Origin of the sequence: Geothrix fuzhouensis (assembly GCF_024609325.1) — a bacterium.
Taxonomy (GTDB): Bacteria; Acidobacteriota; Holophagae; order Holophagales; family Holophagaceae; genus Geothrix; species Geothrix fuzhouensis.
Genome location: NZ_JANHMQ010000004.1, coordinates 1 through 54504, shown reverse-complemented (window position 1 = coordinate 54504; position 54504 = coordinate 1). Strand labels below are relative to the sequence as shown.

Genomic DNA, 54504 nt, shown 5'->3' with positions numbered 1-54504 from the left:
CGGGGACGGCCGCAGCACTTGCAACGATTGCGATGCTGGGTCGAGAACTTCGGCTTGCGCGAATCCTTGACGATTTTGGAAATCTTGGCCATCGGTATGATCTCCTTGGCTATTTGCGGAAGGGCATACCGAGGTGGGCCAGGAGGGCCCGCGCTTCGGCGTCGTTGGCAGCGGTGGTCACGAACGTGATGTTCATGCCCTTCATCTTTTCCACCCGGGAGTAGTCGATCTCCTGGAAGATCAACTGATCCTTGAGACCCAGCGTGTAGTTGCCGCGGCCGTCAAAGGACTTGGTGGGCACGCCCCGGAAATCCCGCACGCGGGGAAGGGACAGGGTCACCAGGCGGTCGAAGAACTCCCACATGCGCGACCCACGCAGGGTCACCATGCAGGCGATGGGCATGCCGGCGCGCAGCTTGAACTGGGCGACACTCTTCTTGGCCTTGCGCACGACGGCCTTCTGGCCGGCGATGGCGGTCAGCTCGTCGACAGCGACGTCCAGGACCTTGATGTTCTGGATGGCATCGCCGACGCCCATGTTGATGACAATCTTCTGCAGGCGGGGCACCTGCATGGCGGAGGAGAAAGCGAATTCCTCCTTGAGCTTCGACACCACCTCCTGGTGGTAGCGAGCCTTGACGCGGGGCTCCGCGTGGTCCTGCTTGGCAGTCATGGATTCCTCCATTTCCGTGGGGCGGCTATGCCCCAGGGGTTCGGGAGAGCGGGGGGGCTTGGGAACGGCGGTCCGGCCCGTTTCCCCCCAACCTCAGTTGTCATGGCGCGGAACGCGCCGTGAAGCTCCACCCCGCGCACGGGGCAGAACGAAAATCTTCCCATAAATGCAGGTGCCTGGGAAGCAGAAACCCCGTGGAAAAGCCCGAGGAGGCTTTGCCTCCGAGAGTTCGGGGTCCGGGGGTCGTAGGTCGCAGAGCGCCCTTAGATCCTTGCAGCGCATGCGCTGCAAGGAGAACCCCCGGAGAATGTCAAACGCGCTTGCGGGTGCCCTTGCCGGTCTTGGCGTCCAGGAGCATCACGTTGGAGGCGTGGATGGAGGCCTCCTTCTCGATGATCCCGCCACCCTCGCCGGTCTGGGGATTGGGCTTGGTCGCCTTCTTGATCATGTTGATGCCGGCGATGACCACGCGGTTGGTGGCGGGGCTGACCTTGGAGACGGTTCCGGTCTTGCCCTTGTCCTTGCCGGCGATGACGACGACCTGGTCGCCCTTCTTCAGCTTCATCTTGATGGTAGTGGCTTCCATTACAGCACCTCAGGGGCGAGGGAGACGATCTTCATGTACTTCCGCTCGCGCAGCTCGCGGGCCACGGGGCCGAACACGCGGGTGCCGACCGGCTCGCCATCCTTCTTGATGATGACGGCGGCGTTCTCGTCGAAGCGGATGTAGGAGCCGTCCTTGCGGCGGTAGGCCTTGCGCTGGCGAACGATCACGGCCTGGACGACGGCCTTCTTCTTGACCGTGCCGCCGGGAATCGCTTCCTTGACAGAGGCGGTGATCACGTCGCCAAGCTGGGCGATCTTGCCCACACCGCCGCCCAGGGGCAGGATGCAGCAGATCTTCTTGGCGCCGGAGTTGTCGGCAACGATGAGCATGGTTCCCATCTGAATCATGTGAGCTCCTTACTCGCCGGCCTTCTGAACGATCTCAAGGACCATCCAGCGCTTGCGCTTGGAAAGGGGGCGGGTCTCGACGATCTTGACCACGTCGCCGATACCGCAGGCGTTGGTCTCATCGTGAGCCATGAATTTGGCGGTCTGCTTGACCGTGCGGTGGTAGAGCGGGTGCTGGAACTTGCGCTCCACCTTTACCACCACCGTCTTGTCGGCCTTGTTGGAGACCACGACGCCGTTACGAATCATCTTGTTTTCGAGGCTCATGGGGTCTCCTAGGCCAGCTTCGTTGCCAGGGCGCTCTTGACGCGGGCGAGCTCACGGCGAGTCTTGCGGATCTCGGCGGTGTTCTCGACCTGGCCCACAGCGTGCTGGAAGCGGAGGGTGAAGCGCTTGGCGGCCAGTTCGGCCTCCAGCTGCGCCAGCTCCTCGACACTCTTGCCGGTCAATTCGGAAAAGGGGTTCTTCTTGGTCATGGCTCTCACTCCTCCGGCGGCGTGCGGCTGACGAACTCGGACGCGACGGACAGCTTCATCTGGGCCAGGCGCAGGGCTTCACGCGCGGTTTCCTCGGTCACACCCTCCATCTCGAAGAGGATGCGGCCGGGGCGGATCACCGCCACCCAGCCATCCGGAGCCCCCTTGCCGGAACCCATGCGGGTTTCCGCGGGCTTCGAGGTGGTTGGACGATCAGGGAAGATGCGGATCCAGATCTTGCCGCCGCGCTTGATGTGGCGGGTCATGGCAATACGGGCGGCCTCGATCTCACGGTTCGTGAGCCAGCAGTGCTCGATCGCCTTGAGGCCATAGTCACCAAACGCGAGATCGTTGCCACGGGTGGCGACGCCGCGGGTGCGGCCCTTCTGGGTTTTACGGTTCTTGACCTTCTTGGGCATCAGCATGGATTCACCTCAGCGCTTCACGGTCTCGGCAACCTGGTCGCCCAGATTCACCCAGACCTTGATGCCGATGATCCCGTAGGTCGTATGGGCCTCGGCAAAACCGTAGTCAACGCCCGCGCGGATGGTCTGCAGGGGCATCTGGCCGGAGAGGTAATCCTCAGTCCGGGCGATCTCCGCGCCGTTCAGGCGGCCGGCGACCTTGATCTTGAAACCCTTGGCGCCGAAGCGGATCGCAGCCTCTTCCGCCTTGCGCATGGCGCGGCGGAAGGCGATGCGGCGTTCAAGCTGCTGGGCGACGCCCTCGGCCACGAGCTGGGCATCGACCTCAGGCTTCTTGATCTCCTGGATGTCGACGGACACGGGGCGGTTCAGGCGCTTTTGGAGATCCTCGCGCAGCTTGTCGATTTCAGCACCCTTGCGGCCGATGACGATGCCGGGGCGGGCAGTGAAAATGCGCACGGTGACCTTGTCGGCAGCGCGCTCGATGTCGATCTTCGACACCATCGCGTTGAGGCTGTGCAGCTGCTTCTTCAGTTCGCGGCGGAGCTTGATGTCCTCATGGAGCAGCGTGGCGTAGTCGCGCTTGGAGAACCACTTGCTGTGCCAGTTCTTCTGGTAGATGAGGCGGAACCCGTACGGGTGGACCTTCTGACCCATGACTACTCCTCCCCGGCCGCGGACGCGAGCTGGATGGTGATATGGCAGGTGCGCTTCTGGACCCGGTAGGCGCGACCCATGGGCGCAGGGCGGACGCGCTTCATGCGGAAGCCCTCGTCCACGAAGGCGGTCTTCACCAAAAGCTCGTCCGGGTTGACGGAAGGATTCTTGTCGATGGCGTTGGCCACGGCGGAATCGAGGAGCTTGCGGATGGGGGCGGCAGCGTACTTCTTGGCCTGCGCGAGTACCCACTGGGCCTCGCCGACGTGCTTGCCGCGGATCAAGTCCACCACGAGGCGGGCCTTCTGGGCCGAACCGCGCAGGTGGCGAACGGTGGCGGTGGAAACGATATCAGCCATCGCTACTTCCCCTTCGCCTTGGAATCGGACTTGCCGGCGTGACCCTTGAAGGTGCGGGTCAGCGAAAATTCGCCGAGCTTGTGGCCGATCATGTTCTCGGTGACATACACAGGAATGAACTTGTTGCCGTTATGCACGGCGAGGGTCAGTCCGATCATCTGCGGGACGACCGTCGACCGGCGAGACCACGTCTTGATCACGCGCTTGTCGTTGGCCGCCTGGGCGACTTCCACCTTCTTCTGGAGGTGGGCGTCAATGAACGGGCCTTTTTTCAGGGATCGTGCCATTGTCGTGTCTCCTAGTTGATCCGCTTGACGATGAACTTGTCCGTGCGACGGTTGCCACGGGTCTTGTAGCCACGGGTCGGCTGACCCCAGGGCGTCACAGGGTGACGGCCACCGGAGGTTCGGCCCTCGCCACCACCGTGCGGGTGGTCGACGGGGTTCATGACCACGCCGCGGACGGTCGGGCGGATGCCCTTCCAGCGGGTGCGGCCGGCCTTGCCGATCTGGATGTTCTCGTGCTGCAGGTTGCCGACGGTGCCGATGGTCGCGTAGCACTCGAGATGGATCTTGCGGATCTCACCGGAGGGCATGCGGAGCTGGGCGTAGTCGTCTTCCTTGGCCACGAGCTGGGCGAACGTGCCGGCGGCGCGGGCAATCTGGCCACCCTTGCCGGGCTTCATCTCGATGTTGTGCACCGTGTTGCCCACGGGGATGTTCCGCAGGGGGAGCGCGTTGCCCACCAGGATGTCGGCGTTCTTGCCGGCCACCACGGTGCGGCCCACTTCCAGGCCATCGGGGGCCAGGATGTAGCGCTTCTCGCCGTCCGCGTAGACCAGCAGGGCGATGCGGGCGGTGCGGTTGGGATCGTACTCGATGGTGGCCACCTTGGCGGGCACCTCGAGCTTGTTGCGCTTGAAGTCGATGACGCGGTACTGGCGCTTGTGGCCACCGCCGATGTGGCGGGTGGTGATCCGACCGGTGTTGGAACGGCCTCCAGTGCGGTTCTTCTTGGCAATCAGGGAACGCTCAGGCGTATCCGTCGTGATTTCCTCGAAGCCGAACTTGGACATGCCGCGCTGACCGGGGGTCGTGGGCTTGAGCTGCTTGATGCTCATGGTTGTCCTCTTGCCTCAGGGTTGAAAGGGGCGGGCGATAGTGGGCAAAGCTTTTCCGTCCGCCATGAAGTCGCCTTATTCGGACGCGGAAGCGCCCTCGACGAGTTCGACATAGGCCTTCTTGCGGGGGCTGGAAGTCCCCACGAAACGGCCCAGACGCTTGGTCCGGCTGGGGATCCGCACGGTGCGGATGCCCTTCACCTTGGACTGGAGCAGGAGCTCCACGGCTTCCTTGATCTGGTGCTTGGTGGCCCAGGTGGCCACTTCGAACACCTGGATGTTCTTCTCGCGCAGGATCTGTCCCTTCTCGGTAAGGAGGGGCTTGCGGATCACGTCAAAAATCTTGGTCATGGCTTCACCACCTCTTGGAGGGCCAGGACGGCTTCCTTGGAGAAGATCACCTGGTCGTACTTGAGGAGCTCATAGACGTTGACGCCCAGGCTCTCGATGGTCTGCAGCTTCGGGTTGTTGCCGGCGGCCATGGTGAGCTTTTCGCTGGCCTCGGTGCCCACCAGGAGCGCAGAGCCGGTGACGCCGAGCTTGCCCAGGGTCTGGATCAGGGCCTTGGTCTTGTGGGACTCGACATCCCAGCTCTCGACCACGGTGATCTGGCCACTGGCCAACTTGGCGGACAGCGCGTTACGCAGGGCGGCGCGCCGGGCCTTCTTGGGGAACGCGTAATCGTAGGAACGGGGGTGCGGACCGTGGGTGGTGCCACCGCCCTTCCACAGCGGGCTGCGGATGGAACCCACGCGGGCGCGGCCGGTGCCCTTCTGCTTCCAGAGCTTCTTGCCGGAGCCGCTGACTTCCCATTTGTCCTTGGTTTTGGCGGTGCCGGCGCGGCGCTTGGCCAGGAAGTGGCGAACCGCTTCCCAGATCAGGTGCTCGTTCAGGTCCTCAAGCTTGAACACCTCGGGCAGCAGTTCAACGGTGCCGACCTGCTTGTTCTCGAGGTTGACGACGGGGTGCTGGAACGCTGCCATCCTAGGCCTCCTGCTTGATGACGATGTACCCACCCTTGGGGCCGGGGACGGCGCCCTTGATGAGCAGCAGGTTGTTCTCGACATCCACCTTGGCGATCTCCAGGTTGCGCACGGTCACCTGGGCATCGCCCATGTGGCCGGCCATGCGCATGCCGGGGAACACGCGGCTGGGGTAGCTGGACTGGCCGATGGAGCCGGGCGCGCGGTGGAACATGGAGCCGTGAGTCGCGCGGCCGCCGGCGAAGTGGTGCCGCTTGATGACGCCTGCGAAACCCTTGCCCTTGCTGATGCCGGTGACGTTCACCTTGGTCTTCGCCTCGAAGGCGCTGGCCAGGACGCTGTCACCGGGCTTGGAGGCGTCAGCCGCGTCCACCTTGATCTCGCGGAGCACGCGGACCGGAGCGACACCCAGCTTCTCGCAGTGGCCCTTTTCGGCCTTGGAGGCGCGCTTGCCGCCGTTGGGGTCCACGAAGCCGATCTGGACGGCCTCGTAGCCATCCTTGGCGGAGGTCTTGCGCTGCACGACCACGCAGGGGCCGGCCTGGATGACCGTCACGGGGACGACCTGGCCCTGCTCATTGAAGATCTGGGTCATCCCCAGCTTCTTTCCGATGATTCCTTTGGACATGTTTTCTCCCCCCTCTACCGGTTGCCCTGACGGCTGAAGACCTTGATCTCCACGTCAACGCCAGCGGGCAGGTCCAGGCGCATGAGAGTGTCCACGGTGTTCTGAGTCGGGTTCAGGATGTCGAGCAGCCGCTTGTGCGTGCGGATCTCGAACTGGTCCCGGCTCTTCTTGTCCACGTGGGGGGAACGGTTCACGGTGTACTTGTTCGTCCGGGTGGGCAGGGGGATGGGCCCGGCCACCGAGGCGCCCGTGCGCTTGGCGGTGTCCACGATCTCGCGGGTGCTCTGATCGAGCAGACGGTGGTCGAAGGCACGCAAACGGATGCGGATGTTGTCTTTCATGCTCACTCCATTGGGACGGAAACCGTCCATAGACGTGGGGCGCTGACCGCCCATGTAAATCCGTCCCAACGACAGGGACAGGGCTGATCAGCATAACAAAAGCCGCTGTAAAATCAACGGCTTTTTGAGAGAACGCACGACCTCCCGGAGGAGGAAGCGGTGGATCAAGAGGCCCGGCAACCCGAAGGTTCGAAGAATGACCTCACCCCGAAAGGGGCTGAAACAACAGGTAAAGCAAAGAATGACTAGTGATGCTGAATTTGATGGCGATGAGGGCTGGCTTGGCCAAGCCGAATCGCGGGGGTCCGGGGGTGTGTGCGAAGCACGGAACCCCCGGAGAACATTGACCTACTTGGCACCCTTGACTTTGGCCACGATTTCTTCGGCCACGTTCCGGGGAGCTTCTTCGTAGTGCGAGAACTGCATGGTGTAGTTGCCGCGGCCCTGGGTCATGCCGCGGAGGGTGGTGGAGTAGGCGAACATCTCGGCCAGAGGCACCTTGGCGGTGACCACCTTGGAACCGGAGCGGTCCTCCATGTTCTCGATGCGCCCACGCCGGCTGTTCAGGTTGCCGATGACATCACCCATGTAGTCCTCGGGTACCACGACCTCGACGGCCATGATGGGTTCGAGGATCACAGGGGAGGCCTTCTCGCAGCCCGCCTTGAAGCCCATGGAGCCGGCAATCTTGAACGCCATTTCGTTGGAGTCCACGTCGTGGTAGCTGCCGTCGTAGATGGTGATCTTGATGTCGACGCAGGGATAGCCGGCGAGGACACCGGACTGCATGGCCTCCTGGATGCCCTGGTCGATGGGCTTGATGTATTCCTTGGGGATCACGCCGCCCTTGATGTCGTTGATGAACTCGTAGCCCTTGCCAGCTTCGTTGGGCTCGACATACATCTTCACGTGGCCGTACTGGCCGCGGCCGCCGGACTGACGGACGAACTTGCCTTCAGCGTCCACGCGCTTCCGGATGGTCTCGCGGTAGGCCACCATGGGCTTGCCCACGTTGGCTTCCACCTTGAACTCACGCATCATGCGGTCGACGATGATCTCGAGGTGCAGCTCGCCCATGCCAGCGATGATCGTCTGGTTCGTCTCGGGATCGGACTTCACCTTGAAGGTGGGATCTTCCTGCGCCAGACGGCTCAGGGCCACGCCCATCTTCTCCTGGTCAGCCTTGGTCTTGGGCTCGATGGCCACCTGGATCACGGGATCCGGGAAGTCCATGGACTCGAGGATCACGGGGTGGTTCTCGTCGCAGATGGTCTGGCCCGTGAGCACATCCTTCAGGCCCACGGCGGCAGCGATGTCGCCGGTGCGGACTTCCTCGATGTCCTCGCGCTTGTTCGCGTGCATCTGCAGCAGGCGGCCGATGCGCTCGCGGCGGCCCTTGGCGGCGTTGTAGACGCCGGAGCCCGCAGCGAGAACGCCAGAGTAGACGCGGATGAAGGCGAGCGAACCCACGAAGGGATCGGCCATGATCTTGAAGATGAGGGCCGAGAAGGGCTCCTTGTCTTCCGCTTTGCGCTCGACCTCGTTGCCATCGGAATCGACGCCCTTGATGGCGGCGATGTCCAGGGGCGAAGGCATGTAGCTCACCACCGCGTCGAGCATGGGCTGGACGCCTTTGTTCTTGAAGGCGGAGCCGCACATCATCGGCGTGAACGTGAGCGCGATGCAGCCTTTGCGGATGCCGCTACGGAGCTCATCTTCGGTCAGTTCGACGCCGCCGAGATATTTGTCCATGAGCGTGTCGTCGGTCTCGGCGACCATCTCGATCATCTTCTCGCGCCACTCCTTGGCGGTGTCCAGCAGATCCGCGGGGATCTCGCTGTAGAGCACCTTGAAGCCCTTGTCGCCTTCGTCGAAGGTCAGGGCCTTCATCAGCACGAGATCGATCACGCCCTTGAAATCTTCCTCGGCCCCGATGGGGACCTGGATCGGCATGGGACGCGCCTTCAGGCGGGTCTTCATCATCTCGACCACGCGGAAGAAGTCCGCGCCGGGGCGGTCCATCTTGTTCACGAAGGCCATGCGGGGCACACCGTACTTGTCGGCCTGGCGCCACACGGTTTCGGACTGGGGCTCGACGCCGCCCACCGCGCAGAAGACAGCGCAGGCGCCGTCCAGCACACGCAGGGAACGCTCCACCTCGGCCGTGAAGTCCACGTGGCCGGGGGTGTCGATGATGTTGATGCGGTGTTCCACGCCCTTCAGCTGGCCGGTCTGGGGGGTCCAGGCAGCCGTAATGGCAGCGGAAGTGATGGTGATGCCCCGCTCCTGCTCCTGCACCATCCAGTCGGTGGTGGCAGCACCCTCATGCACCTCGCCGATCTTGTGGATCTTGCCGGTGTAGTAGAGGATGCGCTCCGTCGTGGTGGTCTTGCCGGCATCGATGTGCGCCATGATGCCGATATTCCGGTAGCGCTCGAGGGGGGTCTGACGGGCCACAGCGGCCTCCTGAAAGGATCAAAACAGAATCGGAATCGGGGGTACTTCAAAGATCATCGCGGAAGGAGCCGCCGGGTTGGCGGCTCCTTCCGGTCGGATGGGCTGCTACCAGCGGAAGTGCGCGAAGGCCTTGTTGGCCTCGGCCATCTTGTGGACGTCGTCCTTCTTCTTGATGGCGGCGCCGCGGAAGTTCATGGCGTCCAGGATCTCGCCCGCCAGCTTGTCGCGCATGGTGCGCTCGCCGCGGGAGGCCGAGTAGGTCTTCAGCCAGCGCATGGCCAGGGACTGGCGGCGGTTCTGGGGAACCTCCACGGGCACCTGGTAGGTGGCACCACCCACGCGGCGGGATTTCACCTCCACCGAGGGCTTGATGTTGTTCAGGGCTTTCTGGAAGGCCTCGAGAGCCTCTTCGCCGGACTTCTTGGCGACGATCTCCAGTGCGCCGTAGAGGATGCGCTCGGCGGTGGCCTTCTTGCCGCGCTCCATGAGGATGTTCACGAACTTGGAGACGGTGAGGCTGTTGTAGACGGGATCCGGGAGGATCTCACGCTTGGCAGGTGCGGAACGACGGGCCATGGTTTACCTCCCCCTACTTCTTCTTGGCCGGCGCAGCGCCAGCCTTGGGGCGCTTGGCGCCGTACTTGGAGCGGGACTGGTTGCGGCCCGCGACGCCGGTGGCGTCCAGGGTGCCGCGCACCACGTGATAGCGCACGCCCGGCAGATCCTTCACGCGGCCGCCGCGGATGAGCACGATGCTGTGCTCCTGCAGGTTGTGGCCCACGCCCGGGATGTAGGTCGTGCACTCGATGCCGTTGGTGAGGCGCACACGGGCCACCTTGCGAAGCGCGGAGTTCGGCTTCTTCGGGGTGGTGGTGAACACGCGGGTGCACACGCCACGCTTCTGCGGGCAGGCGTCGAGCGCGGGGCTCTTGGTCTTGTTCTGGAACGTCTTCCGCCCGAGGCGGATCAACTGATTGATGGTAGGCACACCATCCTCCAAGGAAGGCACCGGGTTTTCCGGGCCTGGGCCCGAGAGGTTCGCCAACACCAAAGACATCGGAGAACGTCGGACGGATGAAATCTTGCGCCGGCCCACGGGGCCGGAACCATCTAGGCTAACGGAATGGCCAGGAAAGTCAACGCGCCAAGCCGAAACAAGAGACCGGCATCACCCGGCCAGGGGGCACCCGCAACCGCCAGCGGCGCAGCCATGGCCGCTCTTGGGGGCCTCTGGGGCCGCGGCTGGGGGCTCGGAGGCCGAGCTCTTGTACCACCCTCCCCCGGCCAGGGTGAAAGCCGACACGGATACCTGGCGCTTCATGCCCTCGGCCGCCCCGCAGGCCGGGCAGACATGCGTGTCAGGCGCGGACAGGCTTTCCAGCTTCTCTTCAGGCTGGCCGCAAGCTTCACAAAGGTATTCGTAGAGGGGCATGGCAGACTTCTCCTGGGACTTCTCCCTGAACCGATCATTTTATCCCGATTCTTGAGATGCCAACACCGACCCGTTTCTTCCAGATCGCTGAAGCCTTTCTCGCGGCCGTCCCCCGGCCGGAGGTTCTCTGCTTCACGAACGGCTGTTTTGATCTGATCCATCCCGGGCATGTGCAGTACCTCGCCGAGGCCCGCGCCTTGGGCGACTTCCTCGTGGTGGGCCTCAACAGTGACGCCTCGGTGGCCCGGCTCAAGGGCCCCAGCCGCCCCCTCCAGGACGAGGCAGCCCGCGCCGCCATCCTGCTGGCCCTTCGCAGTGTGGACGCGGTCATCCGTTTCGACGAAGACACGCCGCTGGAACTCATCCGAGCCCTCCAGCCCGATGTGCTGGTGAAGGGCGGCGACTACACGCCTGAGACCGTGGTGGGCCGCGAGATCGTAGAAGGTCGGGGTGGCAAGCTGGTGCTTCTGCCCTTCCTCCCGGGGCATAGCACCTCGCGCATCGAACAGCGCATCCTCAGCGGCCGCGGTGTCACGCTCGAGCCGCGCGGGTAGACCGTTCGGATGATCCAGTTGTGACAGTTACCCGCTAGGCTGGGGGCGGCCTCGCTTTGGGGCCCGTTATTGTCGGAGGTTTCATGCGTCATCGCATTGCCCTTTCCCTCGCCCTTCTGGGCTTGCCCCTCGCTGCCCAGGACATCACCGGCGGTCTGCAGACGGGCCTGTCCCTGCCGGTCGGGGACCTGAAGGACAAGACCGATTTCGGCACCAACCAGTTCTTCGGTGCCCACATTGGCGGTCACCTCGATTTCAACATCACCTCCCACCACCAGGTCCGCGCCCAGCTGACCTACCACAGCCTCCCGGGCTCCGGGTGGGGCGGCGTCGACGACGTCAAGAACGACTTCAAGATCCTGCAAGTCGGTGCCGACTGGGTCTACAACTTCCAGAGCCCCAACCAGGGCTGGTACACCATCGCCGGTGCCTCCATCAACAGCGTCAAGGACGACTACAGCGGCAATGGCTTCAGCGGCAGCGCCAGCCAGAGCGGCAAGCTGGGCCTCCGCGGCGGCGGCGGTTACACCTTCAATCGGATGTTCTCTCTGGAAGGCACGCTGAACCAGGTGTTCGTGGACAAGAACGGCAGCGATGGAGTTGGCTTCGACACCGCCACCTGGGCCCAGGTGAGCGCCGTGTTCCGGTTCGGCCGATAGGCTTTCTTCTACTCAAGAAAAACGGGCCGCGATCGCGGCCCGTTTTCGTTACCAGCAAGATCCCGTATGCCCGGATCAGATCAAAAATGCCACATCACGGCGGCGCTCAGGGTGGTGGCGGAAGGGTGCGAGGCCGCCAGGTGGGTGGTGTAGAGCTCGAACCCCAGCGGGCCGGAGGTACGGTATCCAAAACCGAACACACCCCCGAGCTTCGTGGTGGTCCGGTCACCGGGGAAATCCACCCTTTCTCCGCCCAGCCCCAGCCGGTTGTAGAACCCACCGCGGATGCGGGTGCGGAGATCGACGCCGAGATCCGTGAGGGCCGCCCGGTCCGTTGCCGTGGAATAGACACGATGCTCCAGGAAAAGCCCCACACGGCAGTCGGGCGACATATCCCAGAACCGCCAACCAGCCGCGACTCCGAAGCCCGCCGAGGAAGAGGCGAGGTCCTTGAAACCGCCCAGGGGCGCGCTGCCGAGGATGCCGACGCGGAACGATTCGGCCGCCGGGGCCTCCGCCCTCAAGGCCATCGAATGGAAGCACACGCAAAGGACGAGGATCTGGCGCCATGCTGTCCGATTCATCGAATCTCCTGGGAACAAGGGCGAAGCATAGATCATGGATAAGTCATCATGGCTTTCCAGGCTATGGACTCCAGTCGAACGGTCGTTTTCGCCCGCCGAACGGCCATCCCATAAACCCATCTACTGGCTTGAACGAATCGGATATTCCCTCCATCAGGTCCCACCACCAAAAAACGGGCCGCGATCGCGGCCCGTTTTTTTGAGTCAATCGAAAAGCTAGAGCAGCGGGGACAGCAGCTGCCAGTACTTCGGCAGGGGCCAGAGGTCGGCATCGCAGGCCTCTTCCAGGTGGTCCAGCACTTCGCGCAGGGCGTGCTTGGCCTCATTGACTTGGTTGCCGAAGGCCTCGGTGCGGGCATGGTTGTCTTCGACCGCTTCCGCTGCGGCCAAGGCGACCTTCATGGCGGAAAGGCGTGCCTGGGCTTCACCGGCAAGGGTGGCCTGGGCCTGGAGGGCGACCTTGAGGGTCTCGGGCACCGCGATGCCGGCGGCTGCCAACCTGCCGAGGCTCTTGGCGCGAGCGCCGAGATCGGCGGTGATGGAGGGCAGGATCTGGGTCTCGGCCATCTCGCGCAGGACCTGGGTCTCGATGGCGATGGCCTTCTGGTACTGCTCGTGGCGGATGTGGATGCGCGATTCCAGCTCACCCTCGGAGAGGATGCCGGACTTGGTGAACACGGCCTTCGAGGCGGCCCCTTCCCAGGTGTGGAGAGCCGCCACCGTATCCTTGGCGTGGGGGAGGCCACGGCGCTCAGCTTCGGCCTTCCACTCCTCGGAGTAGCCGTTGCCCTCGAAGCGGATGGCCTTGGTCTCGATGATGGCCTGGCGCACCACAGACAGCACGGCGGCACGGTGTTCTTTGCCGGACTTGATCTCCCCGTCGAGCTTGGCGTTCAACCCGTCCAGCGCCTCGGCCACGGCGGCATTGATCACCGTCAGCGGCAGGGCGATGGGTTGGCTGGAGCCCACGGCGCGGAACTCGAACTTGTTGCCCGTGAAGGCGAAGGGGCTGGTCCGGTTGCGGTCTGTGGCGTCCTTCTCGATGCGGGGCAAGTTGCCGATGCCCAGATCGAGGATGCGCTGGGTGGAGGCATCCGCCACGTCGCCCTTCTCGATGGCGTCGAGGATGTGGTTCAGCTGGGCCCCGAGGAAGGCCGACATGATGGCCGGTGGGGCCTCGTTGGCACCCAGGCGGTGGTCGTTGCCGGCGCTGGCGATGGCGGCGCGGAGCAAGCCGCCATGGGTGTGGATGGCCTTCAGGGTGGCGCTGAGGAAGTAGAGGAACTGCAGGTTCTGCTCCGGGGTCTGCCCGGGCTCCAGCAGGTTCTGGCCCTCGTCCGTGGCCAGGCTCCAGTTCACGTGCTTGCCGCTGCCGTTGACGCCGGCGAAGGGCTTCTCATGGAGCAGGATGGCCAGGCCATGCCGCTCACCCACGGACTTGAGGATCTCCATGAGCAGCTGGTTGTGGTCGCTGGCGATGTTCGCGGCCTCGTAGATGGGTGCGATCTCGAACTGGTTGGGGGCGACTTCGTTGTGGCGGGTCTTGGCGGGGATGCCCAGCTTGAAGCACTCCAGTTCGACCTCCTGCATGAACCCGAGGACGCGCTCCTTGATGCTGCCGAAGTAGTGGTCTTCCAGCTCCTGGCCCTTGGGAGGCTTGGCGCCCTGAAGGGTACGGTTGGCGAACATGAGGTCTGGCCGCTGCTGGGCCAGTTCCAGGTCCACGGCGAAGTACTCCTGCTCGGGGCCGCACTGGGCCACCACCGCCTCGGCCTTCACGCCGAAGTGGGCCAGGCCCTCGACCGCCCGGCGGGACACCACTTCCATGGAGCGAAGGAGGGGCACTTTGTGGTCCAGAGCCTCGCCGTGGTACCCCACGAAGGCCGTGGGGATGCAGAGGGTCTTGCCGATGGGGCCTTCTATGAGGAAGGCCGGGCTGGCGGGATCCCAGGCGGTGTAGCCGCGGGCCTCGAAGGTGGCGCGCAGGCCACCGCTGGGGAAGGAGCTGGCGTCGGGCTCGCCCTGGATGAGCTGGCTGCCGCTGAAGCGCTCGATGACCTGGCCCGGCTCGTCCCAGGAGATGAAGGCGTCGTGCTTCTCGGCGGTGGCCCCGGTCATGGGCAGGAACCAGTGGGTGAAGTGGGTGCAGCCCTGCTCGAGGGCCCAATCCTTCATGGCCTGGGCCACGCTCTTGGCCACTTCCGGGGACAGGGGCTCGCCGCGCTTCAATGCCTGGCGGTAGGCCTTGTAGACATCCTTCTGCAGGCGGTCGCGCATGGTGCGCTCGCTGAAGGTGTTGCAGCCGAAGTACTGGCTGATTTTGATCTGATCCAGCCGTGAGATGCTGGAAGTGTCTGGCGCCTGCGCCTTGGCCATGTGTCCCCCTTTGGACGTTGAACGATGAATGTAAATAAAAATAAACCGATGTCCGCCCCTCGGGGGCAGCCATCGGATTCCCACATCCACTTGGATCCTGCGATCCACCCACAGGATACAGGAACCTCGTTTGTGACAACAGGATTTTCAGCTTCCGAACGCGCGCTTTCCCTCCTCGAGAACCTTCAACGGCATCAGGAGAGGGTGTCTCGCCCTGCCGCCCTGGCCTGGGAACGGGCGGCTTTTGCCGAGGTCTTCGACCATGATGGGCCGGGCGAACGCATCCGCCACTTCCTGGAGAAGACTTAGAATGGGTTCATGGACCTGACCGCCCCCTACGTCCCCGACCTCGAGAGCATTCCCGCCGGGCTTGATCTCCCCGCCGAGATCCGGCGCCTCAAGGCCGAGCGGCGGGCCGTGCTCCTGGCCCACTACTACCAGGAGCCGGAGATCCAGGACCTGGCCGACTTCGTGGGCGACAGCCTCCAGCTCAGCCAGCAGGCCGCCAAGGCGGATGCCGATGTCATCGCCTTCTGCGGGGTTCATTTCATGGCCGAGACCGCCAAGATCCTCAACCCCGCCAAGCGGGTGGTCATCCCCGACATGGACGCCGGCTGCAGCCTGGCGGACCGCTGCCCGGCGGACTACTTCGAGCAGTGGCTCAAGCAGTACCCGGATCACGACGTCGTCAGCTACATCAACTGCTCCGTGGGGGTGAAGGCCCTCAGCACAGTCATCTGCACCAGCAGCAACGCCGTCCGTGTGGTGGAAAGCCTTCCGAAGGAGCGCAAGATCGTGTTCGCTCCGGACCGCCACCTGGGCAAGTGGGTCATGAAACAGACGGGCCGCGACATGGTGCTGTTCCCGGGCTTCTGCATCGTGCACGAGCAGTTCACGGCCAAGCGCTTGGCGGCCCTGAAGGCCCAGCACCCCGAGGCCAAGCTCATCGCCCACCCCGAGTGCGACGCCACTGTGAGCCAACTGGCGGACTTCGTGGGTTCCACCGCGGCCCTGCTGAACTACGTCGCCAAAGACAGCGCCAAGGCGTTCATCGTGGCCACGGAAGCCGGCATCCTCCATCAGATGCGCCAGCGGCGGCCTGAGGCCGAGCTGATCCCCGCCCCGGCGGACAGCGGCTGCAACTGCAGCCTCTGCCCCTACATGAAGCTCAACAACCTCGAAAAGCTCTACCTCTGCCTGCGGGATTTGAAACCCGAGATCCACCTGGACGAGACCGTACGGCTGAAGGCCCTGAAACCCCTGGAGCGGATGCTGGCCTTGGGCTAGAGTGCCTAACAAAACCCCGACGGGGCCGCGAGAAAGCCAGGTGGGATGCACCGCAGATATCAGTTTGTCTCGCGTATCGCCGAAGGCGATACCGAGAAGGAAGGGCCCGCAGGGCGATGCGGGACATCGTTCAAGGGACCTGACGCCGCGGGGCGCCCACCCGGCTTTCTCCCTCCGGGCGAGGACCGGCGGGGAGGCTCCACCTCTGCGAGCTTGCGAGCGGGAGGGCCCTGCGGGGCAGGGCCCATCAGGTGGAGGGCGATGCCGCTACGCCCTCCGTCTGACGGCACGCTTTGCGTGCCTCCCACTCGCCTGCGGCTCGTGGAGCCGGAGGCTCCCTCGCGTTCCTCGCTTCGCTCGCCCGGCGGCCCTCGCGCGGCCCCCTGGGGGTTTTGTTAGGCACTCTTAGGCGCCCCGGAAGCGACCGCCGGCCGCTAAGCTGGCTGTCACCTCCCTTTCCGCCGAGACCCCATGCATCGTCACCGCACGTCCCGCTTCCGTGTCCTCCATCCCGGCCTCGGGCCTTCCCGGTGGCAGCGCCTCCAGCAGCAGAGCGGCATCGTCCTCCTGGCCCTGGCCGGTCTGCTGACGGCGGGGATGCTGTATTTCGCCCCCCGGTACTACCTGATGGACCAGATCGGCAACGCCCAGCAGGCCTATATGGAGGCCCACTGGGTGGACTTCGAGGCCGTCGAACGGCACTGGAAGAGCCTGCCGCTTCTCCACAGCATCCAACGTGGCGACGAAGAGGATCTCCGGCGCTTTCTCAGCGACCAGCCCCTGGTGGTGGCCCTGCTGGACCGCTTCGAGGGGCGCCACCTCTGGGTCCGGGAAGGCGACCGCCTGGTTCCTCCCCGGGATCCCGCTCAGATCCAGCAGTACCTGGGATGGATGACCCACGCCGAGATGGCCCAGCGCTTCGAGTGGAACCCGCCCCGGGAGCAGGACCCCGACTTCGGGAAGGTGGCCACGGTGGTGCTGCTGTCGGACCGCTGGCTGGTGATCAAGCGCTGGCGGCCCGGCGCTCCGGACGTGGAGCGCGAGCTGGGCATCGCCTTGGCTCCGCGCCGGGCCCTGCGCATGGGCCTTCTCCGCGAATCGGACGCCAACCGGACAGACCTGAAGCCGGAACCTTGGGGGGCCCAACCCCACCTCCAGGCCGATCCTCAGAGGCTCGTCGCCCTCCCCCTGGGCTCCATCACCAAGACCAACGCCTTCGGGGAAGGGTGGACCCTGGCGGGCGTGGCCTTCGATGACGACCAGGCCGCCTTCCGCCGGACGCTCAGATCCCAGCGGCGCCTAGTCTCCGGCGTGGCCCTTTCCGTGGGCCTGGCCTTGCTGCTGGGCCTGTGGCTGCGGCACCGCACCCGCCGCAAGGCCGAGCTGGACGCCGACCGCATGGCCTCCATGACCCACAGCCTCAAGACGCCCCTGGCCATCCTCAAGTTCCGCTGCGACTCCCTCCGCCTGGGCCGCCTCAGCCCCGAGCGCGCCGATGAGGAGCTGCTCAAGATCGGCGAGGAGGTGGACCACCTCACGACCATCATCGAGACCGGCCTTCGGGTCATCCGCGGCGGCGGCGCCTCCGGCCCCCACGGCCTGGCCACGCCCGCCTGGATCCGGGAGGTGGTGGAGGATCTGCGGCCCGGGTTCGAGGTCGAGGAGCGCCCGCTGGAGCTCCGCCTGGCGGAAGCGCCCGGACGCGCCCCGCTGCCCTCGCTGCGCTCGGCGCTGCTCACCCTGGTGGAAAACGCACTGACCCACGGGCGGGGCCGGGTCACCCTGGAATCCTGGCGGACCCGCCGTCGCCTCTGCCTCCGGGTCACCGACGAAGGGGATGGCCTGGAGCCGCACCAGCTCAAGGCTCTCGGCAAGCCCTTCCAGCGCCTGCGGCCCAGAGGCAAGGAGGGCTTCATGCGGGAAGGCCAGGGCCTCGGCCTGAGCCTGCTGGTGCAGGTCGCCGACCAGGAAGGCTGGGGCCTCTCCTTCACCTCAGCCCCCGGCGAGGGGTTCTCGGCCCTTCTGGAGGTTCCGGTCGCCTGATCCGAAGGCCCTGTCCCCACTCCGTTCCCACTCGCCTGGCACCTCCCGAGATGACCAGGATCACCAGGCACGACACCTCCCCAGGCCTACCATCAGGGCGGGCGATGCCCGCCCGATGGGGGATGTCATGGCGCGTTCATGGATGGGCCTCGTGGTTCTCAGCCTGGGCCTGGTGGCCGCCGAGCCGCCAAAGCCCGCCCAGGTGCCACTGAAGGCACCGAAGGAGGCGACCATCCCCCAGGGGCCTGTCGGTGAGGCGATCCGCCTCGGCCAAAAGATCTTCACGAACACCCCCAAGTACGCCCCGGCGTATTCCGGAAATGCCCTCAGCTGCAGCAGCTGCCACCTGGACGCCGGGCGCGCGCCCAACGCGTCCCCCATGGTCGGCCTCTGGGCCGTCTTCCCCACCTACCTGCCCCGGGCGGGCCGCGTGGGCACCATGGAAGACCGCATCAACGGCTGCTTCTTGCGCTCCATGAACGGCAAGCCCCTGCCGACCAACAGCGAGGAGATGCGCGGGCTGCTCGCCTACATCTGGTGGCTGTCCAAGGAGGTCCCGGTGGGCGCCGAGGTGGAGGGCCGGGGCAATCCACCCCTGCAGGCCCCGGCACCCGCGGATCCGGCGCGCGGCAAGGCGGTCTATGCCCGGGCCTGCGCGGCCTGCCACGGGGAGGACGGCCAGGGCTCCGCAGACATTCCGCCGCTCTGGGGTCCCCGGTCCTTCAACCTCGGAGCCGGCATGGCCCGCACCAGCAAGGCCGCGGCCTTCGTGAAAGCCAACATGAGCGGCCTCGGCGGATCCGAACCCCTCACCCCCCAAGAGACCTACGATGTGCCCGCCTACTTCACCCACCTGCCCCGACCGGATTTCCCTGGGAAGGTGAACGATTGGCCCCGCGGCGGGAAACCTGCGGACAGCCGGTATTGAATTCCACCCAGCCTTGGAAATTGCAGCCATCCTCACTTGCTCTTCCAAGGCAATGCGTGCATCTTTGGATCATCTGTTCCTTGAGTGAGACGCCGTGATCCACATCCTCGTGGTAGAGGACGAGCCCTCCCTCTGCCAGCTCCTCGTCAACAACCTGGGCTTCGAAGGCTATTCCGTCGAGGCGGTAGATGATGGTGTGCCCGCCCTGGCGGCCCATGGGGCCCACCGGGCCGACCTCATCGTGCTTGACCTGATGCTGCCCCAGCTCGATGGATTCGAGGTCCTCCGCACCCTGCGGGACCGGAAAGACGAAGTGCCGGTGCTCCTCCTCACCGCCCGGGGCGAGGAGACCGACCGGGTGAAGGGCCTGAGCCTGGGGGCCGACGACTACCTGGTGAAGCCCTTCTCCGTGCTCGAGCTCATGGCCCGGGTGAAGGCCATCCTGCGGCGGACCCGCCCCGTGGACCGGCCGCCTCGGTTGCGCTCCGGCCCCTTCCAGTTCAACCTGCCCCGCCTGGAGGCCCGGCGGGACGGCCGGCCACTGGAGCTGACGCCCCGCGAGTTCCGGCTGCTGGAGATCCTCATCACCCACGCCGGCCGCACCCACAGCCGCAAGGAGTTGCTGCAGCTGGCCTGGGAGCCGGATGCGCGCCCCAGCGCCCGCACCGTCGATGTCCACATCGCGAACCTGCGCCGCAAGCTGGGCGAAGAGCTGGGTGCCGCCTGGATCACCACGGTGGGTGGCGAGGGCTACCGCTGGATCACGCCCGTGGAACCGGAACCAAGCACCCAGGCTGGCGGATGGGCCGAGCGGGTAGACTGAGCCCTCGTCCCGAGGTCCGATGTCACCCTGGAATCCCCACAGCTGGCAACGTTTTCCTGCGATGCAGCAGCCGGATTATGCCGACCCCTCCGAGCTGGAGGCCGTGCTGGCCCGCCTGCGTCGCCTGCCCCCGCTGGTGGTGCCTCAGGAGGTCGACCGGCTTCGCAGCCTGCTGGCGGAGGCGGCCGCGGGGCGGCGCTTCCTCCTCCAGGGCGGCGATTGCGCCGAGCAGTTCAAGGACTGCACCCCAGAATCCATCGAAGGCAAGCTGCGCGTCCTGCTCCAGATGTCCGTGGCCCTCACCCACGGCGGTCGAAAGCCCGTGGTCCGCGTGGGCCGCATCGCCGGCCAGTTTGCCAAACCCCGCAGCAAGCCCACCGAGACAGTGGGCGGCCGCGACCTGCCCAGCTACCGGGGCGACCTCATCAATGGCCTGGGTGCGGATGAAGTCGTCCGGCGGCCCGATCCCGGCCGCATGCTGGAAGCCTACTTCCATGCTTCTGCCACGCTGAACCATCTGCGAGCCCTCACGGCGGGCGGTTTCGCGGATCTGCACCACCCGGAACGCTGGGAGCTGCCGGGCGGCACCGGGCAGGTGCCCGAGTACCGGCGCACCCTGGACCACGTGCGCGAGTCCCTCGATTTCCTCGAGGCCTTGGGCGGTGTGCAGCGGGACGTGCTGGAGCGCATCGATTTCTTCACCAGCCACGAAGCCTTGCTGTTGCCTTATGAAGAAGCGCTCACCCGCTGGGTCGATGATGCTTCCGCCTACTACAACCTGGGCGCCCACACCCTCTGGGTGGGGGAGCGCACGCGCCAGCTGGACGGGGCCCACATCGAATACCTCCGCGGCCTCCGCAACCCCATCGGCGTGAAAGTGGGTCCCAGCGCCTCGCCCGAGCATCTGCTGGCCCTGCTGGAGCACCTGGACCCAGGCCGCGAACCGGGCCGCATCACGCTCATCTCCCGCTTCGGCGCCGCGAAGATCCAGGCTGCCCTGCCGCCCTTATTGAAGGCCGTCCAGGACACAGGCCGTCCCGTGCTCTGGAGCTGCGACCCCATGCACGGCAACGGCATCGAAAGCGCCGGCGGCCTGAAAACCCGCGACTTCGGGGCCATTCTTTCCGAACTGCGCCAGGCCTTTGAGATCCACCGAACCCACGGTTCACACCTGGGCGGTGTCCACATCGAGCTCACCGGCGAAGCCGTCACCGAGTGCACCGGGGGCAGCGAGGGCCTCTCCGAGGCTGACCTCGCCAAGTCCTACGAGACCGGCTGCGACCCGCGTCTGAACGGCACCCAGAGCCTGGAGATGGCCTTCCTCATCGCGGAGATGATGCGGGGTTGAAGGCTCTCAGTCCGGGATATCAGGTTCAACCAGCTGTGCCAGCAGCAGGAGCGACTCCTGCCAGCCGAGCTGGCCGGCCTCCGGTGGGATGACGTCGGGGATCGCCTCCTGGACGATGGTCACCTCGGTACCGCAGGACATAGGCTTCAGGGAGATGGTCGTGTGCATCTCTCCGGGCAGGTTTGGATCAACGAACCTGTCCGTGCGGCGGGCGTTCCTCGACATGGCCCGGCCCCCTTCAGCGTGGGGAATCCCGAGAGCCTTGCACGAGTGCACCGCCGGAGGTGTCGTGACACCAACCGTTTCAGTGCACGGTGGGGTGGATGCCCTCCGGCCCCGCCCGGAGGACCAGGGTCTCGAAGGCCGTCGCCACGCGAACCTCGGCCTCCGGCAGCAACTCCTGGAGGGGCTTCAGCTTGGGGACGAGAAGCAACCGGACTTCCCCGGGACGGAGACCCGGCTGATCCAGCCCCTCCCAAGCCCCAAGGGGCGTGCTGCGGCGAATCGCGCCGGCTCTCAGTTCCAGGTCTCCTTCTGGCCAGGCATCCACCATCCAGGCTCCCAGCAGGGCGCTGCCGCCGTCCTCCAGCGCCAGGCAGAATCCTGCGACACCCCCACCGGCCAGGCCCAGGACCGCCAGCCCAGGGCGGGGCAGCTCCGAGAGTTCCGCGCCCGGGCCCCGCACCGCAAGGCGATCAAGGGCAGTCCCGTCGGCCCGATGCAGGGCCGAGGGCCGGGGGAGGCAGGGCAGCAGCTCCACGGTGTCCGGGAGGGGGGCGAGGGAGGTCGGCAGGGTGTCCCGGCGATCCCACTTTTCCGCGTAGGCCAAGGTCTGCTTCGCCCGGGCCAGGGCCCTGGATCCGCCTTCCAGCAGTCGCCGGAGGCTGGACGGCACCAGGGCATCCGCCAGCCGGTCCGGATCGCCCTCGCCGAGCTTGCGCAGGCGGATGGCCTCGATGCGGTTCAAGTCCGCCAGGCGGCCCGAGCCCAGGCGGCCCACCAAGGCGCGGCGCTCCACAGGGCCTTCGGACCAGGCGGCGGTACCCAGCAACATGGAATCAGACCTGCGCTTCGAGCCATTCGCGCGTGGTGGGCACCAGCGGTTTCGGCCGATTGGTGGCGAAGTCGAGCATCACCTGCACGCTCCTCCCTTCTGCGAACAGCTCGCCACCGAGGCCCTTGGTCAGGCGGTAGCTGAGGTCGAAGGAGCTGTTGCCCACCTTCGTGCAATGCAATTCCACGCGCACATCGTCGCCCAGGAGAATCGGCATCCGGTAGTCCACTTCGATCCGGGCGATCAGGAAACCCTCTTCCTGGAATTTCCGGCCGCCCAGGAAGCTGCGCCACCACTGGAACCGCCCCTGCTCCATGAAGCTCACGACCACCGCATTGTTCACGTGGCCCATGGCGTCCAGGTCACTGAACCGTACTTCAATGGGATGGGAGAAGGGCATGGGGCCTCCGGACCTTCAACCTTACCGTCATCCCGCGGGACGATGCGCCTCGGCCGTGGCATGATGCCTTCCGATGCCCGCCCCCCTCCTCCTCGCCTACGACCCCGCCTGCACCCTCTGCTGTCGCATGGCCCTGTGGCTGGCCCGGCGGGATCGACAAGGGCTGCTGCACCTGGTCTCCCTCCGGGATCCCGACCTGTTGGCGCTGGCACCCGAACTGGCCGGGAGGCCGATCGAGAAGGAGATCCACGGCCTTGATCTGGGCACGCGGAAAATCTGGGCCGGGGTGGATCTCCTTCGGCCCATCGCGCGCCGGTTGCCAGGCTGGCGGTGGGCGGTCCCCCTGTTGGCCATCCCCGGCCTGCCCCGCCTGCTGAACGCCGTGTATCTCTGGGTGGCAGTCTGGCGCTTCCGGCGCACCGGGCGCCCACCCTTCGCGTAGCCTGGAAGCCATGGATCCCATCCCTCCTAGCCCCTGGCACCCCGACCGCCGCTGGGCAGACCCCCTCATCGCGTTCCTGGCCCTCATCACCCTGCTGGTCGTGAACTTCACCCTCCATACCCGCCAGGTGGCGAATGACCGGCCCTCTGCGCGGACCAGCCTCCAAGGCCAGATGCTGGAGGCAGCCCTGGCAGGCCCCCGGCTGCTGGATGGCGCCAAAGTCGGGCAGAAGGAGTGGAGCAGGGCGCGGACACAGCTGGTGGAGCCCTGGGATCGGGCCCTGCTGGCGGTGCTCATGGCGGAATTGGGCGATCCTGACGAGGCTCGCGCGCTCGTCGCGGAGGGCAGCCCGGCCGGGATCGGTGGCGAGCATTTCCGAAAGGCCTTCGCTGCGGCCTACGGAAACGATCCCATCCCAGACACCCCCAGCCGCGAGGATGTGCGGCGGCGACTGGGGAATGGCTATACCGCCACCCTGCTGGAGGCCAGGCTCCAGGACCGAGAGGGGGGCCCCGCCTCTGGCGCGGCCCTGCGCGCTCAGGCTCGCACCACCCTGCTGACCCGCCTCGCGACGCTTGGCAGCCTCGGCTTGCTGGTGCTGGGCCTGGCGGTGGGGGGCCTCGTCATGGGGATCTACCTCTGGACCACCCGCCGACAGCGGCCAACCCGGCCCTTGCCGGATTGGGGCTTGTCGGGCCGGGCGGCAACCCTCGTCTTCCTCGGCTGGTTCATGGCCTTCTTCGCCGCAGGCAATCTGGCATCGCTGGCTCTCATGCCCTGGCCCGCCCTCCGCTGGGCCGTCGTGCCCGTGGGCACCCTCTTCCACGCCACCATCGGGGTTCGCCTGCTCTGCTGGGCCGAAGGGCTCAGCTTCACCGAGCTGTGGCGGCGGCTGGCCCCAGGTTCTCTCCGGCAGAACCTGGCCTGGGGCGCGGCCTTCCTGGCCCTGGCGGTCTTCCTGGTGCTGACTGTGGCGATGGTCACGAGCCTGGTGATGAGGCCCGACCAGAGCCCCCAGCGGGACCTGCAGGAGCTCCTGCGGGGGCTGACCGGGTGGGGCCCCAGCCTGGCCATGTTCGCCGTGGTGGCTGGCCTGGCCCCCTTCTTCGAGGAGCTGCTGTTCCGAGGCTTCCTGTTCCCCGTGATGGCACGCCAGGGCCGGGTCACCGTCGCCTTGTTCGCCTCCGCCCTCCTCTTTGGGGTCATCCATCTGCAGCCCGCCGGCCTGCCCATCCTCAGCACCCTGGGGCTGGTGCTCGCCCTGGCTGTGCGCCGGACTGGAAGCCTATGGCCCGCCATCCTGGTGCATGCCTGCTGGAACGGAACGCTCTTCCTGTTGATGCGGGCCTTCGCCTGACCGGGCCCGATTAGAGCTGGAGGCGCGAGAGGAAGGGCGCCAGCCACCAGAACAGCTGGAGGACCAGGAAGGCCAGAACAACCCATTTCAACACCTGGCCCCAGTCCGTACCTCCGGAGCGAAGCTCGCGCCGGGTGGGTTTCCGGGTGGAGAGGTAGGTCTCCACGGGATCCTCGGCCAGGGTGATCTTCACGGGCGCGGTGCGGCGGGCCCGTGAATCATGGGCTCCGGAACCCTCGGCTGGTGCGGGTTCGGTGGGTCGGAACCGGGTCATGGAGACGCTCCCGCTGCCGTCCTCATCCTGACCCAGGAAGGTGAAGAGCCGGGCCCGCATGCTGACAGGGCCTGGCAACGCGTCGATCAGTTCCTCCATGAACTCCGGCAGGGTGGTGTAGCGATCGTCCGGATCGGCCGCCAGGGCCCGCTTGAACACAGCTGCCATGCGGGGAGAGAGGTCCGGTGGGAGGGCGACCGGCTCCTGGAGGATGTGAAGGATGATCTCGGTGAGCCCGCCGCCCGGATGGGGCAGCTTGCCCGTAAGCAATTCGAAAGCCGTGGCCGCGAAGCTGTAGCGGTCCGAGGCCGGTGTTCCCTCGCTGCCCCGGAGCACCTCCGGCGGTGCGTAAGCGGGAGATCCCAGGAAATCGCCTGAGGAAGTCAGTCGGAGCGCCAGTGTCTGGGCCAGAGCCACCTCACCCTCGTCCATCGGAGCCAGGTCCAAGGACTGCTCGGGACTGAGGCTCATGTGGCCCAGGGTCCGGGCGATGCCGAAGTCCATGAGCTTGGCCCGGCCCTCTTCGCTGAGCAGGATGTTCTCGGGTTTCACGTCACGGTGCACGATGGCCCGGCGGTGGGCGGCGCGCAGGGCACGCATGGCCTGGATCAGCACGCGGGCGCTGGTTTCCGTGTCCAGGTCCCGGTCCTTGATGTGCCGACCGAGGCTTTTGCCCTCCACATATTCCATGGCCAGGAAGGGCCCCAGATCTTCTTCCACGCCTACATCGAAGATCGTCACCAGATTCGGATGGTTGAGCTGGGCGCTGATCTCGGCCTCGCGGCGGAAGCGCAAGGTGGCCTGGTGCCGCGCAGCGCCTGTGACCCGTACCACCTTGATGGCCACGCGACGCTTGAGCAGCGGGTCCTCGGCCAGATAGACGGTCCCCATGCCGCCCTGTCCGATGGGCCGTACAACTTGGTACCTGCCGATGGTTCTTGGATCCGCCATGGAACTGAAATTCTAACCACGAGATCCCCGTCCCAAGCCGGGCTAGAATGGAAGATTCGACATTCTGGAGTTCCCATGGCCGCCCTGCTCGAAGCCATCGAGATCAAACGCAAGATGTTCTTCGAACTCGAAGACACGCCTTTTCACTGCCTGGATGTGGAGATTTCAACGCCCACAGCCCGGGGCGGCCAGACCCTGGTCCGGATCAAGATGCGGAATCTCCTCACCCGAGCCGTCTTCGACAAGACCTTCAAGGCCGGTGACAAGTTCAAGGAACCCGACCTCGTCCTCGCCCCCGCCAGCTACCTCTACAGCGACGGCGACGGATCGCACTTCATGGACCAGGAGACCTACGAGACCCACACGCTGGGTGCCACGCTCATGGGCGATGCGCTCGATTACCTGACCGAAGGCCTCATCGTGCAGATCCAGAAATTCAACGGCAATCCCATCGGCCTCCAGATGCCCAGCCAAGTCGAACTGGCCGTCACCTACACCGAACCTGGTGCCCGGGGCGACACCGCCAGCGGCAACGTCACCAAGCCCGCCAAGCTCGAGACCGGCATCGAGATCAAGGTGCCCCTCTTCATCAAGGAGGGCGAGAAGATCAAGGTGAGCACCGAAACCGGCGAGTTCGCGGGCAGGGCCTAAAGCTTTTGGAGCACAGAGGGCACAGAATTCGCACAGAGGACACAGAAGAGAAGGGCATGAGGCGATTGATGGGATTCATTCGAGGCCACCACGCTCATTCTGCTTTCCCTCTGCGCCTTCTGTGGTTTTCTGCGTCTTCTGTGTTCCCGCTCTTTTTCATGGTTCGGCCATGACCCGCAAGTTCCGCCTCGGCCAGAGCCGGGAGGCCCACGACCTGGACCATCGGGAAGCCTACTCCCGCGAGCGGTCGACGGACAGCAAGCGGCGGCAACGCCATGCCGAGCGGTTGGAGACCGGCATCGAGTCGCATGATGCCAACTCGCTGCTGCGCCTGCCCGATCCCACGCCCTGGATGCACCTGCCCGAGGCCACCCTCATCCAGCGCCATAGCCAGTGGGTGGACCTGGAGCTGGCCGATCGCACGGTGATGCGGGCTACCCTGGGCGGCAAACTCAAGGGCGTGCGCCTCGTCTGCGGCGACCGGGTGCGCTACTCGGTCGTCCCCGTCGAACCGGACGATCCCAGATTCCCCGCCCACCTCCCGGTGCGTGGTGACGGCGGTTCCCCCGAGGCCCAGGTCGTGGCCGTGATGCCACGCAAGACCCTGCTCAAGCGGGGCGGCATCGACGACCGGGAACCCTGGCAGCTCATCTGCGCCAACGCCGACGAACTCTGGATCTGCGCCGCCGTGGTGGACCCCCCCCTCCGCCCCGGTCTGCTGGAGCGGGCCCAGGTGCTGGCCCTCGATGCGGGTCTCACCTTCCGCGTGCTCATCACCAAGCGGGACCGGGCTTCGAAGAAGGACACCCTGCCGGAACTGGACCCGCTGCGTGAGCAGGGGATCTTCATCCACGAGACCTCGGCCCTGAAAGGCGAGGGCCTCGAACCCCTGCGCGAGCTGATCCAGGGCAAGGTGGTGGTGCTCTTGGGTCACAGCGGCGTGGGCAAGAGCACCCTGCTGAACGCCCTCCAGCCCGAGATGGCCTTGAAGACCGGTGGCCTCACCAAGTTCGGCACGGGCAAGCAGACCACCACCGCCGCCCGTTGGCTGGCGCTGGCCTCCGGCGGCACCCTGGTGGACACGCCCGGCATCCGCACCCTCAGCGTCCGGGGGTTCGATCGCACCCTCCTGGCCACCGTGTTTCCCGAATTCCCGGCGGAAGTCCTGGCAGATCCCTGCGCCTTCGACGCCGAGGACGAGGCGACCCTGGACCAACTGGAACTTGATTACCCCGAGCGCCTCCAGAGCCTCCAGCGCCTGTGGCTGGAGATGGAAGACCGCAACCCCAACCAGAACGTGTGGCGCTAGGAGTCGGGATGCAGGACCGCATGCAGTCCGATTCCAGGCTCCTTGGCCTCGTCTACGGGGCCGTCTTCGGGTCCCTGTTTCCGCTCTTCTTCTTCGCCGCACGATCCTTCGCCCGGCGAGAGCGGGCCCACGAGATTGCGGATCAGGTCGCCAACGCCTTCATGACGCTTCGGCCCAAATACCTTGAGGCGATCCTCGGCAACACCTCGCGGGTGCTCGGGCTGCGGCCCACCCATCCCGATGTGGAGCGCACCGCCCGCGAGATGGTTCGCCAGCACGCCCGCGCCTGGGTGGATTTCTTTTTCTACGGCCAGCGACCCGCAGAAGACGCCCTGGCGCAGTTCGCGAGCATTGATGGGCTGGAGCACATGGATGCGGCCATGGCCGAGGGCAAAGGTGTCATCCTCCTCACGGCCCACGCCGGTAACTACGAATTGGGCGGGCTGCTGCTGAAGGCCCGGAACTTGAAGGTCCACGCGGTCTACAAGCCCGACCGCTTTGAAGCGGTAGAGCGCCTCCGGGAACGCCTGCGCGCCCAGGGCGGCGTGGTGGGCCTGCCTGTAGACGGGGTGGGGTTTTCCACCCTGCCCCTGGTGAAGCTCCTCCGCGAAGGGCGGCTGATCGGCATGCAGGGAGACCGGGACTTCAGCCTGAACGGCGTACCCATGCCCTTTTTCGGCCGGGAAGTGCCCTTCCCCCGGGGGCCCTGGGAACTGGCGGCCATGACCGGTGCTCCGATCGTCACCAGCTTCTTCTATACGGACGAAGCCCGGCGCTTCCATGCCCACTTCGGGGCACCCCTCCACATCCTGGGGGGCCGCGGAGAACGGATGGCGGCCATCGAGGCCGGGATGCGATCCTACGTGGCCGATCTGGAGACGCTGATCCGCCGGCATCCCAGCCAGTGGTACTGCTTCTACCCCTTCTGGGACGACCCCGCGCGCGAGCCTGCCCCCCAAGGCGAGGGAAAAACCACCCCGGCGGGGCCTTTGTCGACGGTCATAGGCGTTTGACCTTAAGCTTCAGGGTCCCCGTGACCTGTTTCCGGTCCCAACAAGGAGTCCCATCCATGCGCAGCGCCCTTCCTGTTCTGCTCATCGCCGCGGCCATCATCGGCTGCAATTCCAACAAGTCCCAGGCCCCCGTGGTGGCCGCCCCCATCCAGGGCCAGGCCACCACGCCGGCCCCCGCGCCTTCCGCCGGCCTGTCCGTCACCGGGAAGCTCCTGGAGCGCATCGCCGCCTCACCCTATTCCTACCTGCGAATCCAGACGGCCCAGGGCGAAGTCTGGGCCGCCGTGCCCGAAACCAAGGTCGAGAAGGGTGCCGAGGTCACGGTGACCGGCGCCATGATCATGCGGGACTTCGAATCCAAGACTTTGAAGCGGACCTTCGCCCAGATCTATTTCGGCACCCTGGCCGGCACTGGCCCGGCCGCTGCTCCCGCAGGCGATCCGCATGCCTCCGCAGGCCAGCCGGCGGCGGCCGTGGAAGTGGGCAAGGTCGAGAAGGCTTCCGGAGCAGACGCTCGCACCGTGGCCGAAGTCTGGGCCCAGAAGGGCAGCCTCAAGGGAAAGACGGTCACCGTGCGCGGCAAGGTCGTGAAGTACAACGCCGGCATCATGGGCAAGAACTGGCTGCATCTTCAGGACGGCAGCGGCGATGCGAAGGCTGGCACCAACGACATCACCGTCACCAGCAACGACGGGGCCGCCAAGGGCGATACCGTCACCGTCACGGGCGTGGTGCGCCTGGACAAGGACTTCGGTTCGGGCTATTCCTACGCGGTCCTCGTCGAAGACGCCAAGGTGGTGAAGAAGTAGCCTTCAGTCCTCACGATCCAGACAGCGGGCGCCCCCAGGCGCCCGCTTTTTTGGGCGGGGCCAGGTTGACTTTCAAGACTTCGAAGTTGGCGCTCAGGTCGAAATCCCGAGGCATGATGTAGCTCGGATGCCGGGCGACCACGGGGTGCGCTTCCGACCCCGCCGTTTCATCAACCAGGGGCTGCACGGGAAAACCCACCCGGTAGAAGGCCTTGGCGATCAGGGCCGAGCAGATGACCTCCCGGCTGCTGGAGCTGCCCAGGTACAAGGGGCGCCGCCGCCAGCGGGCCGGCAGCAGGTGGACGGGGGTGAGGTAGCGCCCCAGATCGAAGATGTTGCGCCGGTCATAGCGCAGGCCCAGGTGGCGCAGCATCTCGGCCACCACCTGCTCCAGTTCCCCGGTGGAGAGGCCCTGGGGACGACAGATCCGGAGGTTGTGGTCCGCGTACCAGGCCACGGGCTTCACCTGCACGCCTTCGGCCATATCACTTTCCAGCACGAGGTACGGTGCCTCAACACCGAACTGCTCCAGGGCTTCCTCGGCATGGGGACCACCCCAGCGGAGCAGAGCATCGCCGATATACATCCCCGCGTGGCTCCAGGAGCTCTGGCTGAGCGTCATGATCATGCGGCTGATGCGGGACTTGCCTTCGACCAGCACCACATCCCCGGGGCGGAGGCCGGCCCGGAGCCGGTCCACATCGTTGGGTACGCGCCGCTGGTAGCTGGGCAGCTCGGCCGTGAGGTAATGCACCAGCCCACGGGTCAGTGCGTCATGGAGGAACATGGGTCCCTCCCGTTCTCCGCTAGACGGCGGCGGGGACGGCGGCCAGTTCCTTCGCCCAGGCCGGGACGGTGCGGACGCCCTTGGGCGCCTGCAGGGCCTTCTGGTAGCGGCGGAGCTCGCCTTCGTGGTTGACGATGAAATCGCTTTCCTCGGCGTAGTTGGTGACGGGCAGCCAGGCCGTGGCGGTGCGGCCCAGGTCCGAGGCCTCCGCTTCGAAGGCCAGGCTGAAGGCCGCGGCCTTGAGGATCTGGCCCAGCAGGTCCATCTCCTTCGCGCTGGTGAAGGCGGCGTCGTGCAGCAGCACCACGGCCTTGACCTCGCCCTTCTGCACCTTGGCTAGCAGCTCCTCCAGGGCGCCGAAACGGAAGCCCCGCTCCGTGAAGCCCCGACGGTTCAGGATGCCGTCGCTGCTGGTCTGGTACTTGGGCAGCACCACCGAGATGGTGTTGTCGCCGCTGCCGTAGCGCAGATCCGGAGAGGCAGCCAGCTCACCCAGCCGCTGGGCCGTGTCGCAGCCGAAGGTGCCCTGGCCGATGACGGCCACAGGACCGGCGGCCTGGAGGGCGTCGCGGATGGCATCCAGAGCGGCCGGCGCGCCCTTGAGCGTGGGCACAGGGGCCTGGCCCATACGGTTGTAGTGCGTGTAGGCGTAGCGCTCCGCGTCGCTGATGAAGTGCGTCGTCTCCTTGCCTTCTAGGGGACGGGGCCGGAAGCGGTGGATCTGGTTGGCTTCGTGGTCGATCCAGATGGGGTTGCCCAGGGCCGAGTGACGGCTGATTGAGGGCGTGTTCTTGAGGTACCAGACCCGCTTGCGGAAGCGGAAGTCGCGGCTGGTGAGGGCGCCCACGGGGCAGAGGTCCACCACGTTGCCCGCGTAGGGGTTTTGGTCCAGGGATCTGCCTTCGTAGGTGGTGACTTCGAGATGCGCGCCGCGGTTGGCCACAATGAGCTCACCGCCGCCGCTGATCTCGCGGGTGAAGCGCACGCAGCGGGTGCAGTGGATGCAGCGGTTCTTGTCGATGACGATCTTGGCGCCCAGGTCCTCGTAGCGGTAGCGGCGCTTCACTTCGAACATGCGGGAATCGCCACTGCCGTAGTTGTACGAGTAGTCCTGGAGCTTGCACTCGCCGGCCTGGTCGCAAATGGGGCAGTCCAGCGGGTGGTTCATCAGCAGGAATTCCATCACGCCGGCCCGCGCATCAGCCACGGCGGGCGTGTTGGTGAAGACCTCCATCACCACGGCCTCGGGGTTGTCTTTGGGCGCGGGCGGAACGGTAGTCGTGCAGCTGGTGGCAAGCTTGGGCTGGCCCTTGATCTCCACGAGGCACATGCGGCAGGTGGCCACGGGCGTGAGCGCCGGGTGGTAGCAGTAGTGCGGGATGTCGATGCCCACGGTGCGGCAGGCATCCAGCACCAGCGTGCCGGGGGTCACGCGCAGTTCGACATCGTTGATCTTGATCGTCGGCATGGGCCCACTCCAGGCTTTCCAGAATGGGGCTTGGGGCTCTGCAGGTAAAGGTGGACGCCCCAGCCCCTACCGCGGGCACCAGCTCCACGGAGGAGCCTGAAGTCCAGGGAATCCGTCAGATCCAACGCGTCCCGGCCTCCTGTGGCAGGGATCACATTCGAGATGGGGGCGGCTTTCTGGAGGCCGCCCAACGCTGCAGGCCCCACATCAAAGTCGGCCCCGGACATCCAGCCCTTCCGAAAGGCCTTACAGCATGGGAAAATCAAGGGTTCAGGGGGCGGACATGCCGACGGCATTGATCTCGGTGTACGACAAGACAGGGCTCATGCCCCTGGCCAAGGGCCTGCTGGCCCAGGGCTGGCGGCTGCTGGCCACGGGCGGGACCTTGCGCGCCCTGCAGGAGGCGAAGCTGGAAGCCCAGGAAGTGGCGGCCTACACGGGCGCCCCCGAGTGCTTCGATGGCCGGGTGAAGACCCTGCACCCCCGCATCCACGGCGGACTCCTCTATCGGCGCGACCTGCCGGAACATGTGAACGACGCCAAGGCCCAGGGCATCGAGCCCATCGATCTGGTGGTGATCAACCTCTACCCCTTTGAAGCCACCATCGCCCGGGAAGGCGTGACCGCCGCCGAAGCCATCGAGCAGATCGACATCGGCGGCCCCAGCATGATCCGCAGCGCCTCGAAGAACCATGCGTCGGTCACGGTGCTGACCAGCCCCGACCAGTACGACCCCTTCCTCGACAAGCTCAAGGCTGGTTCCTGGGGCCTGGAGGATCGCCGTCGCTGCGCCCTGGAGGCCTTCCGGCGCACCGCCGCCTACGATGCCGCCATCTCCGCCTGGATGGAGCGGGAATTGACCCGGGACAAGTCCAAGGACCTGCCCCACCACCTCTGCCTGAACCTGGTGCAGAAGCAGGGCCTGCGCTATGGCGAGAACCCCCACCAGGCCGCGGCCTTCTTCGTCGAACCCGGCCGCAAGGTGGAGGGCATGGCCGCCTGCCAGCAGCACCAGGGCAAGGAGCTCAGCTTCAACAACCTGCTCGATGCCGACGCCTGCGCTCGCCTGGTCTGGCAGTTCCCGGCCCCGGCCTGCGTCATCGTCAAGCACAACAATCCCTGCGGCGTGGGGCAGGGCCCCCATGCGCTGGAGGCCTTCATGCGTGCCCAGGCGGGCGACCCCGTCAGCGCCTTCGGAGGCATCGTGGCCTTCAACCGGCCTGTGGGCGTCGAAGTGGCCCGTATCATGGCCCAGAACTTCTGGGAGGTGATTCTGGCCCCGGCCTTCACGGGCGAGGCCCTCGAGGTTTTCGCAGCCAAGAAGCAGCTGCGCATCCTCCAGACGCCGGACCAATGGCCCCAGAGCGCTGAGGGTCTGGATGCCCGCTCTATCGGGGGTGGCTATCTGGTGCAGCGGGCGGATGACGGCTTCGTCCCCTTCGAGGATTGGGAGGTGAAGGCCACTGGCCCCGGCACGAAGCCCCTCGCCGAGGATCTGATGCTGGCCCAGCGAGTGGCCAAGGCCGTGAAGTCCAATGCCATCGTGCTGGTGAAGGACGGCGCCACGGTGGGCATCGGCGCGGGTCAGATGAGCCGCGTGGATTCCGTGGAGATCGCCTGCCGCAAAGCCGGGACCCGGGCCCGGGGCTCCGTGTTGGGCAGCGATGCCTTCTTCCCTTTCGCCGACGGCCTCGAGCTGGCCGCCAGCCACGGGGTCACCGCCTTCGTGGAACCCGGTGGCAGCCTCCGCGACAACGAAGTCATCGCCGCCGCCCAGAAACTCCGTGTCTGGCTCTTCTTCACGGGCATGCGCCACTTTAGGCATTAGGGAAAGATTCACCACCAAGACACCAAGACACCAAGAACTGCTTGGTTTCCCCTCTCGGTATCGCATCCTGCGATACACGAGACAAACAGAACTCTTGGTGTCTTGGTGCCTTGGTGGTTCGCTTTATCTTTTCGGGTATCCCATGAAAACCTCTGAACTCCGCCAGCGATTCCTGCAGTACTTCGAGCGCCAGGGGCACCGGCGGGTGGCCTCCAGCGCGGTCATCGGGCCGGCGGACGACCCCACGGTGATGTGGACGAACTCGGGGATGATCCAGTTCAAGGATGTCTTCCTGGGCAAGGAGAAGCGGGACTACAGCCGCGCCACCACCAGCCAGAAGTGCCTGCGCGCTGGCGGCAAGCACAACGACCTGGATCAGGTGGGCTTCACGGCCCGCCACCACACGTTCTTCGAGATGCTCGGCAACTTCAGCTTCGGGGACTACTTCAAGGCCGACGCCATCCGCTTCGCCTGGGAGTTCGTCACGGGCCCCGTGGACCAGGGCAACCTGGGCCTGGATCCGGCCCATCTCTGGATCACCGTCTTCGAGGGCGCCGACGGCGTGCCCGCCGACACCGAGGCCGAGGAACTGTGGAAGGCCGCCGGCGTGCGACCCGACCGCATCATGCGCTTCGGCAAGAAGGACAACTTCTGGCAGATGGGCGACACCGGCCCCTGCGGCCCCTGCTCGGAGATGCACTACGACCGCGGCGCCCACCTCCTCGGCGATGCCACGCCCAATGGCGAAGGCGACCGGGTCATGGAGATCTGGAACCTCGTCTTCATGCAGTACGAGCGCGACGCCAAGGGCGTCCTCACGCCGCTGCCCCGCCCCAGCATCGACACGGGCATGGGCCTGGAACGCACGGCGAGCATCCTCCAGAACGTCGACACCAACTACGAGATCGACCTGTTCGAGCCCATCTTCGAAGCCATCTGGAAAGCCGCCAAGGTCAGGCCGGAGGAGCGCCGCGAACACACGAACCGCACGGCTTCCCAGGTCATCGCGGACCACATCCGCGCGGCCACCTTCATGTGCTACGACGGCGTGGTGCCCAGCAACGAAGGACGCGGCTATGTGCTGCGCAAGATCGTGCGCCGCGCCCTGCGCTTCGGCCGCAAGCTCGGCATCGAGGGGCTCTTCTTCGCGGACCTGGCGCCGGCGGTGGCCCAGGCCATGGGCGATCAGTACCCTGAGCTGCTGGGCGAGCTGGGCCGCATCCAGAAGTCCCTCCACCGGGAGGAGCAGCAGTTCAGCCAGACGCTGTCCACGGGCCTCAAGATCCTCGAGGCCAGCGACATCACGGGCGGAAAGCTGGCCGGATCCGACATCTTCCGCCTCTACGACACCTACGGTTTCCCGGTGGATCTCGTGGAGGACTGGTGCCGGGAGCGGAGCATCACGCCGGACCTGGGTGGCTTCCAGCAGGAGCTGAACGCCCAGCGCACCCGGGCCCGGGCCGCCATGAAGTCCCACGATCTGCGTCTGGCGGGCGACCTGGCCGTGCTGGCGGAACTGCCCCCCACCGCCTTCACGGGCTACGAACATTTGGACGGTCAGGCCCATGTGGTCGCCCTCTTCGATGCGGCCTTCCATCGCGTCCCGCACCTCACCGGCGAGGGCTATGTCCTGCTGGATCGCACCCCCTTCTACGCCCAATCTGGCGGCCAGGTGGGTGACACGGGCCAGCTCCGCTTCGAGGGCGGGCACGCGGAGGTGCTGGATTGCACGGCCCCGGCCCAGAGGCGGCACCTGCACAAAGTTGCTGTGACGGGCATCCTCCTGGAAAACACGCCGGTCAACGCCCTGGTCCATCCCATCCGCCGCCGGCGGGTGCGGGCTCACCACACGGCCACCCACCTGCTGCATGCGGCTCTGCGCGAGGTGCTGGGCACCCACGTGAAGCAGGCAGGGAGCGTGGTGGACGAGAACCGGCTGCGCTTCGACTTCACCCACTTCGCGCCCCTGGAGCCCGAACAGATCGCGGAGATCGAGCGCCTGACCACCCGTCAGGCTCTGAAATCGATCCCCACCCAGGTAGACGAGATGGACATCGAGGAGGCCCTATCCTTCGGGGCCATGGCCCTCTTCGGCGAGAAATATGGCGATGTGGTGCGCGTGGTGCAGGTGCCGGGCTTCTCCACCGAACTGTGCGGCGGCACCCACGTGGCCAACACCGGGGAGATCGGCGTGGTGAAGATCCTTTCCGAGGGCGCGGTCGCCGCCGGGGTGCGCCGCATCGAGGCCGTGGCTGGCGAGATGGCCCTGGAACTGCTCCAGGCCGACGAGGCCATGATCCACGGTCTCTCTCGGCAGGCCAACTCCGGGCGGGAAGCCCTGCCCGACCTGCTCTCGGCCAAGGACCAGCGCATCACCCAGCTGGAGCGCGATCTGAAGGAGGCCAAGCTCAAGGCCGCCAGCGGCGGGGGCAGCGCCGAGCAGGTGGAACAGGTGAAGGGCATCACGCTGGTCACGGCCGCCGTGGAAGGGCTGGAAGGCAATGCCCTGCGCGAATTCATGGACCAGGTCCGCACCCGCCACCACAGTGCCGTCATCGTCCTGGCCTCCAAAGCCGCCGACGACAAAGTGGCCGCCCTGGTGTCCGTGTCGCCGGATCTGCCCTACGACGCCGGCGCGCTCTTCAAGACCATGCTGCCGGCCTTGAATGGCCGGGGCGGTGGCAAGAAGGACCTGGCCCAGGGGGGCGGCACCAACCCCGCCGGCCTGCCCGAAGCCTTCGCGGCCCTGCGTTCAGTGTTGTAATCCACCCCAGAGATCATCTCTCGCCGCTTGCTTCCGACAAGATGTAGGTGCACCTCCTCGGAGACGCCTGCCCCATGCTTCCCATCCGCCGGCTGCTGTCGCGCGACCTCCTGATCCTCATGGCCGGGCTGTCCGCGCTCCTCCTGGGTCTGTCCTGGTGGGGCCAGCAACAGGCCCTGGAACGCCAAGCCGGCGCCCGCGCCCAGGCTGCGCTGCGCCATCTGGATGAAGCGCTGCGGATCGATCTTGAGGCCTCCCAGTCCCTGGGCCAGGTGATTCACGACTGGTGGCTGGCAGGAATGCTTGACCCCACGCAGCCCCAGCGGGCGGCCCAGCTGATCCTGCCCCTGCTGACCACCCAGCACAGCATCACCAGCCTCAACCTGGCCCAAGCCGATGGCCGCTCTCTCCTTTTCCTGCAGTCCGAGGGGACCTGGTCCATGCGGGAACTGGAGAAGGCCGGCCCCGTGGCGCGCATCCGTTGGTGGCACCCGGATCCGAACGGGCAGATATCGACCGGCGAAGCCTGGGAGCCCATGGCCTATGATCCCCGCACCCGGCCCTGGTATCTGGCAGGGGCGGCGGCGGCCACCCCCACCTGGACGGCCCCCTATGCCTTCTACACCACCCACGATCCGGGCATCACCTTCACGCTGCCTGTCCGCGATGGCTCCGGCCTCCGGGGCGTGGCGGCCCTGGACTTCATGCTCGATGACCTCACCCATCGGGTCTGGGCCGCCCAGCCTACACCTGGGAGCCGGTCTCTCGTGGTGGACGCCGAGAAACGCGCCCTGATCCTCCCGCGGGATCCGGCTTTCGAATCCACCGAAAGCCGCCGGACCGCCTTCCTCCAACCCCTTGGAAACCAGTTCCCGCATCTCGAGGTGGACCGTCTCCAGGACGACGCCAAGGGCGGCCAACCCCACCGGGTCACCTCCCAGGGCCAGGCGGTCATGGGGCTGTCCCGGACCTTTGAGGGGCTTCCCGGCCTCCGCTGGCGGTTGATCCTGACCATCCCCGAAGATGATCTGCTCGGACCTGCAGGCTTCCGGGTGGCGAGCATGCTGGGCCTGGCCATCCTCGGGCTCGGGCTGGCAGCCTGGCGCATCCGGTACATCGCCCGGCGGGTGACGGAACCCATCGCGGCCCTCGGGGCCTTCGCCGAGACCCTGGGTCAGGGCGGGCGGGCCCCAAGGATCCACTCGGATATCCAGGAGATCCGCAGTCTGGAGCGGGCCCTGCTCCAGGCCGAGGAAAGCCTCGCGGACCAGGCCCGCCTGCAGAGCCAGCTGGAGCACAGCCAGCGCATGGAAACCGTGGGAACCCTGGCCGGGGGCATCGCCCATGACGTCAACAACCAGTTGGCCACCATTCTGGGTCAGCTCCACCTGAGCCGCGAGCAGTTGCCGGAAGGGCATCCCGTTCTGACCCGGATCCAGCGGGCCGAGGAGGCCACCCGACGCTGCGCCCAGACCACCAAGGCGCTGCTCTCCTTCAGCCACCAGTCGCGCCCCGAGCTCAAGTCCCTCGACCTGAATGGGCTCGTCCAGGACACGGCGGACATCCTGGACCGTCTGCTGGGCGGGCTCATCCGCCTCCAGCTGACCCTCCAGCCGAACCTTCCGCAGGTTTCCGGAGATTCGGTGCAGCTGGAACAGATCCTCATGAACCTGGCGGTGAATGCCCGGGATGCCATGCCGGGCGGGGGCAACCTCAGCCTTCGAACCTTCCAGGATGAGGCCGGCTGGATCTGCGTGGAGGTCCAGGATACGGGCACAGGGATCGCCGGGGACCTGTTGCCGCACATCTTCGAACCCTTTGTCACCACCAAGGACTCCACCAAGGGAACGGGGCTCGGGCTGGCCATGGTCTTCGGCATCGTGAAGGCCCATCAAGGGCGGGTCAGCGCCGAGAACGTCCCGGGCGGCGGGGCCCGCTTCGTCGTGAGCCTCCCTCCGGCCCACCGGGAGGCGGCGCCCGATGCCCGGCTCCAGGTGGATCCCGCAGGCAAGGAAACAGCCCTCGCCGGGCAGCGGATCCTGGTGGCCGAAGACGAGGCCCTGCTCCGCGACATGCTGGCCGACGCCCTCACCCGGGCCCGGGCTCAGGTCACCGTGGCCCCGGATGGCGAGGTGGCCTGGCGGGCGTGGCAGACGGGCAGCTTCGACCTGGTGTTGAGCGATCACCGCATGCCGGACTGCACGGGCCTCGAGCTGCTGGAACGCATCCGCGCCACGGGCTCGGAGGTCCCCTTCATCCTGGTAAGTGGCCAGGGCCTGGAGGGCATGGAAGCGGCTCTGGCCTTGGTGCCTCGGGTTCGACTGCTGCCTAAACCCTTCGAGTTGTCCCGGCTCCTCGCCCTCATGACCGAGATGCTGGCCCTTCGGAAAAACTAGAGACTCCAGCCTCTCCACCGATTCCCAGCGGCTTCTGCCAGGACCCTTCCTCCGCGCCGCGCCGACCCACCGATCCTTCGCCCCGGGTTCTTCATTGCTGCGCGGGCACCGATGGCCTAATCTGCTGCTTCCATGATCACGGGATGGACAGGATTCCGCCGCCGAGGCTGGGGCTGCGTTGGATGGCGTTCTGCCGTCGCCCTGTGGCTTTGGGTGATTCTTTCCAGCCCGTTCGTGGCCTCGGCTTCCCCCCGCGCCCGCCCGCAGGCCGCCACCCATCGGATCTGGCGCACCGAGGCAGGCCTCTCCCAGGACACGGCCACGGCCCTCCTGGAGGGCCGGGATGGCTTCCTGTGGGTCGGCACCGAGGATGGTCTGGTCCGCTTCGATGGGGCCCGGTTCGAACGCTTCTCCCGGACTGAGGCACCCGCCTTCTCTCACGACGATGTGCGATGCCTGGCCGAGACCCCGGATGGCAGCCTTTGGATCGGCACCTCGCAGTCGGGCCTCTTTCGTCTGAAGGATGGCACCTTCAGCTCCCTCGGCCCCACGGAGGGGCTGCCCGACAAGCCCATCCTCCGCCTCCTGGCTGACACCCAGGGAACCCTCTGGGCCGCCCCGGCCGACGGGCCCCTGCTCCGGCTGGTGGGGGAACGATTCCAGCCGGTCCCGTGTGATGCCGCCCAGCTCCGGATCCAGGCCATGGCCGCGGACCGCGAGGGCACCCTCTGGATCGGCACGGGCGGATCCGGACTGTGGCGCCTCAGGGATCGGCGGCTGGAGCTGGTCTCCCTGGTGGTGGGAGACATCACGGCCCTCGACGTCGATGCCAATGGGACGGTATGGGTGGGAACCCGCACCCAGGGACTGCTCACCCTCGTGGAGGGCCGCCTGGAACCCTCGACCGGCACCAAGGCTCTTCCGGCGCGACCCATCACCACCCTGCGAGCCGATCGGGATGGCGGCCTCTGGATCGGGACCGAACGGGGGGGCCTTTTCCATCGGACTCGCGACAGCCAGATGGAAGCGATGCCCGACGGGCCGCCTTCCCGGTGGACCGTGCTCTGCCTGCTGGAGGATCACGCGGGCACCCTGTGGGTGGGGAGCGAGGACCGGGGCCTTCGCGCCACCTTCACGGTTCCGTTCCGGGCCGTGCCCGTGAAGGGCCCGGAACCCGAAGAGGCGGGCCGGATGGTCTGCCAGGATGCCGCCGGCACCGTGTGGTGCCTGACGGGCGATCAGACCCTCGGCCAGATCCGGGAGGGCCGCGTTGATCCCGTGACCCTCCGCGGGCCCGTGGGCCCGGGGCCCATCTCCGCCTTGTGGCCCCATCGCGGTGGTGGCCTTTGGCTGGGCACCCGCGGCGGTGGCCTGTTCCTCCTGGAGCAGGAAAAAGCTCGAGGTGTGGCCTTCCACGGCACGTCGCAGCCCGACGGCATCCTCTCCCTCTACGAAGATCCTTCTGGCGACCTGTGGATCGCCACCCCCCGCCAGGGCCTGCTGAAGCTTCCCGCTGACGGGGCCCCCCAGGTCTTCCCCGTGGCCCGGGGCGTGATCGCCATGACGGGCGGTGGCCCCGAGCCGCTCTACCTGGCCAGCCCCTCCCAAGGCCTTGGCATCCTGGATGCCAAAGGCCTGCACTGGTTCGGGCCGGCCCAGGGGCTGGGATCCGCTGGCGCTCAGGCCCTGCATCTCGATGCCTCGGGTGGGCTCTGGGTCGGCACGCCGGATGGCCTGCGCCTCTTCCAGAATGATTCGTTCCGCGGGTTCACCGGCCCCGAAGGCCTTCTGAAGATCGGCATCCACGCCGTCCTGGAGGACGCGAACCAGAACCTCTGGCTCAGCACCAGCCAGGGCATGCTCCGGGTACCCCGGTCGGCCTTGTTCCAGGGCCTCCCGACCTCCGGCCCCTCTTCTCTCACCGTCTTCGACCACACGGACGGCCTGCCGGCCCGGGAAACCCACGGGGGCCCCCAACCCGTCGCCTGGCTCACCCGCGACGGAGAGATCTGGGTTCCCACCAGCCGGGGCATGGCCCGCGCGAACACCCGCGACCTGCCACCCGCCCCGGCGCCCCTCCGCTTGAGCCTGGTGAAAGTTCTGAGCGACGAATCAATGCTTCCCCTCAAAGGCCCCCTGAACCTGGCGCCCGGCAGCCACCGGCTGGAGATCCACTACACGGGCATCAGCCTCAGGGGGGCCGAGAAGGTGCGGTTCCGGTATCGCATGGAGGGGATCGATCCGGGCTGGAACGAAGTAGGCGATCGGCGGTTCGCGGTGTACTCGAACTTGCCCCCCGGCCAGCGCCGTTTCCTCCTCCAGGCCTGGCGGCCCGGGGAAGATAGGCCTCCCGAGGAAGTGTCCCTGGACATCGCGGTCCAGCCCTTTTTCCACCAGCGGCCGGTGTTCTGGCTCCTGTGTACCGTGGGAGCCGGACTCTTCGGATGGTGGCTGGTTCACCTTCGCCTCCAGCAGGTGGAGGCTCGCTCGGCCGTGCTCGACGAGCGCAATCGCATGGCCCGGGAGATCCATGACCACCTGGCCCAGGGTTTCACCGGTGTCCTGCTCCAACTCGAAGCCGCCGAGGCCAGGCTGGCCCGGATGCAGGGTGACCCCGAGCCGGTGCTCACGCGCCTGGGCCACGCCCGCGAACTGGCCGCCGCCAGCCTCCAGGAGGCCCGCCGGTCCGTGATGGCCCTGAGCCCCCGCCGGCCCGAGGGGACCGATCTGCTGGGGGCCCTTCGCTTCCTCTCGGATCGCCTCCTTGCGGGCACGGGCATCCAGGTGGAGCTGGCCCAGACGGGCGAGCCAAAGCGCCTGGATCCCCAATTGGAAGCAGAGCTGCTGCGCATGGCTCAGGAGGCCCTCACCAACGCCCTCCGCCATGGGAAGGCAAAATGGGTGCGCGTGACCGTCCAGCACGGCGCGCGCCAGGTGGGCCTGCGCATCGAGGATGATGGCCAGGGCTTCGATCCCGCCGCCGGAGCCGCGGGCTATGGTCTTCGCAGCATCCGTGAAACCCTGAGGAAGCTCCGGGGCCACATCGACATCGACAGTGGACTGGGCCAGGGAACCCGCATCACCATCATCCTACCCCTTCGAAGGTGGCGCCCATGACCATGACCCCCTCCACCCCAATCCGCCTGCTCATCGTGGACGACCACCCGGTGGTGCGCGATGGTCTCGTGGCCATCCTGCACCAGGGTGAACCTGATCTCGAGGTGGTCGGCGAGGTGGGCAACGGCAAGGAGGCCGTGACGGCCTGGCGCACCCTGCGTCCCACGGTCACCATCATGGACCTTCAGCTGCCCGGGCAGTCGGGTGTGGAGGCCATCGCCGCCATCCGGCGGGAGGATCCGGATGCTCGCGTGCTGGTGCTGACCACCTTCGATGGCGACGCCGACATCCAGCGGGCCCTGGAGGCCGGAGCCCGAGGTTACCTGCTGAAGAACATGCGGCGGGGCACCCTCATCGAGGCGGTCCGCGCCGTGGCCGCCGGGCAGCGGTACCTGCCGCCCGCCACCGCCGCCCGGCTGGTGGAGGGCATGGAGTCCGAGCGCCTCACGGCCCGTGAACTGGATGTGCTGAAGCTGCTGGCCCAGGGCCACCGGAACCGCGAGATCGCGGACTCCCTGGGACTGGCCGAACCCACGGTGAAGATCCACGTGAACAACCTGCTGCGGAAGCTCCAGGTGAAGGACCGTACCGAAGCCACCATGGTCGCGTTGCGCCGGGGCATCATCCACATGGAGCCTTGAGCGGCCCTCCGACCTATCTCCGGAAGGTGAAGAACACCGCCCCCACCAGGCAGAGCCCGGCCCACAGGTGGTTGAGGTGCAGCCGCTCCCGCATCCAGGCCACCGTGAACACCGCGAACACCAGGAGCGTCACCACCTCCTGGATCACCTTCAGCTGCGGCAGGCTGAAGCGCCCGTAGCCGAAGCGGTTCGCGGGGACCATCAGGCAGTATTCGAAGAAGGCGATGCCCCAGCTGGCCAGGATCGCGATCCATAGCGGGCTGTCCCGGTGGTGCTTCAGGTGCCCGTACCAGGCGAAGGTCATAAAAATGTTGCTGAGGACGAGCAGCAGGACCGTGCGCATGGATCAACTTTGCAGGCTGTCCTGAATCTTGGCCAGCAGTTCCCTGGGGCCATACGGCTTCTGGATGAAGCCCTTCAGCCCCTTGCCCATGAAGCGGCTCATGGCCTCGACCTCGTTGTAGCCCGAGCTCAGGATCACGCGGATCTCTGGGTGGAGCAGGCGCATCTCCCGGAAGGCTTCTTCGCCCCCCATGCGCGGCATGGTCATGTCCAGGATGACGACCCCGATGGCCGCCCCCTGGGTGCGCACCAGATCCACGGCCTCTATCCCATCCTGGGCTTCCAGCACCTGGAATCCCTTCATCTCCAACGTCTGCCGGGCCACGGCCCGCACGGTCTCGTCGTCATCCACCACCAGGACGATCCCGGTACCAGCCCAGGATGGCTCCTCCATCGGCACGGCCGCGGCCTCAGCGCCGGCACTCAGGGCCGGTAAGAGCACCTTGAAGGTGGTTCCGTGGCCCATCTCCGAGTAGACGCGCAGGGCCCCCTTGTGGCCGCGGACGATGCCCATGATCGCGGAAAGCCCCAGGCCACGGCCCGTGAACTTCGTGGTGAAAAAGGGTTCGAAGATGCGGTTCAGGGTGTCGGAATCCATGCCGCACCCGGTGTCGGCGACCTCAAGATACACATAGATTCCAGGCGCCACGTCCTGGCCCACTAGCATGGTCTGAGCGGCGGCCTCGGTCACGTTCTGGGCCCCAGTGGCAATGGTGATCGAGCCAGACGCCTCGCCAATGGCCTCGGCCGCGTTGATCACCAGGTTCATGATCACCTGCTGGATCTGAGAGGCGTCCGCCGACACCGCCGGCAGGCCCTTCTTCAGCCCCAGGTTGAGCACCACGGTCTTCGGCAGGCTCACCTCCAACAGGTGGAGCATCTCCTCCACCTGGGCGCTGAGGTCGAGGTTCCGCACCTCGAACCGCCCGCGCCCCGAATAGGCCAGCATCTGGCGGGTCAGGTCCGCGGCCCGCTGGCCCGCCTTCTGGATGGATTCCAGGTTGCGCCTGGCCGGGTGCAGCGGATTCAGTTGCTCCAGCGCCAACCCCGCGTGCCCAAGGACACCCATGAGCAGGTTGTTGAAGTCGTGAGCGATGCCGCCGGCCAGGACCCCCAGGCTCTCCATCTTCTGGGCCTGGAAAAGCTGCCGCTCCAGGGCCGCGTGCTCCGCCCCGACGCGCTTCTGGTCCGTGAGATCGCGGAAGACGGCGTGGTAGATGTGCTGGGAACCCAGGAGGTACTGGGTGATGGCCACGTCGCAGGGAATTTCGTGACCACTGGCGTGGAGAAAGGTCCACTCGAACCGATTGCGCAGCCCTGACTTCACCTCCGCCAGGAGCGCCAAGGCGGCCTCCCGGCTGGAGGCTCCTGTGGGCTGCCGGGCCGGGCTCAGCCGGGTCGGATCGACCCCCAACAGGGCCTGCCTCGGGTATCCGAGCAACGCCACCGTGGCCTTGTTTACGTCCATGATCAGGCCCTGGGCCAGGAGCGCCGTGGCATCCGGCGATTGCTCAAACAGCAGACGGAAGCGGGTCTCCTGGGCTTCCAGAGCCTTGCGAGCATACAGACGGTTCAGCACCAGACCGGCCGTTTCCGCCAGGCTTTGGAGTGCTTCGAACTGTTCCTCGGAGATCACCACGTGGCCCTGATCCCCATAGGATCCGCCACTGAGCGACCCGGCCACGCTGCCCTCGTGGGCCAGGGGCAGACCCACCCAGGTGTGAAGGGGCCCCGGCCAGCCGAACCGGCCGGGGCTGGTCGGAAGGTCCTCCCAACGGGGGATGAGGACAGCCTTCTGCTGCAAGTGGACTCGCTCGAGGATGGGATCCCCATCCACGGGATCGGGCCGACGGATGCCTTCGACCGAGCCGTAGGCCTCCAGGCCTGGGGTCCAATGGGTCGTCCGGCAGGTGCGGGTCGAGGGGTCGTACCGGTTGAACCACCACTCCGTGAGGGGGCCGAGTCGCACAGCCCACTGGAACAGCCGGGCCACCAGGGCATCCTCATCCGTCGCCTCCGCCAGGTCGCGCACCGCCTTGGCCAAGTCCCGGAACAACAAAGCCGTTTCCGCGAGGCGCGCCTCCGCCTGGAGGCGCTCGAGGGCCAGGGCGCCGATCCGGGCCAGACTCTGGAGTACCGCCAATCCTTCTTCACCGGGCAGGAAGGCCGCTTCATCCTGGAAGGCCGCAGCGAAGAGCAGCCCGGACAGGCGCCCCTCGAACGCCAGGGGGAGGCCCAGCAGGCTCCGTAGGCCGGTCGTTTCCACCAGCACCGGCGGCACCATATCGGGCGAGGTCCGGGCATCGGCGATCCAGCCCGACCGCAGGTGTGTGCAGATCTCTTGTACCAGCCCCGAGTCGAAGAGCGACAAGCCGGGGCCCTGGATCGCGGTGCCGAGGCGCACCTTCGCCAAGGGGGTCGCGGCCACCAGATCCACCGACCGAGGGCCTTCCCGCTCCTCGATCTGACCCAGGAACCAGTGGCCGCTTGGCAGGGCCTCCGACGCGCGGTCCAGCAACACCCGGTAGACCTCCTCCCGGCTGCGGGCCAGGCTCAGGGCGTAGATACCCTCCGCCAGATGGCGCTGCAACGACTCAGAGCCCGCAGCTTCATCGGAGCGGGCGGAATCGGAGGGCTGGCGCGGAGGGACGTCCAAGGTGATTCCAGGCCAAGTGGGTAGGAAGATGCCTGGACTGTATCAGAGGGTGCCCGTCCCTACCGTGCGATTTCCACCGCACGCAACTCCCGCATGACCGTGACCTTGATCTGGCCGGGGTACTGCATTTCCGATTCGATGCGGCGCGAGACGTCCTTGGCGATCCAGTAGGCCTGGTCGTCGTTCACGGAACCCGCATCCACCAGGATGCGGATCTCACGGCCGGCCTGCATGGCGTAGCTCTTCTGCACGCCCTTGTAGCTGCTGGCGATCTCCTCGAGCTTCTCCAGGCGCTTGACGTAGGTCTCCAGCATCTCGCGGCGGGCGCCGGGGCGCGCGGCACTAAGGGCGTCCGCGGCGGTGATGAGCATGGCCTCCACCGTGCGGGGTTCGAAGTCCCCGTGGTGGCAGCTCATGGCGTGGATGACCTCTTCCTTCTCGCCATAGCGCTGCATCAGCTGCATGCCGATCTCGATGTGCGTGCCTTCCACCTCGCGGTCGATGGCCTTGCCGATGTCGTGAAAGAGTCCCGCCCGCCGCGCCAGCCGTGCATCCGAGCCCATCTCGCCGGCCATGTACTCGGCGATGCGGGCGACTTCCTTGGTGTGCTCCAGCACGTTCTGGCCGTAGGAGGTGCGGTAGTTCAGGCGGCCCACCAGCTTGTGCAGCTTAGGGTGCACGTCGGGAAAGCCCAGCTCGATGCAGGCGGCCTCGCCGATCTCCTTGAGGTGCTGGTCCATGTCCACCTTCACCTTCTCCACCACCTCCTCGATGCGGGCGGGGTGGATGCGGCCGTCGGCCAGGAGCTTGAGGATGGCCTGGCGCGCCACCTCGCGGCGGATGGGGTCGAAGCTGGACACGACGATGCTCTCGGGTGTGTCGTCCACGATGAGATCGCAGCCCGTGGCCTTTTCCAGGGCCCGGATGTTGCGGCCCTCACGGCCGATGATGCGGCCCTTGAGATCGTCGCTGGGCAGCTGCACGGAACTGACCGATTGTTCGGCCACCACGTCCGAGGCCACGCGCTGGATGGCAGCGCCGATGGTCCAGCGGGCCTTTTTGGCCGCCTCCTCCTGGGCCTCTTCGTCGATGCGCCGCACCAGCTTGGCGGCGTCCATCTTGGCGGCGTATTCCAGCTGGCTGATCAGCTCTTTCTTGGCATCCTCGCGGGTGAGCCCGGCGACCTCCTCCAACCGCTTGGCCTGGGCCTCCACCAGCTGCTTCGCCTCGGCCTGCTGGGCTTCCAGCTTTTCGAGCTCGGCTTTGCGCTTCTCGGCCAGGGTCTCAAGATCCTTGGCCTTCAATTCCACCTGCTGGAGCTTCTTGTCGAGACCCTCCTCTTTGGACTGGAGGCCGGTTTCCTTCGACTGGAGCCGCTGTTCCTGCTTTTCCAGGTTGGCCTGGCGCTCAGCCAGGAGCTTTTCCGCCTCCTGCCGCGCCTGAAGGGCCTGCTCCTTGGCCCTCAGATCGGATTCCTTCCGCAGGGCCTCCACCTCCTGCTCGCCCCGCTCCCGAAGGCGCTGGGCTTCACGCTTGGCTTCTTCCAGCAGCTGCTCGCGCTGGACCTTGACATCGGCTTCAGCACGGGCCTGAGCCTGGGAGGCCTCCACCGTGGCCTTCTGGGCCCGCAGGGCCATGAGGAGTCCCACCCCGGCCGCGGCGAAGAAGAGGAGGAGAAAAATCCAGCTGATCAGGTTCATGGGCGACTCCAGGGAATTGGGATCCGAAGAGCCACCAGCATCAGAATGTGAAAGAAAATCCCCGCTCAGTCGTGGAGGCTTGCCGAGTTCCCTAACTTGTAGGGGGGAAACCAGAATCCCTGGCTAAGGCGCGCCGACGCGCGGAACGCACAGGACAGGGGGAAGGTCTCCCAGGTCGACTTACGGAACAAGCGCTTGGCCATGATCACGGGCCTCGCAGGGAAAATCAGTCTCCGTCCTCGTCGAGGAAGGGCACGGGGGCGGAAGGTTCGTCCGGAACATCGTTCAGCAACTTTGAAAGAGTCTGTTCCAGGTTCTGGTTGTGCTGGTTGGCTTCCTGCTCCAGGCGCGCCACACGGTGCGCCAGGTTCAGGGCGCCCAGGAGGTACCAAGACGGGGTGTCGAGGCCCTTCGGGACGCTCCCCCATCTTAGCTGGCATTGCGAGTCCATGTCGCGGAAGGTGTCTTCCAGGATCCGGACGGCCCCCGCCAGGGTTTCGGGCCGGTCCGTCTGGACCTGGAGCTCCCGCCCCAGGACTGAAACCGTGGCGGCCCGGACCCCCGGCAGGGGCGGCTGGGGCTTCATCCCAACGCCTCCAGTGCCTGCAGAATGGCGGCCACCTGCGCCTTCACCGCTTCGCGGTCCTTCTCCAGGGCCGCCTTCTCCGCCACGGCTTCCTCCAACCGAGCACGGAGGGACTGCAGTTCCTGATCTCCAGCGGCCCCGGCAGACTTCAGCGCATCTAGCTCTTCTTTCAGCTGGTTACGCTGCTGCACAAGGGCCTGCATCTTGGTTTCGAGCTGTTTCAAAAGGTCCATGGCTGCCTCTGTGCCCATCTTACGCCCGGAGCTTCGCCCCGAGCGCTTCCGCCGCAGCCAAGGCCGAGGCCACCCAGCCGTCGACCTCGCCTCCGACCAACGTGCGGTCCCCCTGGAAGCGCAGGCGCATCAACCAGGCCTGGCGACCCTCCGGCAGGCTCTTGTGCCGGAACACGTCCACGCAACGCAGATCCTGGAGCATGGTTCCAGGCAGGGCCGCCCGCATGGCCGAAGCCAGGGCCTCATAGGACTGGCCCAGGTTCACCAGGAGGGACAGGTCGCGTTCCACGGCGGGGAAGCGGCTGAACGCCCGGAAGGCCGGGATGATCCGCGCCCCCGCCTGGGGCAGGTCCGAGACGGGAAGCTCGAACCCGAACAGGCCCTCACCCAGCGAACGCACCTCGGGACGCGAGTCCAGCCCCAGATCCCAGGCGATGCCGACCAGATCGGCTTCCCGCACGGGGCGGGCGGGACTCAGGTAGTCCTCGCCCCCCAACGTGCCGCCCCAGACGACGCCGAGGGTGTAGCTCTCTGTGGGGCCCTGGGGACCGCTGGTGAAGGTGGGTGCCACTTCGAAGAGGCGGATCTCCCGCACGCCCTGGCGGAGGTTCTGCTCGGCGGTGGCCCGCAGGCTCGACAGGAGCGTCCCGCGCAGCACCGAGTATTCCTGGCCGAGGGGATTGGCCAGGGTGCGCCCTTCGGGGGCGTTGCCGACCACCGCGAAGGCGGCGTCCGCCTCGGGGCTGATGAAGCCGTAAGTCACGGTCTGGAGGTACCCCAGGTGAGCCAGGCGCCGGGCCAGGGCCTGCCGCTGGAGGTAGGCCGGGGCAAGGGGCCGCGGCGGACCTTCCAGGGCCGGCAGCACTGACGGGATGTGCTCGTAGCCACGAAGGCGCAGGACCTCCTCAGCCAGATCATCCGGGATGGTGAGGTCGTGGCGCCACGTGGGGGGCTGGGCGACCAGGGCCTCCGGATGCAGTTCCACCGTGCAACCCAGGCGGTGCAGGATTTCAGATGCTTCGGTCAGGGTCAACGGCTCGCCAGCCACGCGGGTGAGCATGGCCTCGGGAAGCAAAACTTTGGCGTCCGGTGTGGGCAGGGAACCCACCGTCCAGGCGCCTTCCAGGGTGGCGCCGGCCCAGGTCTGAAGCCGAGCCACCAGGAGGTCCCGGGCCACCGAGGCCATGGCGGCATCGGCGCCTCGGCCGAACCGGTGGGAGGCGTCCGTATGCAGGCTGTGGCGCCGCGCCGTCGCGCGCACCGTCTTCGGATCGAACCAGGCGCTCTCCAGCAACACGCGCCTGGTGGCTTCCGTCACCTTGGTTCCCTCGCCGCCCATGACCCCCGCCAGGGCGATGGGCCCGGCCTCATCGGCGATGACGAGATCCTGGGCCGTGAGTGAACGGATCACGCCATCCAGCGTCACCAGCTTCTCCCCGGCCTTCGCCCAGCGCACGGAGACCGCGCCCTGGATGCGATCCGCATCGAAGGCGTGGGTGGGATGACCGTAGCGGTGCAGCAATTCATTCGAGGCGTCGACGGCCGGCAACCCCTTGGGCGAGGACTCGAGGGCCAGCAGGAAGGCTTGGGTTTCCATCGGCGTTCCGCCCGCCCCGAGGCTGAGCAGGGCCGTGGCGTAGATGGGGCAGGCGGGGCTCTCGAGGCGCACGGTCACCTTGGGTGCGCCTTCGGCCGCAGGGGGTGGAGCCAGGGGCGTCAGGGGCTGCTGCAGCTTCGCCGCCACCTCCCGGGCCACGCCACGGTGGGACATGGCGTCGCCGCGGTTGGCGGTGATGTCCACGTCCAGCACCTCGGTGCCTTCCCGAGACGCGACGCCATCCACGGGAAAGCCGAGGGCGGCCAGCAATTCGCAGAGCTGGCGCGTGTCCAGGGCAGCGGCGGCCGGGATTTCAGCGGCCAGGGCCTTGCGTTCAATCCACATCAGTCGAGCCCTCCCATGGCCTTGAGGAAGCGCTGATCGTTTTCGAAGAACAGCCGCAGATCGGGTGTCTGGCTCAGCATCATGGCCATGCGCTCCACGCCCATGCCGAAGGCCCAGCCGGACCATTCCTCGGGGTCGATGCCCGCGTGCCTCAGCACGTTCGGATGGAGGAGACCTGCGCCCAGGATTTCGACCCAGCCGGAGCCCTTGCACACGCGGCAGCCCTTCGCGCCGCAGAGGGGACAGCTCACGTCGACTTCACATCCGGGTTCCACGAAGGGGAAGTACGAGGGCCGCAGGCGGATCTCGGTGTGGGGCCCGAAGAGCGCTCGCAGCGCGTATTCCAACGTGCCTTTGAGGTGCTGCATGCCGATGCCATGGCCCACGAGCATGCCCTCGACCTGGTGGAACATGGGGCTGTGGGTGGGGTCGATCTCGTCCTTGCGGTACACGCGCCCCGGCGCCAGGAAGCGGGTACCGCCGAGCCTCACGAGGTCCGGTGCCACGCGCAGAAGGGTGCGCACCTGCACGGGACTGGTGTGCGTGCGAAGCAGCAATTCCGGATGGGCCGCGAGGTAGAAGGTATCCGAGGAAGCCTTGGCCGGATGATCCTCGGGGATGTTCAGGCCATCGAAGTTGTGGACCTCGGTCTCGACCTCCGGGCCCTCCTCCACATGGAAACCCAACGGGCGGAAGACCTCCACCAGGCGGTCCATGAGGCGGTTCAAGGGATGGAGCGCACCGCGGGCCGGGACGGGCGGCGGCAGCGAGGGGTCCCAGTTTGAGGCCAGCGCAGTCAGGTTCTTCTTCGCCGTTTCCAGTTCGGTCTGGCGGGCCTTCAGGCCCTCCTCCCACTCCTGCTTGAGGCCATTGATGGCGGCACCCAGGTCGCGCTTCTGCTCCTTGGGCGCGGCCTTCAGCAGATCCATGAGGCGCGCGGCGTGGCTACCCTCGCGGCCCACGTAAGCGCCCTTCAGGCGCAGCAGGCCATCCAGGTCGGCGCAAGCCGCCAGGGCCTGCGGGAAGGCGCGGCCCGCCTCGACGATCTCCGGCGGCAGCAGATGGTCCATGACAAGCCTCGAGGCATGGGGTTCAAAACAAAGAAAGGCCGCTCACGCGGCCTTTCGGGTATCGGCGATGTGGTGCGTTCGCGATCAGCCCTTGGCCACGGCCACGAGCTTGGTAAACGCTTCGGGATTGCGCACGGCAAGGTCCGCGAGGATCTTGCGATCCAGGTCCACGGAAGCCTTCTTCAGGCCTCCCATGAACTTGGAGTAGCTGGTGCCGTTCTGCGTGCAGGCAGCGCTGATGCGCACCACCCAGAGGCGGCGGAAGTCGCGCTTCTTGACCTTGCGGTCGCGGTAGCCGTAGCCGAGGGCCTTCTCGACGGCTTCCTTGGCGGAGCGGTACAGACGGGACTTGGCGCCGTAGAAGCCCTTGGCGAACTTCATCATTCGCTTGCGGCGCTGGGCGCGCTTGAAACCACGTTTAACGCGAGTCATGTTGCTTCCTTTCCTCGAGGCAGCTCAGGACGAGCATTTGAAGGCCTCATCGGGGGTGGCCTCAGCCACCGGGTTGAACCACTGATTCTAGGACCGGTGGCTGGGGAGAACAAGCGCGAAGCAGGCTATGCCTGCGCGGCGCGCGGGGGCTTGGGGGTGTGCGCGCAGCGCGGAACCCCCAAACGACATCACGCGTACGGAAGCATGGCCGCCACGGCCTTCTGATCCGCCTTGGCCACCATCCGACCCATGTCCAGCTGGCGCTTCCGCTTCGCGGTCTTCTTGGTCAGGATGTGGCGCTGGTGCGAGCAGCCGCGCTTGAACTTGCCGCCGGCGGTCTTCTTGAACCGCTTCTGGGCGCCCTTGTGGGTCTTGATCTTGTAACCGCTCATGGGTTCCTCGCTAGATTGGAGCTTCGGTAGCTGGTGTTTCGGGTGTGGCAGCCTTGGGTTTCTTGGGCGCCTTGGGCACTTCGATGATCCGGGGGGCGAGGATGGCGTGCATGTCGCGTCCATCAATGCCAGCGCCCTTCTCGACGATGGCCTTGTCCCCGACCCGCTGGATGACTTCCTCAATGATCCGGTAGCCGATGTCGCGATGGACGACTTCGCGCCCGCGGAACATGACCACCACCTTGACTTTGTCTTCTTCCTCCAGGAACCGCAGGATGTGCTTCACCTTGAAGTCGAAGTCGTGGTCATCGGTCTTGGGGCGGAACTTCACTTCCTTGACCACGATGTTCTTCTGCTTGGCTCGGGCGGCGTGTTCCCGCTTCGCTTCCATGAACTTGTACTTGCCGTAGTCCATGATCCTGCAGACGGGCGGGTTGGCATTTCCGGCCACTTCCACCAGATCCAAACCACGTTCTTCCGCGATCCGGATGGCCTGGTTTGGGGGCATCAAGCCGAGCTGTTCGCCATCTTCGGAGATGACGCGGACCTCGGGGGCCCGGATGCCGTCGTTGATGCGAGTCTCATTAGGACGAATGGTTCCTCCCCTAGTTGCACAAGGACAAAAAGTTTACCACTTGGATGGATTCTCGCCAAGCAAGGAAAACAAGCTCAACGCTGCCGCCCCCGCACTTCGCTCGCCAGGGTTGCCAGGAACCCATCCAGGGGCTGCACGCCCAGGTCACCCCGGTGGCGGTGCCGGACGGACACCGTGCCCGCCTCGGCCTCGCGATCCCCGATCACCAGCATGTAGGGCACCTTGGCCAGCTGGGCGTCGCGGATCTTGGCCTTCAGGCTTTCGTTGCGTTGATCCACCTCGGCCCGTAGCCCGAGAGCCTTCGCGCGAGCGGCGACCTCGGTGGCAAAGGCATTGGCCCGATCGGTGATGGGCAGAATAGCCACCTGCGTGGGCGCTAGCCAAGCCGGGAAAGCCCCGGCGGTGTGCTCCACCAGGATGCCCATGAAGCGCTCCAGACTGCCCAGGATCGCCCGGTGCAGCATCACGGGACGGCCCTCGGTGCCATCGGCCTTCGTGTAGGTCAAGTCGAAGCGCTCCGGCAGCATGTAGTCCACCTGGAGGGTGCCCAGCTGCCAGGGCCGCTTGAGGGCATCCAGGATCTGGAACTCGATCTTGGGCCCATAAAAGGCGCCTTCGCCGGGATTCAAGGTGTAGGGCATGCCGGCCTCGTCCAGCGCCTCGCCCAGGGCCTTCTCGGCCGCATCCCAGATCTCGTCCGAACCCAGCCGCTTCTCGGGCCGGGTGGAGAGCGCCACGCGCATCCCTTCGAAGCCGAAGGTGTCGTAGACCTCTTTCAGCAGGGCCAGGAAGGCGGCCATCTCGGTCTTGATCTGCTCGGGCGCGCAATAGATGTGGGCATCGTCCTGGCAGAACGTGCGCACGCGCGTCAGCCCGTGCGTGACGCCGCTGCGCTCGTAACGGTGCAGGCGGCCGAAGTCCGCGTAGCGGATGGGCAGGTCACGGTAGCTGTGCTTCTGGGCACCAAACATGAGGCAGTGGCCGGGGCAGTTCATGGGCTTCACCGCGTACTCGCGTTCCTCGGCGGTGGTGAAGTACATGTTCTCGGCGTAATTCTCGTAGTGGCCACTGGTCTTCCAGAGGGCCACGTCCAGGATCTGGGGGGTGATCACCTCGTCGTAGCCGTACTTGAAGTACAGCTCACGGATGTAGGTGACGAGCTCGTTGTAGACCTGGGTGCCCTTGGGGTGGAAGAAGGGTGAGGCTGGCGCTTCCGGGTGGAAGGAATAGAGCCCCAGTTCCTTGCCCAGCTTGCGATGATCGCGTGCCTTGGCTTCCTCGAGCCGCTTCAGATGCTCGTCCAGCTCCTTCTGGGTGTGGAAGGCGGTGCCGTAGATGCGGCTGAGCATCTGGTTCTTCTCGTCACCCTTCCAGTAGGCACCCGCAATGCTGAGCAGCTTGAAGGCCTTGAGCTTCGAAGTGTTGGGCACATGGGGGCCGCGACAGAGGTCGTAGAAGTCCCCTTGCTTGTAGCCGCTGATGATGTCCCCGGCGGTGATCCCCGACACGACCTCGACCTTCAGGGGTTCACCCATGGCCTGGAACCGAGCCACGGCGGCATCCCGTGTTAGGTCCTCCCGTTCGACCTCGACACCCTCGGCCACGATCTTCCGCATCTCGGCCTCGATGACCGGCAGATCCTCGGGGGTGAAGGGTTTATCAACCCAGAAGTCGTAGTAGAACCCGTCCTCGATGGTCGGACCGATGCCCACCCGGGCGTTCGGATAGAGCCGCTTCACCGCGTGGGCCAGCAGGTGGGCCGTGGAGTGGCGGATCAATTCCAGGCTTTCCGGCGTCTTGCTGGTGACGATTTCGACCTTGGCGCCATTCGCCAAGGGGGCCTTCAGGTCCGCCAGGTGGCCATCCACCTTGACAGCCAGCGCCGCCTCCAGGAGTCGGGCCCCAATGCCCGCCGCCAGGTCGGCCCCGGTGGCACCCTCGGCCAGCTGCCGGAGGGAGTCGTCGGGAAGTCGGACCTCGATGGACATGGGTTCCTCGAAACAATAGAAGAATTTTACCGATTAAACAGCTCCGGGCCATCAATTGTGATGGCCCGGAGGGGATATAACGTCGCAGCGACCTACTTTTCCACTCCTGTGAGGAGCAGTATCATCGGCCCTCCAAGTCTTAACTGCCGTGTTCGGGATGGGAACGGGTGTGACACTTGGGGAAAAGCCACGACGAAGGG

54 protein-coding genes, 1 rRNA gene and 2 pseudogenes (1 of these 57 only partly in view) are annotated in these 54504 nt (G+C 66.3%); 18 read left to right on the top strand and 39 right to left on the bottom strand.

The annotated features are described in order from the left end of the window. The 19 genes from NOV74_RS13470 to NOV74_RS13380 all read right to left on the bottom strand — a co-directional run. Positions 1-92: the start of a type Z 30S ribosomal protein S14 gene (locus NOV74_RS13470; RefSeq protein WP_257305892.1), read on the bottom strand. 94 nt of this gene lie to the left of the window's left edge; only the first 92 of its 186 coding nucleotides appear in the window; its start codon is at positions 90-92; its stop codon lies off the left edge, out of view. A 17-nt stretch (positions 93-109) separates the two neighbouring features. After that, a complete protein-coding gene (rplE, locus tag NOV74_RS13465) occupies positions 110-673 on the bottom strand; it encodes a 50S ribosomal protein L5 (RefSeq protein ID WP_257313467.1) in 564 nt (187 codons plus the stop codon). A gap of 310 nt (positions 674-983) precedes the next feature. Next, positions 984-1238 carry a 50S ribosomal protein L24 gene (gene rplX, locus NOV74_RS13460; RefSeq protein WP_371748458.1) on the bottom strand — a complete coding sequence of 85 codons (255 nt, stop codon included), beginning with the start codon at positions 1236-1238 and terminating at the stop codon, positions 984-986. Between the two features lie 20 nt (positions 1239-1258). After that, positions 1259-1627, bottom strand: coding sequence for a 50S ribosomal protein L14 (gene rplN / locus NOV74_RS13455; protein WP_257305896.1), 369 nt, complete (start codon positions 1625-1627; stop codon positions 1259-1261). Between the two features lie 9 nt (positions 1628-1636). Continuing rightward, positions 1637-1894, bottom strand: coding sequence for a 30S ribosomal protein S17 (gene rpsQ / locus NOV74_RS13450; protein WP_257305898.1), 258 nt, complete (start codon positions 1892-1894; stop codon positions 1637-1639). 8 nt (positions 1895-1902) lie between these two features. Further along, positions 1903-2103 carry a 50S ribosomal protein L29 gene (rpmC, locus tag NOV74_RS13445; RefSeq protein WP_257313461.1) on the bottom strand — a complete coding sequence of 67 codons (201 nt, stop codon included), beginning with the start codon at positions 2101-2103 and terminating at the stop codon, positions 1903-1905. A gap of 5 nt (positions 2104-2108) precedes the next feature. Further along, positions 2109-2528, bottom strand: a complete 420-nt coding sequence (gene rplP / locus NOV74_RS13440) for a 50S ribosomal protein L16 (RefSeq protein ID WP_243303178.1) — start codon at positions 2526-2528, stop codon at positions 2109-2111. Between the two features lie 9 nt (positions 2529-2537). Beyond that, positions 2538-3185 (bottom strand): 30S ribosomal protein S3, encoded by a 648-nt coding sequence (gene rpsC, locus NOV74_RS13435; RefSeq protein ID WP_257313458.1) that lies wholly within the window; start codon positions 3183-3185, stop codon positions 2538-2540. A 2-nt stretch (positions 3186-3187) separates the two neighbouring features. Continuing rightward, entirely contained in the window at positions 3188-3544 is a 357-nt protein-coding gene (rplV, locus tag NOV74_RS13430; RefSeq protein WP_257313455.1) for a 50S ribosomal protein L22, read from the bottom strand. Positions 3545-3546: 2 nt separating this feature from the next. Beyond that, on the bottom strand, positions 3547-3831 hold the full coding sequence (gene rpsS, locus NOV74_RS13425; RefSeq protein WP_257305905.1) for a 30S ribosomal protein S19: 285 nt from the start codon (positions 3829-3831) through the stop codon (positions 3547-3549). Between the two features lie 11 nt (positions 3832-3842). Further along, positions 3843-4664, bottom strand: a complete 822-nt coding sequence (gene rplB / locus NOV74_RS13420; RefSeq protein WP_257313451.1) for a 50S ribosomal protein L2 — start codon at positions 4662-4664, stop codon at positions 3843-3845. Between the two features lie 75 nt (positions 4665-4739). After that, complete coding sequence (locus tag NOV74_RS13415; RefSeq protein WP_257313449.1) at positions 4740-5015, bottom strand: 50S ribosomal protein L23; 276 nt, start codon at positions 5013-5015, stop codon at positions 4740-4742. After that, complete coding sequence (gene rplD, locus NOV74_RS13410) at positions 5012-5647, bottom strand: 50S ribosomal protein L4 (protein ID WP_257313447.1); 636 nt, start codon at positions 5645-5647, stop codon at positions 5012-5014. The genes NOV74_RS13415 and rplD overlap by 4 nt, the downstream gene beginning before the upstream one ends. A gap of 1 nt (position 5648) precedes the next feature. Beyond that, the gene (gene rplC / locus NOV74_RS13405; protein WP_257313444.1) at positions 5649-6275 is read right to left on the bottom strand and encodes a 50S ribosomal protein L3; all 627 of its coding nucleotides are present in this window, start codon (positions 6273-6275) and stop codon (positions 5649-5651) included. Between the two features lie 14 nt (positions 6276-6289). After that, a complete protein-coding gene (rpsJ, locus tag NOV74_RS13400; protein ID WP_257313441.1) occupies positions 6290-6616 on the bottom strand; it encodes a 30S ribosomal protein S10 in 327 nt (108 codons plus the stop codon). A gap of 348 nt (positions 6617-6964) precedes the next feature. Continuing rightward, positions 6965-9073, bottom strand: coding sequence for an elongation factor G (gene fusA, locus NOV74_RS13395; protein ID WP_257313439.1), 2109 nt, complete (start codon positions 9071-9073; stop codon positions 6965-6967). A gap of 105 nt (positions 9074-9178) precedes the next feature. Beyond that, positions 9179-9649, bottom strand: a complete 471-nt coding sequence (gene rpsG, locus NOV74_RS13390) for a 30S ribosomal protein S7 (protein WP_243303170.1) — start codon at positions 9647-9649, stop codon at positions 9179-9181. Positions 9650-9662: 13 nt separating this feature from the next. Beyond that, complete coding sequence (rpsL, locus tag NOV74_RS13385) at positions 9663-10061, bottom strand: 30S ribosomal protein S12 (RefSeq protein ID WP_026852760.1); 399 nt, start codon at positions 10059-10061, stop codon at positions 9663-9665. A 180-nt stretch (positions 10062-10241) separates the two neighbouring features. Then, positions 10242-10505, bottom strand: coding sequence for an FmdB family zinc ribbon protein (locus NOV74_RS13380; protein ID WP_257313435.1), 264 nt, complete (start codon positions 10503-10505; stop codon positions 10242-10244). A 128-nt stretch (positions 10506-10633) separates the two neighbouring features. Here NOV74_RS13380 and rfaE2 point away from each other — a divergent pair. After that, positions 10634-11059 (top strand): annotated as a pseudogene (rfaE2, locus tag NOV74_RS13375) (D-glycero-beta-D-manno-heptose 1-phosphate adenylyltransferase); the annotation flags it as partial. A gap of 83 nt (positions 11060-11142) precedes the next feature. Beyond that, the gene (locus NOV74_RS13370) at positions 11143-11718 is read left to right on the top strand and encodes a porin family protein (RefSeq protein ID WP_257313431.1); all 576 of its coding nucleotides are present in this window, start codon (positions 11143-11145) and stop codon (positions 11716-11718) included. 80 nt (positions 11719-11798) lie between these two features. On the opposite strand, the gene NOV74_RS13365 is transcribed toward NOV74_RS13370, so the two are convergent. Together NOV74_RS13365 and NOV74_RS13360 are read right to left on the bottom strand one after the other, a co-directional pair. Beyond that, entirely contained in the window at positions 11799-12302 is a 504-nt protein-coding gene (locus NOV74_RS13365) for a hypothetical protein (protein ID WP_257313428.1), read from the bottom strand. A 216-nt stretch (positions 12303-12518) separates the two neighbouring features. Continuing rightward, a complete protein-coding gene (locus NOV74_RS13360; RefSeq protein ID WP_257313426.1) occupies positions 12519-14678 on the bottom strand; it encodes a glutamine synthetase III family protein in 2160 nt (719 codons plus the stop codon). A 318-nt stretch (positions 14679-14996) separates the two neighbouring features. Between NOV74_RS13360 and nadA the strand changes: the two genes are divergently transcribed. The 5 genes from nadA (at position 14997) to NOV74_RS13335 (ending at position 21107) form a co-directional block, all read left to right on the top strand. Continuing rightward, positions 14997-15965, top strand: a complete 969-nt coding sequence (gene nadA, locus NOV74_RS13355) for a quinolinate synthase NadA (protein ID WP_257313423.1) — start codon at positions 14997-14999, stop codon at positions 15963-15965. A gap of 471 nt (positions 15966-16436) precedes the next feature. Next, positions 16437-18008 (top strand): sensor histidine kinase, encoded by a 1572-nt coding sequence (locus tag NOV74_RS13350; protein WP_257313421.1) that lies wholly within the window; start codon positions 16437-16439, stop codon positions 18006-18008. A gap of 127 nt (positions 18009-18135) precedes the next feature. Continuing rightward, complete coding sequence (locus tag NOV74_RS13345; RefSeq protein ID WP_257313419.1) at positions 18136-18936, top strand: c-type cytochrome; 801 nt, start codon at positions 18136-18138, stop codon at positions 18934-18936. Positions 18937-19030: 94 nt separating this feature from the next. Then, positions 19031-19759: a response regulator transcription factor gene (locus tag NOV74_RS15505; protein ID WP_257313417.1), complete on the top strand. Its 729-nt coding sequence runs from the start codon at positions 19031-19033 to the stop codon at positions 19757-19759. Between the two features lie 19 nt (positions 19760-19778). After that, positions 19779-21107 (top strand): class II 3-deoxy-7-phosphoheptulonate synthase, encoded by a 1329-nt coding sequence (locus NOV74_RS13335; protein ID WP_257313415.1) that lies wholly within the window; start codon positions 19779-19781, stop codon positions 21105-21107. A gap of 6 nt (positions 21108-21113) precedes the next feature. On the opposite strand, the pseudogene NOV74_RS13330 reads toward NOV74_RS13335, so the two are convergent. From NOV74_RS13330 to NOV74_RS13320, 3 genes and pseudogenes are all read right to left on the bottom strand, one after another. Then, positions 21114-21362, bottom strand: a pseudogene (locus tag NOV74_RS13330) (SRPBCC domain-containing protein); the annotation flags it as partial. A gap of 49 nt (positions 21363-21411) precedes the next feature. Beyond that, a complete protein-coding gene (locus tag NOV74_RS13325; protein ID WP_257313412.1) occupies positions 21412-22161 on the bottom strand; it encodes a hypothetical protein in 750 nt (249 codons plus the stop codon). Positions 22162-22165: 4 nt separating this feature from the next. Further along, positions 22166-22561, bottom strand: a complete 396-nt coding sequence (locus NOV74_RS13320) for an acyl-CoA thioesterase (protein ID WP_257313409.1) — start codon at positions 22559-22561, stop codon at positions 22166-22168. 73 nt (positions 22562-22634) lie between these two features. On the opposite strand from NOV74_RS13320, the gene NOV74_RS13315 reads away from it, so the two are divergent. Further along, positions 22635-23003 (top strand): thiol-disulfide oxidoreductase DCC family protein, encoded by a 369-nt coding sequence (locus NOV74_RS13315; RefSeq protein WP_257313408.1) that lies wholly within the window; start codon positions 22635-22637, stop codon positions 23001-23003. A gap of 10 nt (positions 23004-23013) precedes the next feature. Then, the gene (locus NOV74_RS13310; RefSeq protein ID WP_257313370.1) at positions 23014-24360 is read left to right on the top strand and encodes a CPBP family intramembrane glutamic endopeptidase; all 1347 of its coding nucleotides are present in this window, start codon (positions 23014-23016) and stop codon (positions 24358-24360) included. Between the two features lie 10 nt (positions 24361-24370). Here the strand turns inward: NOV74_RS13310 and NOV74_RS13305 are convergent, their stop codons facing one another. Next, entirely contained in the window at positions 24371-25585 is a 1215-nt protein-coding gene (locus tag NOV74_RS13305) for a serine/threonine-protein kinase (RefSeq protein ID WP_257313367.1), read from the bottom strand. Positions 25586-25660: 75 nt separating this feature from the next. On the opposite strand from NOV74_RS13305, the gene efp reads away from it, so the two are divergent. The 4 genes from efp to NOV74_RS13285 all read left to right on the top strand — a co-directional run bounded on the left by efp (position 25661) and on the right by NOV74_RS13285 (position 29367). Then, entirely contained in the window at positions 25661-26236 is a 576-nt protein-coding gene (gene efp / locus NOV74_RS13300) for an elongation factor P (RefSeq protein WP_257313366.1), read from the top strand. A 169-nt stretch (positions 26237-26405) separates the two neighbouring features. Beyond that, a complete protein-coding gene (gene rsgA, locus NOV74_RS13295) occupies positions 26406-27545 on the top strand; it encodes a ribosome small subunit-dependent GTPase A (protein WP_257313363.1) in 1140 nt (379 codons plus the stop codon). An 8-nt stretch (positions 27546-27553) separates the two neighbouring features. Then, a complete protein-coding gene (locus NOV74_RS13290; RefSeq protein WP_257313361.1) occupies positions 27554-28558 on the top strand; it encodes a lysophospholipid acyltransferase family protein in 1005 nt (334 codons plus the stop codon). 56 nt (positions 28559-28614) lie between these two features. Continuing rightward, positions 28615-29367 carry a hypothetical protein gene (locus NOV74_RS13285; protein WP_257313359.1) on the top strand — a complete coding sequence of 251 codons (753 nt, stop codon included), beginning with the start codon at positions 28615-28617 and terminating at the stop codon, positions 29365-29367. Positions 29368-29377: 10 nt separating this feature from the next. On the opposite strand, the gene NOV74_RS13280 is transcribed toward NOV74_RS13285, so the two are convergent. Both NOV74_RS13280 and NOV74_RS13275 read right to left on the bottom strand, forming a co-directional pair. Continuing rightward, positions 29378-30154, bottom strand: coding sequence for a YiiX/YebB-like N1pC/P60 family cysteine hydrolase (locus NOV74_RS13280; RefSeq protein ID WP_257313357.1), 777 nt, complete (start codon positions 30152-30154; stop codon positions 29378-29380). A gap of 19 nt (positions 30155-30173) precedes the next feature. Continuing rightward, positions 30174-31622 carry an NADH-quinone oxidoreductase subunit G gene (locus tag NOV74_RS13275; RefSeq protein ID WP_257313355.1) on the bottom strand — a complete coding sequence of 483 codons (1449 nt, stop codon included), beginning with the start codon at positions 31620-31622 and terminating at the stop codon, positions 30174-30176. Positions 31623-31905: 283 nt separating this feature from the next. Here NOV74_RS13275 and purH point away from each other — a divergent pair, with 283 nt between their 5' ends. The 5 genes from purH to NOV74_RS13250 all read left to right on the top strand — a co-directional run bounded on the left by purH (position 31906) and on the right by NOV74_RS13250 (position 42368). After that, positions 31906-33450, top strand: coding sequence for a bifunctional phosphoribosylaminoimidazolecarboxamide formyltransferase/IMP cyclohydrolase (purH, locus tag NOV74_RS13270; RefSeq protein ID WP_257313354.1), 1545 nt, complete (start codon positions 31906-31908; stop codon positions 33448-33450). A gap of 142 nt (positions 33451-33592) precedes the next feature. Then, positions 33593-36214 (top strand): alanine--tRNA ligase, encoded by a 2622-nt coding sequence (alaS, locus tag NOV74_RS13265; protein ID WP_257313352.1) that lies wholly within the window; start codon positions 33593-33595, stop codon positions 36212-36214. Between the two features lie 74 nt (positions 36215-36288). Continuing rightward, positions 36289-38610 (top strand): hybrid sensor histidine kinase/response regulator, encoded by a 2322-nt coding sequence (locus NOV74_RS13260; RefSeq protein ID WP_257313350.1) that lies wholly within the window; start codon positions 36289-36291, stop codon positions 38608-38610. Positions 38611-38823: 213 nt separating this feature from the next. Continuing rightward, positions 38824-41727: a sensor histidine kinase gene (locus NOV74_RS13255; RefSeq protein WP_257313348.1), complete on the top strand. Its 2904-nt coding sequence runs from the start codon at positions 38824-38826 to the stop codon at positions 41725-41727. Beyond that, on the top strand, positions 41724-42368 hold the full coding sequence (locus NOV74_RS13250) for a response regulator (protein ID WP_257313346.1): 645 nt from the start codon (positions 41724-41726) through the stop codon (positions 42366-42368). The genes NOV74_RS13255 and NOV74_RS13250 overlap by 4 nt, the downstream gene beginning before the upstream one ends. A 13-nt stretch (positions 42369-42381) precedes the next feature. Here NOV74_RS13250 and NOV74_RS13245 read toward each other — a convergent pair whose 3' ends face one another. The 12 genes from NOV74_RS13245 to rrf all read right to left on the bottom strand — a co-directional run bounded on the left by NOV74_RS13245 (position 42382) and on the right by rrf (position 54499). Next, positions 42382-42711, bottom strand: a complete 330-nt coding sequence (locus tag NOV74_RS13245; protein WP_257313344.1) for a DMT family protein — start codon at positions 42709-42711, stop codon at positions 42382-42384. 3 nt (positions 42712-42714) lie between these two features. Next, positions 42715-45366, bottom strand: coding sequence for a response regulator (locus tag NOV74_RS13240; RefSeq protein ID WP_257313342.1), 2652 nt, complete (start codon positions 45364-45366; stop codon positions 42715-42717). A gap of 59 nt (positions 45367-45425) precedes the next feature. Beyond that, positions 45426-47066 (bottom strand): ribonuclease Y, encoded by a 1641-nt coding sequence (gene rny, locus NOV74_RS13235; RefSeq protein WP_257313340.1) that lies wholly within the window; start codon positions 47064-47066, stop codon positions 45426-45428. A gap of 226 nt (positions 47067-47292) precedes the next feature. After that, positions 47293-47652 (bottom strand): cell division protein ZapA, encoded by a 360-nt coding sequence (locus tag NOV74_RS13230; protein ID WP_257313338.1) that lies wholly within the window; start codon positions 47650-47652, stop codon positions 47293-47295. Then, positions 47649-47885, bottom strand: coding sequence for a cell division protein ZapB (zapB, locus tag NOV74_RS13225; RefSeq protein ID WP_257313337.1), 237 nt, complete (start codon positions 47883-47885; stop codon positions 47649-47651). The genes NOV74_RS13230 and zapB overlap by 4 nt, the downstream gene beginning before the upstream one ends. 19 nt (positions 47886-47904) lie before the next feature. Then, positions 47905-49827, bottom strand: coding sequence for a phenylalanine--tRNA ligase subunit beta (locus tag NOV74_RS13220; RefSeq protein WP_257313335.1), 1923 nt, complete (start codon positions 49825-49827; stop codon positions 47905-47907). Then, entirely contained in the window at positions 49827-50897 is a 1071-nt protein-coding gene (pheS, locus tag NOV74_RS13215) for a phenylalanine--tRNA ligase subunit alpha (protein ID WP_257313333.1), read from the bottom strand. Before pheS ends, NOV74_RS13220 begins: the two co-directional genes overlap by 1 nt. A gap of 84 nt (positions 50898-50981) precedes the next feature. Next, positions 50982-51329, bottom strand: coding sequence for a 50S ribosomal protein L20 (rplT, locus tag NOV74_RS13210; RefSeq protein ID WP_026853513.1), 348 nt, complete (start codon positions 51327-51329; stop codon positions 50982-50984). A 188-nt stretch (positions 51330-51517) separates the two neighbouring features. Then, positions 51518-51721: a 50S ribosomal protein L35 gene (rpmI, locus tag NOV74_RS13205; RefSeq protein ID WP_257313331.1), complete on the bottom strand. Its 204-nt coding sequence runs from the start codon at positions 51719-51721 to the stop codon at positions 51518-51520. A gap of 10 nt (positions 51722-51731) precedes the next feature. Continuing rightward, positions 51732-52295, bottom strand: coding sequence for a translation initiation factor IF-3 (gene infC, locus NOV74_RS13200; RefSeq protein ID WP_257313860.1), 564 nt, complete (start codon positions 52293-52295; stop codon positions 51732-51734). A gap of 95 nt (positions 52296-52390) precedes the next feature. After that, the gene (gene thrS, locus NOV74_RS13195; protein ID WP_257313329.1) at positions 52391-54304 is read right to left on the bottom strand and encodes a threonine--tRNA ligase; all 1914 of its coding nucleotides are present in this window, start codon (positions 54302-54304) and stop codon (positions 52391-52393) included. Between the two features lie 79 nt (positions 54305-54383). Continuing rightward, positions 54384-54499: ribosomal RNA gene (gene rrf / locus NOV74_RS13190) — 5S ribosomal RNA — on the bottom strand. Between the last annotated feature and the right edge of the window lie 5 nt (positions 54500-54504).

Coding starts and splice junctions, on each gene's coding strand:
- rplE (WP_257313467.1), bottom strand. CDS start 673: ATGACTGCCAAGCAGGACCACGCGGAGCCCCGCGTCAAGGCTCGCTAC.
- rplX (WP_371748458.1), bottom strand. CDS start 1,238: ATGAAGCTGAAGAAGGGCGACCAGGTCGTCGTCATCGCCGGCAAGGAC.
- rplN (WP_257305896.1), bottom strand. CDS start 1,627: ATGATTCAGATGGGAACCATGCTCATCGTTGCCGACAACTCCGGCGCC.
- rpsQ (WP_257305898.1), bottom strand. CDS start 1,894: ATGAGCCTCGAAAACAAGATGATTCGTAACGGCGTCGTGGTCTCCAAC.
- rpmC (WP_257313461.1), bottom strand. CDS start 2,103: ATGACCAAGAAGAACCCCTTTTCCGAATTGACCGGCAAGAGTGTCGAG.
- rplP (WP_243303178.1), bottom strand. CDS start 2,528: ATGCTGATGCCCAAGAAGGTCAAGAACCGTAAAACCCAGAAGGGCCGC.
- rpsC (WP_257313458.1), bottom strand. CDS start 3,185: ATGGGTCAGAAGGTCCACCCGTACGGGTTCCGCCTCATCTACCAGAAG.
- rplV (WP_257313455.1), bottom strand. CDS start 3,544: ATGGCTGATATCGTTTCCACCGCCACCGTTCGCCACCTGCGCGGTTCG.
- rpsS (WP_257305905.1), bottom strand. CDS start 3,831: ATGGCACGATCCCTGAAAAAAGGCCCGTTCATTGACGCCCACCTCCAG.
- rplB (WP_257313451.1), bottom strand. CDS start 4,664: ATGAGCATCAAGCAGCTCAAGCCCACGACCCCCGGTCAGCGCGGCATG.
- NOV74_RS13415 (WP_257313449.1), bottom strand. CDS start 5,015: ATGACCAAGATTTTTGACGTGATCCGCAAGCCCCTCCTTACCGAGAAG.
- rplD (WP_257313447.1), bottom strand. CDS start 5,647: ATGGCAGCGTTCCAGCACCCCGTCGTCAACCTCGAGAACAAGCAGGTC.
- rplC (WP_257313444.1), bottom strand. CDS start 6,275: ATGTCCAAAGGAATCATCGGAAAGAAGCTGGGGATGACCCAGATCTTC.
- rpsJ (WP_257313441.1), bottom strand. CDS start 6,616: ATGAAAGACAACATCCGCATCCGTTTGCGTGCCTTCGACCACCGTCTG.
- rpsG (WP_243303170.1), bottom strand. CDS start 9,649: ATGGCCCGTCGTTCCGCACCTGCCAAGCGTGAGATCCTCCCGGATCCC.
- NOV74_RS13380 (WP_257313435.1), bottom strand. CDS start 10,505: ATGCCCCTCTACGAATACCTTTGTGAAGCTTGCGGCCAGCCTGAAGAG.
- NOV74_RS13370 (WP_257313431.1), top strand. CDS start 11,143: ATGCGTCATCGCATTGCCCTTTCCCTCGCCCTTCTGGGCTTGCCCCTC.
- NOV74_RS13365 (WP_257313428.1), bottom strand. CDS start 12,302: ATGAATCGGACAGCATGGCGCCAGATCCTCGTCCTTTGCGTGTGCTTC.
- NOV74_RS13360 (WP_257313426.1), bottom strand. CDS start 14,678: ATGGCCAAGGCGCAGGCGCCAGACACTTCCAGCATCTCACGGCTGGAT.
- nadA (WP_257313423.1), top strand. CDS start 14,997: ATGGACCTGACCGCCCCCTACGTCCCCGACCTCGAGAGCATTCCCGCC.
- NOV74_RS13350 (WP_257313421.1), top strand. CDS start 16,437: ATGCATCGTCACCGCACGTCCCGCTTCCGTGTCCTCCATCCCGGCCTC.
- NOV74_RS13345 (WP_257313419.1), top strand. CDS start 18,136: ATGGCGCGTTCATGGATGGGCCTCGTGGTTCTCAGCCTGGGCCTGGTG.
- NOV74_RS13335 (WP_257313415.1), top strand. CDS start 19,779: ATGTCACCCTGGAATCCCCACAGCTGGCAACGTTTTCCTGCGATGCAG.
- NOV74_RS13325 (WP_257313412.1), bottom strand. CDS start 22,161: ATGTTGCTGGGTACCGCCGCCTGGTCCGAAGGCCCTGTGGAGCGCCGC.
- NOV74_RS13320 (WP_257313409.1), bottom strand. CDS start 22,561: ATGCCCTTCTCCCATCCCATTGAAGTACGGTTCAGTGACCTGGACGCC.
- NOV74_RS13315 (WP_257313408.1), top strand. CDS start 22,635: ATGCCCGCCCCCCTCCTCCTCGCCTACGACCCCGCCTGCACCCTCTGC.
- NOV74_RS13310 (WP_257313370.1), top strand. CDS start 23,014: ATGGATCCCATCCCTCCTAGCCCCTGGCACCCCGACCGCCGCTGGGCA.
- NOV74_RS13305 (WP_257313367.1), bottom strand. CDS start 25,585: ATGGCGGATCCAAGAACCATCGGCAGGTACCAAGTTGTACGGCCCATC.
- efp (WP_257313366.1), top strand. CDS start 25,661: ATGGCCGCCCTGCTCGAAGCCATCGAGATCAAACGCAAGATGTTCTTC.
- rsgA (WP_257313363.1), top strand. CDS start 26,406: ATGACCCGCAAGTTCCGCCTCGGCCAGAGCCGGGAGGCCCACGACCTG.
- NOV74_RS13290 (WP_257313361.1), top strand. CDS start 27,554: ATGCAGGACCGCATGCAGTCCGATTCCAGGCTCCTTGGCCTCGTCTAC.
- NOV74_RS13285 (WP_257313359.1), top strand. CDS start 28,615: ATGCGCAGCGCCCTTCCTGTTCTGCTCATCGCCGCGGCCATCATCGGC.
- NOV74_RS13280 (WP_257313357.1), bottom strand. CDS start 30,154: ATGTTCCTCCATGACGCACTGACCCGTGGGCTGGTGCATTACCTCACG.
- NOV74_RS13275 (WP_257313355.1), bottom strand. CDS start 31,622: ATGCCGACGATCAAGATCAACGATGTCGAACTGCGCGTGACCCCCGGC.
- purH (WP_257313354.1), top strand. CDS start 31,906: ATGCCGACGGCATTGATCTCGGTGTACGACAAGACAGGGCTCATGCCC.
- alaS (WP_257313352.1), top strand. CDS start 33,593: ATGAAAACCTCTGAACTCCGCCAGCGATTCCTGCAGTACTTCGAGCGC.
- NOV74_RS13260 (WP_257313350.1), top strand. CDS start 36,289: ATGCTTCCCATCCGCCGGCTGCTGTCGCGCGACCTCCTGATCCTCATG.
- NOV74_RS13250 (WP_257313346.1), top strand. CDS start 41,724: ATGACCATGACCCCCTCCACCCCAATCCGCCTGCTCATCGTGGACGAC.
- NOV74_RS13245 (WP_257313344.1), bottom strand. CDS start 42,711: ATGCGCACGGTCCTGCTGCTCGTCCTCAGCAACATTTTTATGACCTTC.
- rny (WP_257313340.1), bottom strand. CDS start 47,066: ATGAACCTGATCAGCTGGATTTTTCTCCTCCTCTTCTTCGCCGCGGCC.
- NOV74_RS13230 (WP_257313338.1), bottom strand. CDS start 47,652: ATGAAGCCCCAGCCGCCCCTGCCGGGGGTCCGGGCCGCCACGGTTTCA.
- zapB (WP_257313337.1), bottom strand. CDS start 47,885: ATGGACCTTTTGAAACAGCTCGAAACCAAGATGCAGGCCCTTGTGCAG.
- NOV74_RS13220 (WP_257313335.1), bottom strand. CDS start 49,827: ATGTGGATTGAACGCAAGGCCCTGGCCGCTGAAATCCCGGCCGCCGCT.
- pheS (WP_257313333.1), bottom strand. CDS start 50,897: ATGGACCATCTGCTGCCGCCGGAGATCGTCGAGGCGGGCCGCGCCTTC.
- rplT (WP_026853513.1), bottom strand. CDS start 51,329: ATGACTCGCGTTAAACGTGGTTTCAAGCGCGCCCAGCGCCGCAAGCGA.
- rpmI (WP_257313331.1), bottom strand. CDS start 51,721: ATGAGCGGTTACAAGATCAAGACCCACAAGGGCGCCCAGAAGCGGTTC.
- thrS (WP_257313329.1), bottom strand. CDS start 54,304: ATGTCCATCGAGGTCCGACTTCCCGACGACTCCCTCCGGCAGCTGGCC.